General features: G+C 42.2%; 57 protein-coding genes (1 of these 57 running past the window's edge). 31 read left to right on the top strand and 26 right to left on the bottom strand.

Annotated elements, in window-relative coordinates; translation table 11 throughout:
- The 5 genes from QLG00_RS08070 to QLG00_RS08050 all read left to right on the top strand — a co-directional run.
- On the top strand, nt 1-245 hold the 3' end of the coding sequence (locus QLG00_RS08070; protein WP_282470799.1) for a TolC family outer membrane protein. 1,219 nt of this gene lie to the left of the window's left edge; 245 of the gene's 1,464 nt are visible here — the last part of the coding sequence; its start codon lies off the left edge, out of view; its stop codon occupies nt 243-245.
- Nucleotides 242-2,386, top strand: a complete 2,145-nt coding sequence (locus QLG00_RS08065; RefSeq protein ID WP_076032359.1) for a type I secretion system permease/ATPase — start codon at nt 242-244, stop codon at nt 2,384-2,386. The genes QLG00_RS08070 and QLG00_RS08065 overlap by 4 nt, the downstream gene beginning before the upstream one ends.
- Complete coding sequence (locus tag QLG00_RS08060) at nt 2,383-3,573, top strand: HlyD family efflux transporter periplasmic adaptor subunit (protein ID WP_025094710.1); 1,191 nt, start codon at nt 2,383-2,385, stop codon at nt 3,571-3,573. The genes QLG00_RS08065 and QLG00_RS08060 overlap by 4 nt, the downstream gene beginning before the upstream one ends.
- A gap of 97 nt (nt 3,574-3,670) precedes the next feature.
- A complete protein-coding gene (locus tag QLG00_RS08055; protein ID WP_171402638.1) occupies nt 3,671-4,270 on the top strand; it encodes a YigZ family protein in 600 nt (199 codons plus the stop codon).
- Entirely contained in the window at nt 4,260-4,874 is a 615-nt protein-coding gene (locus QLG00_RS08050; RefSeq protein ID WP_151746799.1) for an acyltransferase, read from the top strand. The genes QLG00_RS08055 and QLG00_RS08050 overlap by 11 nt, the downstream gene beginning before the upstream one ends.
- A gap of 50 nt (nt 4,875-4,924) precedes the next feature.
- Here QLG00_RS08050 and QLG00_RS08045 read toward each other — a convergent pair whose 3' ends face one another.
- Complete coding sequence (locus QLG00_RS08045; RefSeq protein WP_004938084.1) at nt 4,925-5,932, bottom strand: hypothetical protein; 1,008 nt, start codon at nt 5,930-5,932, stop codon at nt 4,925-4,927.
- A gap of 337 nt (nt 5,933-6,269) precedes the next feature.
- Between QLG00_RS08045 and QLG00_RS08040 the strand changes: the two genes are divergently transcribed.
- Nucleotides 6,270-7,112, top strand: coding sequence for a universal stress protein (locus QLG00_RS08040; protein WP_004938081.1), 843 nt, complete (start codon nt 6,270-6,272; stop codon nt 7,110-7,112).
- Nucleotides 7,113-7,223: 111 nt separating this feature from the next.
- Here the strand turns inward: QLG00_RS08040 and QLG00_RS08035 are convergent, their stop codons facing one another.
- From QLG00_RS08035 to QLG00_RS08010, 6 genes are all read right to left on the bottom strand, one after another.
- The gene (locus tag QLG00_RS08035) at nt 7,224-7,892 is read right to left on the bottom strand and encodes an O-methyltransferase (protein ID WP_055415011.1); all 669 of its coding nucleotides are present in this window, start codon (nt 7,890-7,892) and stop codon (nt 7,224-7,226) included.
- Nucleotides 7,893-8,032: 140 nt separating this feature from the next.
- On the bottom strand, nt 8,033-8,755 hold the full coding sequence (locus QLG00_RS08030; protein WP_025094707.1) for a D-Ala-D-Ala carboxypeptidase family metallohydrolase: 723 nt from the start codon (nt 8,753-8,755) through the stop codon (nt 8,033-8,035).
- 128 nt (nt 8,756-8,883) lie between these two features.
- A complete protein-coding gene (fdxA, locus tag QLG00_RS08025) occupies nt 8,884-9,207 on the bottom strand; it encodes a ferredoxin FdxA (protein ID WP_004938070.1) in 324 nt (107 codons plus the stop codon).
- Between the two features lie 296 nt (nt 9,208-9,503).
- Nucleotides 9,504-9,962, bottom strand: a complete 459-nt coding sequence (locus tag QLG00_RS08020) for a BLUF domain-containing protein (protein ID WP_025094706.1) — start codon at nt 9,960-9,962, stop codon at nt 9,504-9,506.
- 189 nt (nt 9,963-10,151) lie between these two features.
- Nucleotides 10,152-12,746: a DNA mismatch repair protein MutS gene (mutS, locus tag QLG00_RS08015; protein ID WP_282470798.1), complete on the bottom strand. Its 2,595-nt coding sequence runs from the start codon at nt 12,744-12,746 to the stop codon at nt 10,152-10,154.
- 413 nt (nt 12,747-13,159) lie between these two features.
- Nucleotides 13,160-13,900 (bottom strand): NADPH-dependent oxidoreductase, encoded by a 741-nt coding sequence (locus tag QLG00_RS08010; RefSeq protein ID WP_004938058.1) that lies wholly within the window; start codon nt 13,898-13,900, stop codon nt 13,160-13,162.
- Nucleotides 13,901-14,224: 324 nt separating this feature from the next.
- On the opposite strand from QLG00_RS08010, the gene QLG00_RS08005 reads away from it, so the two are divergent.
- Both QLG00_RS08005 and QLG00_RS08000 read left to right on the top strand, forming a co-directional pair.
- Nucleotides 14,225-14,800, top strand: a complete 576-nt coding sequence (locus QLG00_RS08005; RefSeq protein WP_282470778.1) for a TetR family transcriptional regulator — start codon at nt 14,225-14,227, stop codon at nt 14,798-14,800.
- Between the two features lie 50 nt (nt 14,801-14,850).
- Nucleotides 14,851-15,327, top strand: a complete 477-nt coding sequence (locus QLG00_RS08000; RefSeq protein WP_055415007.1) for a nuclear transport factor 2 family protein — start codon at nt 14,851-14,853, stop codon at nt 15,325-15,327.
- Nucleotides 15,328-15,380: 53 nt separating this feature from the next.
- Here the strand turns inward: QLG00_RS08000 and QLG00_RS07995 are convergent, their stop codons facing one another.
- Nucleotides 15,381-16,034, bottom strand: a complete 654-nt coding sequence (locus QLG00_RS07995) for a cupin domain-containing protein (RefSeq protein WP_282470777.1) — start codon at nt 16,032-16,034, stop codon at nt 15,381-15,383.
- Between the two features lie 376 nt (nt 16,035-16,410).
- Here QLG00_RS07995 and mdcA point away from each other — a divergent pair, with 376 nt between their 5' ends.
- The 9 genes from mdcA to madM are packed head-to-tail and all read left to right on the top strand — an operon-like array spanning nt 16,411 to nt 23,731.
- The gene (mdcA, locus tag QLG00_RS07990) at nt 16,411-18,090 is read left to right on the top strand and encodes a malonate decarboxylase subunit alpha (protein ID WP_282470776.1); all 1,680 of its coding nucleotides are present in this window, start codon (nt 16,411-16,413) and stop codon (nt 18,088-18,090) included.
- Nucleotides 18,090-18,995, top strand: a complete 906-nt coding sequence (locus QLG00_RS07985) for a triphosphoribosyl-dephospho-CoA synthase (protein ID WP_119026034.1) — start codon at nt 18,090-18,092, stop codon at nt 18,993-18,995. Before mdcA ends, QLG00_RS07985 begins: the two co-directional genes overlap by 1 nt.
- Complete coding sequence (locus QLG00_RS07980; RefSeq protein WP_282470775.1) at nt 18,983-19,282, top strand: malonate decarboxylase subunit delta; 300 nt, start codon at nt 18,983-18,985, stop codon at nt 19,280-19,282. Before QLG00_RS07985 ends, QLG00_RS07980 begins: the two co-directional genes overlap by 13 nt.
- On the top strand, nt 19,275-20,126 hold the full coding sequence (locus QLG00_RS07975; protein WP_282470774.1) for a biotin-independent malonate decarboxylase subunit beta: 852 nt from the start codon (nt 19,275-19,277) through the stop codon (nt 20,124-20,126). The genes QLG00_RS07980 and QLG00_RS07975 overlap by 8 nt, the downstream gene beginning before the upstream one ends.
- Nucleotides 20,123-20,950 (top strand): biotin-independent malonate decarboxylase subunit gamma, encoded by an 828-nt coding sequence (gene mdcE, locus QLG00_RS07970; RefSeq protein ID WP_282470773.1) that lies wholly within the window; start codon nt 20,123-20,125, stop codon nt 20,948-20,950. Before QLG00_RS07975 ends, mdcE begins: the two co-directional genes overlap by 4 nt.
- The gene (locus tag QLG00_RS07965) at nt 20,947-21,549 is read left to right on the top strand and encodes a malonate decarboxylase holo-ACP synthase (protein ID WP_282470772.1); all 603 of its coding nucleotides are present in this window, start codon (nt 20,947-20,949) and stop codon (nt 21,547-21,549) included. Before mdcE ends, QLG00_RS07965 begins: the two co-directional genes overlap by 4 nt.
- A gap of 12 nt (nt 21,550-21,561) precedes the next feature.
- On the top strand, nt 21,562-22,491 hold the full coding sequence (mdcH, locus tag QLG00_RS07960) for a malonate decarboxylase subunit epsilon (RefSeq protein ID WP_282470771.1): 930 nt from the start codon (nt 21,562-21,564) through the stop codon (nt 22,489-22,491).
- A 45-nt stretch (nt 22,492-22,536) separates the two neighbouring features.
- Complete coding sequence (gene madL, locus QLG00_RS07955) at nt 22,537-22,938, top strand: malonate transporter subunit MadL (RefSeq protein WP_282470770.1); 402 nt, start codon at nt 22,537-22,539, stop codon at nt 22,936-22,938.
- Between the two features lie 31 nt (nt 22,939-22,969).
- Nucleotides 22,970-23,731, top strand: a complete 762-nt coding sequence (gene madM, locus QLG00_RS07950; protein WP_004938028.1) for a malonate transporter subunit MadM — start codon at nt 22,970-22,972, stop codon at nt 23,729-23,731.
- A gap of 54 nt (nt 23,732-23,785) precedes the next feature.
- Here the strand turns inward: madM and QLG00_RS07945 are convergent, their stop codons facing one another.
- Nucleotides 23,786-24,706 carry a LysR family transcriptional regulator gene (locus QLG00_RS07945; protein ID WP_282470769.1) on the bottom strand — a complete coding sequence of 307 codons (921 nt, stop codon included), beginning with the start codon at nt 24,704-24,706 and terminating at the stop codon, nt 23,786-23,788.
- A 315-nt stretch (nt 24,707-25,021) separates the two neighbouring features.
- On the opposite strand from QLG00_RS07945, the gene QLG00_RS07940 reads away from it, so the two are divergent.
- From QLG00_RS07940 to QLG00_RS07905, 8 genes are all read left to right on the top strand, one after another.
- Nucleotides 25,022-25,576 carry a lipocalin family protein gene (locus QLG00_RS07940; protein ID WP_119689835.1) on the top strand — a complete coding sequence of 185 codons (555 nt, stop codon included), beginning with the start codon at nt 25,022-25,024 and terminating at the stop codon, nt 25,574-25,576.
- 130 nt (nt 25,577-25,706) lie between these two features.
- On the top strand, nt 25,707-26,696 hold the full coding sequence (locus tag QLG00_RS07935; protein WP_004947717.1) for an acyl-CoA desaturase: 990 nt from the start codon (nt 25,707-25,709) through the stop codon (nt 26,694-26,696).
- The gene (locus QLG00_RS07930; protein WP_282470768.1) at nt 26,693-27,955 is read left to right on the top strand and encodes an NAD(P)-binding protein; all 1,263 of its coding nucleotides are present in this window, start codon (nt 26,693-26,695) and stop codon (nt 27,953-27,955) included. Before QLG00_RS07935 ends, QLG00_RS07930 begins: the two co-directional genes overlap by 4 nt.
- 18 nt (nt 27,956-27,973) lie before the next feature.
- Entirely contained in the window at nt 27,974-28,759 is a 786-nt protein-coding gene (locus QLG00_RS07925) for a DUF1365 domain-containing protein (protein ID WP_004938008.1), read from the top strand.
- Between the two features lie 3 nt (nt 28,760-28,762).
- Entirely contained in the window at nt 28,763-29,962 is a 1,200-nt protein-coding gene (locus QLG00_RS07920) for a cyclopropane-fatty-acyl-phospholipid synthase family protein (RefSeq protein ID WP_025094690.1), read from the top strand.
- 29 nt (nt 29,963-29,991) lie between these two features.
- Nucleotides 29,992-30,771 carry a DUF1295 domain-containing protein gene (locus tag QLG00_RS07915; RefSeq protein WP_282470767.1) on the top strand — a complete coding sequence of 260 codons (780 nt, stop codon included), beginning with the start codon at nt 29,992-29,994 and terminating at the stop codon, nt 30,769-30,771.
- Nucleotides 30,772-30,779: 8 nt separating this feature from the next.
- Nucleotides 30,780-31,829, top strand: coding sequence for a cyclopropane-fatty-acyl-phospholipid synthase family protein (locus QLG00_RS07910; protein ID WP_004937999.1), 1,050 nt, complete (start codon nt 30,780-30,782; stop codon nt 31,827-31,829).
- A 31-nt stretch (nt 31,830-31,860) separates the two neighbouring features.
- Nucleotides 31,861-33,186 (top strand): HAMP domain-containing sensor histidine kinase, encoded by a 1,326-nt coding sequence (locus QLG00_RS07905; RefSeq protein ID WP_048766054.1) that lies wholly within the window; start codon nt 31,861-31,863, stop codon nt 33,184-33,186.
- On the opposite strand, the gene QLG00_RS07900 is transcribed toward QLG00_RS07905, so the two are convergent.
- From QLG00_RS07900 to QLG00_RS07885, 4 genes are all read right to left on the bottom strand, one after another.
- Nucleotides 33,183-33,878 carry a response regulator transcription factor gene (locus QLG00_RS07900; RefSeq protein ID WP_025094687.1) on the bottom strand — a complete coding sequence of 232 codons (696 nt, stop codon included), beginning with the start codon at nt 33,876-33,878 and terminating at the stop codon, nt 33,183-33,185. The two genes, QLG00_RS07905 and QLG00_RS07900, sit on opposite strands and share 4 nt — an antisense overlap.
- 17 nt (nt 33,879-33,895) lie before the next feature.
- Entirely contained in the window at nt 33,896-34,399 is a 504-nt protein-coding gene (locus QLG00_RS07895; RefSeq protein ID WP_282470766.1) for a chalcone isomerase family protein, read from the bottom strand.
- A complete protein-coding gene (locus QLG00_RS07890) occupies nt 34,372-34,941 on the bottom strand; it encodes a nuclear transport factor 2 family protein (RefSeq protein WP_025094686.1) in 570 nt (189 codons plus the stop codon). Before QLG00_RS07890 ends, QLG00_RS07895 begins: the two co-directional genes overlap by 28 nt.
- 131 nt (nt 34,942-35,072) lie before the next feature.
- The gene (locus QLG00_RS07885) at nt 35,073-35,621 is read right to left on the bottom strand and encodes a GNAT family N-acetyltransferase (RefSeq protein WP_282470765.1); all 549 of its coding nucleotides are present in this window, start codon (nt 35,619-35,621) and stop codon (nt 35,073-35,075) included.
- Between the two features lie 263 nt (nt 35,622-35,884).
- Here QLG00_RS07885 and QLG00_RS07880 point away from each other — a divergent pair, with 263 nt between their 5' ends.
- On the top strand, nt 35,885-36,118 hold the full coding sequence (locus QLG00_RS07880) for a hypothetical protein (RefSeq protein WP_004937983.1): 234 nt from the start codon (nt 35,885-35,887) through the stop codon (nt 36,116-36,118).
- Between the two features lie 37 nt (nt 36,119-36,155).
- Here QLG00_RS07880 and QLG00_RS07875 read toward each other — a convergent pair whose 3' ends face one another.
- The 5 genes from QLG00_RS07875 to putA all read right to left on the bottom strand — a co-directional run bounded on the left by QLG00_RS07875 (nt 36,156) and on the right by putA (nt 43,158).
- Complete coding sequence (locus QLG00_RS07875; RefSeq protein ID WP_004937982.1) at nt 36,156-36,956, bottom strand: undecaprenyl-diphosphate phosphatase; 801 nt, start codon at nt 36,954-36,956, stop codon at nt 36,156-36,158.
- 279 nt (nt 36,957-37,235) lie between these two features.
- A complete protein-coding gene (locus QLG00_RS07870) occupies nt 37,236-37,454 on the bottom strand; it encodes a hypothetical protein (RefSeq protein WP_004937977.1) in 219 nt (72 codons plus the stop codon).
- Nucleotides 37,455-37,639: 185 nt separating this feature from the next.
- Nucleotides 37,640-37,867, bottom strand: a complete 228-nt coding sequence (locus QLG00_RS07865) for a hypothetical protein (protein WP_004937974.1) — start codon at nt 37,865-37,867, stop codon at nt 37,640-37,642.
- Between the two features lie 251 nt (nt 37,868-38,118).
- A complete protein-coding gene (gene trmA, locus QLG00_RS07860) occupies nt 38,119-39,204 on the bottom strand; it encodes a tRNA (uridine(54)-C5)-methyltransferase TrmA (protein ID WP_282470764.1) in 1,086 nt (361 codons plus the stop codon).
- Nucleotides 39,205-39,390: 186 nt separating this feature from the next.
- Nucleotides 39,391-43,158, bottom strand: a complete 3,768-nt coding sequence (gene putA, locus QLG00_RS07855; RefSeq protein ID WP_282470763.1) for a trifunctional transcriptional regulator/proline dehydrogenase/L-glutamate gamma-semialdehyde dehydrogenase — start codon at nt 43,156-43,158, stop codon at nt 39,391-39,393.
- A 121-nt stretch (nt 43,159-43,279) separates the two neighbouring features.
- On the opposite strand from putA, the gene QLG00_RS07850 reads away from it, so the two are divergent.
- Entirely contained in the window at nt 43,280-43,780 is a 501-nt protein-coding gene (locus QLG00_RS07850; protein ID WP_004937965.1) for an Lrp/AsnC ligand binding domain-containing protein, read from the top strand.
- A gap of 28 nt (nt 43,781-43,808) precedes the next feature.
- Here the strand turns inward: QLG00_RS07850 and putP are convergent, their stop codons facing one another.
- The 5 genes from putP to QLG00_RS07825 form a co-directional block, all read right to left on the bottom strand.
- Complete coding sequence (gene putP, locus QLG00_RS07845) at nt 43,809-45,302, bottom strand: sodium/proline symporter PutP (RefSeq protein ID WP_282470762.1); 1,494 nt, start codon at nt 45,300-45,302, stop codon at nt 43,809-43,811.
- A 386-nt stretch (nt 45,303-45,688) separates the two neighbouring features.
- Entirely contained in the window at nt 45,689-46,390 is a 702-nt protein-coding gene (locus QLG00_RS07840) for an NAD-dependent deacylase (protein WP_282470761.1), read from the bottom strand.
- 47 nt (nt 46,391-46,437) lie between these two features.
- Nucleotides 46,438-47,724, bottom strand: a complete 1,287-nt coding sequence (locus tag QLG00_RS07835) for an MFS transporter (RefSeq protein ID WP_025094681.1) — start codon at nt 47,722-47,724, stop codon at nt 46,438-46,440.
- Nucleotides 47,725-48,051: 327 nt separating this feature from the next.
- Nucleotides 48,052-48,963 (bottom strand): alpha/beta hydrolase, encoded by a 912-nt coding sequence (locus QLG00_RS07830; RefSeq protein WP_048764254.1) that lies wholly within the window; start codon nt 48,961-48,963, stop codon nt 48,052-48,054.
- A gap of 8 nt (nt 48,964-48,971) precedes the next feature.
- The gene (locus QLG00_RS07825; RefSeq protein WP_004947673.1) at nt 48,972-49,514 is read right to left on the bottom strand and encodes a PadR family transcriptional regulator; all 543 of its coding nucleotides are present in this window, start codon (nt 49,512-49,514) and stop codon (nt 48,972-48,974) included.
- A gap of 123 nt (nt 49,515-49,637) precedes the next feature.
- On the opposite strand from QLG00_RS07825, the gene QLG00_RS07820 reads away from it, so the two are divergent.
- Nucleotides 49,638-51,665, top strand: coding sequence for an NADPH-dependent 2,4-dienoyl-CoA reductase (locus tag QLG00_RS07820; protein WP_025094678.1), 2,028 nt, complete (start codon nt 49,638-49,640; stop codon nt 51,663-51,665).
- 111 nt (nt 51,666-51,776) lie between these two features.
- Nucleotides 51,777-52,856: an alpha/beta fold hydrolase gene (locus QLG00_RS07815; RefSeq protein ID WP_004937948.1), complete on the top strand. Its 1,080-nt coding sequence runs from the start codon at nt 51,777-51,779 to the stop codon at nt 52,854-52,856.
- A 21-nt stretch (nt 52,857-52,877) separates the two neighbouring features.
- On the opposite strand, the gene QLG00_RS07810 is transcribed toward QLG00_RS07815, so the two are convergent.
- Nucleotides 52,878-53,777 carry a LysR family transcriptional regulator gene (locus tag QLG00_RS07810; RefSeq protein ID WP_004937946.1) on the bottom strand — a complete coding sequence of 300 codons (900 nt, stop codon included), beginning with the start codon at nt 53,775-53,777 and terminating at the stop codon, nt 52,878-52,880.
- Between the two features lie 100 nt (nt 53,778-53,877).
- Nucleotides 53,878-54,318: a guanosine-3',5'-bis(diphosphate) 3'-pyrophosphohydrolase gene (locus QLG00_RS07805; RefSeq protein ID WP_282470760.1), complete on the bottom strand. Its 441-nt coding sequence runs from the start codon at nt 54,316-54,318 to the stop codon at nt 53,878-53,880.
- Nucleotides 54,319-54,482: 164 nt separating this feature from the next.
- Between QLG00_RS07805 and QLG00_RS07800 the strand changes: the two genes are divergently transcribed.
- Nucleotides 54,483-54,809, top strand: a complete 327-nt coding sequence (locus tag QLG00_RS07800; RefSeq protein ID WP_282470759.1) for a hypothetical protein — start codon at nt 54,483-54,485, stop codon at nt 54,807-54,809.
- Between the two features lie 10 nt (nt 54,810-54,819).
- Here QLG00_RS07800 and QLG00_RS07795 read toward each other — a convergent pair whose 3' ends face one another.
- Complete coding sequence (locus QLG00_RS07795) at nt 54,820-55,767, bottom strand: LysR substrate-binding domain-containing protein (RefSeq protein WP_119026054.1); 948 nt, start codon at nt 55,765-55,767, stop codon at nt 54,820-54,822.
- Nucleotides 55,768-55,987: 220 nt separating this feature from the next.
- Between QLG00_RS07795 and QLG00_RS07790 the strand changes: the two genes are divergently transcribed.
- Entirely contained in the window at nt 55,988-57,208 is a 1,221-nt protein-coding gene (locus QLG00_RS07790) for an acyl-CoA dehydrogenase (protein WP_151795464.1), read from the top strand.
- Nucleotides 57,209-57,671: the final 463 nt, after the last annotated feature.

Below are 57,671 nucleotides of genomic sequence, written 5' to 3'. Positions count from 1 at the left end.
GCGCCCGTCAAATTACTGCGGTGAAAACACGAGAACTTTACCAAGAACAATACAAGCTCGGCACACGATCTGCGCTTGATCTATTAAATGCTGAACAAGCGATTCATTCGTCTGCCAACGAGCTTGAGAATGCACGTTACGATATTTATTCAAGTCTTGTTCAATATATTTCGACCACTGGAAAAACACGAGATGCCTACGGCCTCAATAATATTTCAATCCAGGGCTTTGAGGTGCAACCATGACAAAAACATTTCAATATCAACCATGGTTGCAGGCTGTCCTGACCATTGCACGTCATTATCGAATTGAATCTTCTGAAGAACGTATTCGGTTGCAACTCGATTGGAATCAAAACCACAATCCTGAAGAGGTATTGTCGTTGATGTGCAGACAAATGGGGTTGAGCTTACGTGTTGCCAAGTTTGATTTAGACTTGATCAATCCATGGCGTTTACCCGTGATTGCCGAATTTAAAGATGGCCAGATTGGTGTAATTGATAAAGCGGATGCGCAGGGTAATGTGAGCATTCAGCTCAGTGGTGATCATGGTCTATCACAAAGTTTTGCAATAGAAAGCCTAAAAGGACTGGTCAAAAATATTTATATATTACGACCAGAAGCATCGATTGCCGATGCGCGTGTTGATGAATACATTAAACCTTATGAGGCGAGCTGGTTCTGGTCAATTGTACTCAAAGACTGGAAGCGCTATATCGACATTATGTTTGCATCCTTAATTGCAAATATTTTGGCGCTTGCAACGGTTGTATTTTCGATGCAGGTGTACGATCGCGTCGTGCCTTCCCAGTCGATCCCAACACTTTGGGTGCTGGCTGGCGGTGTGTTTATTGCTGCAATCTTTGAGTTTATCTTACGCGTCAGTCGTATCTACTTGTCGGATATTATTGGAAAGCGTGCAGATCTTAAAATTTCTGATCGTGTATTTGGTCATGCACTGCGTATTAAAAATAATGAACGCTCTAAATCGACAGGCACCTTTATTTCGCAAATTCGTGAATTAGAAGGTGTTCGAGAGCTGGTGACGTCGACGACCATTACAGCGATTGCTGATTTACCGTTTTTTATCCTGTTTTTGGTGATCATGTGGATCATTGGCGGTCATGTTTTTTGGGTGGTTGTGGTTATTGTGCCGCTTATGATTTTGCCGGGTATTTTGGCACAAAAGCAGCTCGCTAAACTGGCTAAAGAAGGTATGCGAGAATCTGCGATTCGTAATGCTATTTTGGTTGAAGCCGTACAAGGCATTGAAGATATCAAACTGCTCCGTGCAGAATCACGCTTTCAAAATCAGTGGAACCACATGAACGAACTGTCTGCAGATTACAGTATGCAGCAGCGTAAAATTGTAGGTGTGCTATCTGCTTGGACACAAAAGCTACAAGGGCTGACTTACGCCTTGGTGATTTTGGTGGGTTGTTTTGCGGTCATGGATGGTGATATGACCACAGGTGCGCTAGTTGCGTGTTCGATTCTATCTTCGCGTATGCTGGGGCCTATTTCGAATATTACTGGAGTTTTAGGTCGTTTACAGCAAGCCAAAGTAGCCAAAAGCAGCCTTGATGAGCTTATGAAAAAATCCGTGGATCAACCAGATCGTGCCCATTTGGTGCATAAGCCAGTGATTCATGGCGATTATGAGTTGAGCAATGTGGTTTTTCAGTATGATCCAGAAGACAACAAACCAAACCTTACGATTTCAAGATTAAAAATTAAGGCAGGTGAAAAAGTTGCCATTTTAGGACGTAATGGCGCAGGTAAATCGACCTTGCTACAGCTTTTGTCTGGTATGCAATTTCCGGTCAATGGAAAAATTACGTTGGATGATCTTGAACTTTCAATGATTGATCCGGCAGATGTGCGTCGTGATATGGGTCTTTTAAACCAAAATGCCAACTTGTTTTATGGCACGATACGTGAAAACTTGACGCTAGGTGCTCCTTTGGCCAACGATGAAGATATCATCAAGGCATTACGTGTAACAGGTGCTTTGGCCTTTGTAGAAGAGAAAAAAGAAGGTCTCGATCATCTTATCTTAGAGGGTGGAATTGGTTTTTCGGGTGGTCAGCGTCAGGCATTGTTACTTTCACGTTTGCTCATTCGTCAACCCAACATTTTACTACTCGACGAGCCAACGGCTGCCATTGATGATGTTTCAGAAAAACAACTCATCGATCATCTAAAAGTATGGTTGGCGCATCGTACATTGGTGGTGGCAACTCACCGTAGAGCAGTACTTGAACTTGTTGACCGAATTATTGTGATTAACGACGGCAAGATCGTGATGGATGGTCCACGTGATCAAATCTTAAATCAATCAACTCAGGCTAAAGCAGTTGCGCCAGCACAGGGGATTAAATCATGAGCGATCAACAACAAGCAAAATCCCGCTCATTAAATGTTTCATATAAAGAGCCACCTTTACCTCGTGCCAGCTTTGTCATCTGGATTGTGGGGATTGCCTTACTGATTCTAATTGTCTGGGCGTGGTTGTTTAAGCTTGAAGAAGTATCAACGGGTACAGGAAAAGTTATTCCGTCATCGAAAGAGCAAGTCATTCAATCTCTAGACGGTGGTATCTTGACGAAGTTGGATGTCAAAGAAGGCGATATTGTTGAGAAAGGTCAGATACTTGCACTCCTAGATCCAACACGTTTTGAATCCAATGTTGGCGAGTCGCAATCACTTTTGGTTGCCGCTCAAGCCACTTCGGCGCGTTTGCGTGCTGAGGTGAATGGAACACCGTTATCTTTTCCTGAGCAGGTGCTAAAGGAGCCAAAACTGGTCCAAGAGGAAACTGCACTTTATAACTCGCGTCGTTCGAATTTAGAAGAAACGGTTTCGGGTTTGCAACAAGCCTTGCGTTTAGTTCAACAAGAACTGGTGATGACCGAGCCATTAGTGGCTAAAGGTGCAGCCAGTGAGGTTGAGGTGCTGCGTTTAAAGCGTGAAGCAAATGATTTACAAAATAAAATCAATGATGCGCGTAGCAGTTATTATGTAAAGGCACGTGAAGAGCTTTCAAAATCGAATACCGATGTTCAAACCCAGCAACAGGTGATTAAAGGGCGTACCGATACTTTATCTCGTACCGTATTTAAAGCACCGGTTCGCGGTGTAGTCAAAGAAATTTCAGTGACCACTTTGGGCGGTGTCATCCCTCAAAACGGTAAACTGATGACCATTGTGCCATTAGATGAAAAATTACTAATTGAAGCGCGTATCTTACCGCGTGATATCGCTTTTATTCGTCCGGGGCAAGAAGCATTGGTTAAAATTACCGCTTATGACTATTCGATTTACGGTGGTATGCAAGGCAAGGTGACGTTTATTTCACCAGATACGATTCGTGATGAAGTCAAGCAGGATCAGTTCTACTATCGTGTTTATATTCGTACCGATTCCGATAAACTTTACAATAAATCTGGTAAGGCATTTGGAATTACGCCAGGTATGGTGGCCACGGTTGATATCAAAACCGGACAAAAAACCATTATGGACTACTTGTTAAAACCATTTAACAAAGCGAAAGAAGCGCTGCGAGAGCGTTAAGTAAAAAAGCCCCGACACTGATCGGGGCTTTTTTCTATCGAAATTATATCTAGAAATTGCGTATAATTTCGGTCTTGTACAGTGTGTGATGGGTAATATGGCGTTTACGATTAGCGAAGTTGTTTCATATGAAGAGGAAATAAAAAAAAGTCGCTTTCAGGCAATCGCTATTCCTGTAGAGACCGAGCATCAGATCAAAGCATATTTGGATCAATATTACGATCACTCGACGGCACATCAATGCTGGGCATGGAAGATCGGTAATCAATTACGTTTTAATGATGACGGAGAACCTTCCGGTACGGCAGGTCGTCCGATTCTGGCGACAATTGAAGGAAATGAGCTGACGAATATTCTGGTAATCGTCAACCGTTGGTTTGGTGGCATCAAGCTCGGTACAGGTGGGTTGGTACGTGCTTATGGTGGCTGTGCGGGGCAATGCCTGTCACGTGCAGAGAAAAAACCGCTTATCCATAAAGAATCTATTCACTTTAATTGCCATTTCAATGAATGGTCGATTCTTGAATATGAATTAAAACAACATCAAATCGTGTATACCAGCAACTTTACAGCTGAGGGTGTAATCGTAGAGGCTGATGTCGAAATTGATCAGATTGAGCCATTATCGCTCAAGATTAATCATGTCACTCGGGGGCGAGAGAAATTAAAGAGAATACAACCGCAAGATGAACAATGATCCTTTACTCAAATATCGAGAGCAGCACAAACATCGTTTGAATTACATGCCATGGCTGTACTGGACTTTAAAACCCAAACATCGGGAATGGGCTGATGAATGGCAACGTGACTATCAGGCTTATCTGATGGATATGGAAACGGTTGAAATTGGTCAAAACTGCTTTATATCGCCACTTGCACATATTTTTGCCGAGCCGGGCCGAAAAATTATCATCGGTGATAACAGTTTTATTGCAGCCGATTGTGTATTGCATGGTCCATTGCATATTGGATCTGAAGTTGCCATTAACCATCATTGTATATTAGATGGTGGACGGGTCGGCATTACCTTGGGTGATCAAGTGCGTCTTGCGGCGTATTGTCATTTATATGCCTTTGATCATGGTATGAGTTTTGATCAACCCATTTATCAACAGCCAGTAAGATCACAGGGCATTTGTATTGAAAAGGATGTCTGGCTTGGAGCGCATGTAGGGGTGAAAGATGGCGTGACAATTGGTGCGCATACAGTTGTAGGTATGAACAGTATGGTGACTAAAAATATCGACTCGCAGCATGTTGTTGCAGGAAATCCTGCTCGATTTATTCGATTACGACAATAAAAAAGACCCTATGAACTAGGGCCTTTTTTTCTCATGTAAAATTTAAGTTATTAAACAGGAGAAAGAGTGCTGTTAATCAATTCGTCAAGTGCATTAAAGCCTTGTAAGCCTGTGCCTACAGATGCAACTGTACCTGAAACTAAATCTACTGCATCAGTTACAGTTTCAACTACTGCACCCAATACTGGTGTTGAAGCAGTAGAAGCAACCAATGGGTTAAGGTCGTCAGCAAGATCGGCAACAACACCCGCAACATCAACAACAACTGTGCCTAGTGTTTCCGCTGGTGCATTAAGAAGATCGCTGACCAATTGAACTGGATCAACGTCAGCAACATACTGGCCCACGTCACCAACGGTATCTACAACGTTGTCTACAGAATCTAGAACACCCGCAATTACACCCCCAAGTACAGGCACTTGAGTCACGTAGTTTGTAACAACGTCAGTGCTGTCAAGAACATCACCTACAGTTGTAGATACGTCAGTTACCAGATTACCCGCTACAGACGTTGTATCAGAAAGTAAATCGGTTACAGCACCCAGTAAATCACCTTCAACAAGGTTGCCATACAGATTTTCAGCAGTTGTAGAAACATTTTCTAAAGTTGAAGTCACAAGATTAGAAACAGATTCAACCACTTCACCGACTACAGGAATGTCTTGAGCAGCATCGACCAGTGTTGTTGAAATTGAATCAAGCGTAGAAGCTGTATCAGTCACTAAGTTAGTCACTAAACCAGTGGTGTCTGTGACAAGATCGCCAACAGTTTCAGCAAGATCGCCAGAAGTAATGTTTGCAGCGGTATTATGAAGTGTATCGAATAAATTATCAGTTGTAGATGTAACAAGGCCAGTGACTGAACCTACAACATCACCCAAAACAGGAACATGGTCTAAAACGTCAACCACAGGTGTAACGACTGAGTCGACCACAACATCAGTAATTGTTTCAGCTGCTGTTACAACAGCATCAACAATTTTGCCCACAGCTTGAGTCAGTCCTTGAAATACAGTTGTTAAAACACTGCTAAGTTTCCCAGTAAATAATGAAAACATGATAACCCTCTTTTTTATTTAGCATAAGAATAATTTGCATAACCTTTTTAATGAAAAAAGTGATAAATCTCAATAAATAAATTAAAAATGTCGGCTATTTTATGATTGTAAATTCTGCTTAAATTCTTATTTTTGATAGCTTTTCTATATTTTAGTTAAACTATGTGAATCTTATCACAAACATACCTTGATGGGCTTAAAGTAATATTAAAAGGATTATATATTCTAGACATCTAAAAAAATAACTGAAATAAATCCTATTCTGAAATAAATATGATAAGTTAAAAACATGTCAAAAAATCTCTAGGCACAAAGACCTTAAAGAAGAGAGGCAAGTATGAGTCGCGTAATCGCATGTATTGATTCTTCACCTTGCATCAATGCAATTGCAGAAGCAGCTGCGTGGGTAGCAAGAGAAACCAAACGGGAATTGGTGCTTTTACAAGTATTAGATTATTATCCTGCAAGCTACCATTTAGGTGAAATTAGTGGCGTCATTGGATTTGAAAGTAACGCGATGTTGCTCAAAGAGCTTGCAGAGCTTGAACAAAAACAAAGTGAATTAGCAATCGATTATAGTAATAACCTACTCAAACATATCTCGGAAATGATTCTAGATAAATATGGGTTGGAAAGTACCAAGATTCAGGAGAAAGGTGATTTCCTAGAGCAAAGTTTTAGTGTGCTCAGAGAAACAGACTTTGTCGTGATTGGTAAAGTCGGTGAGCGTGCCGCTGAAAAAAATAAGCCTATAGGAAGTAATGTAGAGAATTTTATTCGTGGAGCGAACTGTACCGTAATGACGGTGGGTGAGAACTTTAAAATTCCGACTCGGTTTATCTTTGCCTACGAGTATTCACCAACATGCTTAAATATCATGCAACGAATCTCCCAAAGTGATTTACTCAAAACTTTACAATGCCATTTATTGTATGTAGGGGATCATCCCGAAGTACTCAAAGACCCCGAAGAGTACCTTCGAACAGCAGGACTTGATGTGGTAACCGTGTACCGTTATGGCGATGTGGCTGAAAATATTCTTGAGTATCAGCAAGAGCTTGGTATTCAGATGATTGTACTGGGTGCATTTAGTCACAGTAAATTACATCAGTTCTTTTTGGGAAGTATTGCCACTTCAATTTTCAGAAATGCAAGTGTGCCGTTGCTGGTTGCCAAATAATGTAACAATAGTTATCCGCAAATGTTGTGGATAACTATATGGAAAAACATAAATATTGTATTTAAATATTTGATTTAAATGCAAAAAATATTCAAGTCTGTTTTTTGATCGCTATTTGACAATCGCGATTGCAAAACCATCATGTCCTTTCGAACCCACAGTTTGAAGCGCTGTAGACGACAAAAGTCGCGGATGATTCTGCATGAGTTCAAAAGTAGAGCGGATACCTTCGATACTTGGACGCTGGTTTTCAGCATCGATAAGTGCGCCAGCGCGAATCACATTGTCTAAAACAATCACCGTGCCCGAATGCGACAAGTTAAGGCTTAACTCTAAATATTCAGGATAACTTTGTTTATCTGCATCTATAAAAATAAAATCGAAAGGTTCGAAAGTGCTGGCGTCTATTGCCGCTAAAATTTCTGCTGCACGGCCCACCTTTAACTCAATTGGTACGGCTAGATTCGCCTGATCAATATTTTGCTGTGCCAGCGCAGCGTGATTATCTCGCCCTTCAATAGTCATGAGATAACCGTCTTCTGGAAGCACCCGTGCCAACCATAAAGTACTATACGCTGCAAATGTGCCAAGTTCCAAAACGCGTTTGCATTTATTCATCTGAATGAGCATTTGCAATAACATGCCTTGATTGGGAGCAACAGCCAAGTGATCTGGAAAACCCTGAGCTGAGGTATTGTTCAGGGCAAATTTAAGATTTGCATCTTCTGGAATTAATTTTGATTCAATATAGTGATCAATGTCGTTCCACTGCTGTTGCATTGCAAGTATACCTTTAGTCCTAAGAGAGGGAAGTGTATTTAAAAACCTGACAATTCTATGAGATTTGGCAAGGAAATCAAAAAATAAAATAAAAAAAGAGATCAAATCGATCTCTATTGGGTGCCACTCGTATCAATCAATTAAAAATTACACATCGAACTGTTTCTGCTGTGGTCAGGCCCCCATGTACGATAGCCTTGCGTATCGATATGAATTTGTCCAGTACTGTACAAGCCTAGCCCCATATTCAAGCTTTGCCCGTGTTGTGACCAAAATTGACAGAGTTTAAATTTGGTATTTTCGATAAAAGCATAATCTTGCGGCTGAGGGATTTCCGGCCCAATTCTAAAATCAATCGCTGAATTGAATAAATGGCGAGAGGAATTTGCGCCACCTGCACACTGATTGAGTGGCAAATCGCGGTAAACCGAAGTGACTTCAAAGTCTGTCAAAATTTTGGCAGCCACCAGATATTTCAAGACCCGAAGTGTAGGAAGGGCGTTATTCCATAATTCACGATTAGGTACGGCATATTCTGAGCGACCGCATTTTTGCCAGTCACGTGCTGTACGGAGTAATTCGTAATTTGGCACAATATTGGCAACATCGTTGCGAGTTAAAAACGCCTGATAATCTTGAACTTGCGCACGATTTGTCGGGTTTTCGAGCCAGTATAAGTATGAACTTGGGGTTATTTTAGGACGTACAGGGCGTTCAATTGAAATTGTTTCTTGAGGAATGTGTATACGGTGACCACGAGGAATGTCATGAATTGTCGCTTTTTTTTGAGAGGTTGTGGTACAACCAACCATCATGACCGGAATCAGGCTGAATGCAAACAAACCTTTCAAAACCTTAGACATAACAAAATCAACAACTTATTTTAAAGTCGTTATTTTAATCTAAAATGGTCTTAGAATTATGAAATTTTTGCAATCAAATGTTGATTTGAGGTATAAAAAAGGATCAGACAGTGCTGATCCTTAATTGATTACTTCTCTAGATATTGAAGCTTATCTGCTTTGCCATTCCATTCTTCGCGATCTGCAGGCTGATCACCAATTTGGGTAATGTTTGGCCATTTTTGTGCTAATTCTGCATTAAGTTCAATAAAGACTTCCTGACCTTCAGGTAATTCATCTTCAGAGAAAATAGCGTTTGCAGGACATTCTGGCTCGCAAAGCGCACAGTCGATACACTCATCTGGATTGATGACAAGAAAGTTTGGACCTTCATAGAAACAGTCAACTGGGCAGACTTCTACGCAATCTTGATATTTACATTTAATACAGTTTTCAGTGACAACAAAGGTCATGGCGACAGCTACCTAAAATATGGTTTTCGTTAAAACTTGCCTATTTTAGGCAAAAAACTAGCAATCGAACAATTCCTTTTATTGATATTTGTTATTTAAATCCATGAAATGGATTTAAATAACTGATTTATAATCTTTTATTGCTTGTTTTGTTGCACAATTTTTATTAGTTGTACTCCTATTTATACCTGTAAAAACAAGTATTTAAATGATATCGATTCTTAATCAAGCTTTGTCGGTCAGTTGTTTGTTCTGATTTATTTTTTAGCTCCGGTTTAGCGTTGCCTCTGGTCAACTCAATCTGAATAGCCTTGCTGTGGATAATGCAGGATATCCTGATGAAGTTCTTCAGATAATAACTGAATGAAAGGTTCTGTGGTGTGATGCGTTAAAAGGTAAGGATTAAACTCATCAATATGGTGCTGTTCAAAAAAGGCCTTCATTTTTTTATTAATCGGCGCAAATTTCATGCTCCAGCGTTGAAATAGTGAATGATCGATATATTTCGACGCTAAAATTTCACAGTTTTGATGACGTGGATCTTTGATAATTTTGGTATAGAAAATATCGTGTACCGTCTTTTCTTCGCCTTCGAGGCACTGCACAAAATAACCATTACCATAATACAGCACACCCGTAATACCATTGCGTGAATTGTATTGAACAGCCTCAGTTAAAATTTCCATCAGGTCATTTTTGATTTGATGATGTTCACTATTGGTTTTGCTCACGTATAGTAGCTGAATTGCTGGCATAGTCTCACCTTAATGATTTTTAGAATTGTTGCCGCTTTTATAATTGATTGCCAAAATAACTATAACAGATTATGACGTACTTGTATGGTTGTGAGCTTATACACTCACGTTTTTTAACATTTGTATAGGCTCATTTTACAAGCAGAGATAAAAAAGGGCATCCATAGCAGACACCCTGATTGGCTCACATTATAACGATGAGTGATCTAACTGTTCTTTCAAATGATAGAGAGCTTCTAAAGCCTGTCGAGGTGTTAAGCTATCCACATCGAGCTGCTGAAGATGTTCGAGCACAGGAGATGGTTTTTTAACCTCGATCATCTGTTCATCGGCTACAGTATGTTCAACCGCAGCAAATAAATCAGTTTGAACCGCTGTTTGTGCGTGATCAAGCTGCTGTTTTTCTAAAATTTTAAGGCGCTTTTGTGCTTCTTTAATTACACTTGCAGGAATACCCGCCAGTTTTGCAACTTGTAGACCATGACTTTGACTCGCTGGGCCGTGCTGAACCTTATGCAGTAAAATGAGATTTCCATTAATTTCCTTTGCTGTTACATGATAGTTATCAATACCATGTTCATGGCCTAGCTCGGTGAGTTCAAAGTAATGCGTTGCAAATAAACATAAACATTTAATGCGTTTGGTTAGATCGAGCACACATGCCCAAGCCAAGGATAAGCCATCATAGGTACTGGTACCACGCCCAACTTCATCCATGAGTACCAAAGATTGATGGGTGGCATGATGCAAAATTTGCGAGGTTTCGGTCATTTCGACCATAAAAGTAGATTTACCTGTCGATAAGTCATCGGCTGAACCAATTCGGGTAAAAATACGATCAATTGGGCCAAGTTTTGCAGTCTGTGCTGGCACGAAACTACCACAGTAAGCCAGTAAACTAATCAACGCTGTCTGACGCATAAATGTGGATTTACCGCCCATATTGGGGCCAGTAATAATCGCCATGCGATGCTGCGTATCTAAAAAGGTATCGTTAGGGGTGTATGGACTCTTATTGAGTGCTTCCACCACCGGATGGCGACCAGCCGTAATTTTAATGCCGGTTTCTGGCCCAAAACTTGGGCGGTTCCAATTCAGTAAACGTGCCTGATGGGCAAAGTTGCTTAACACATCGATTTGCGCAATTGCGGCACTCATCATCTGTAAATTGGCAATGTTTTGACGCAGTGTTTCTAGGAGTTGTTCGAATAAAAGTTTTTCTCGTGCCAGCGCACGCGATTCACTCGATAGCACTTTATCTTCAAAACTTTTTAGCTCAGGCGTGATGTAGCGCTCTGCATTTTTTAAAGTCTGACGACGGATATAATGACTTGGCGCTTGCTCTGCTTGCGCTCGTGTCAATTCAATGTAGTAACCACTCACGCGATTGTAGCCAATTTTAAGAGTAGGTATACCGCTCAAGTCACGTTCTTTAATTTCAAGATCAATCAGGAATTGTCCAGCATGATCTCGAATTTGACGTAATTCATCAAGTTCTGCGTCGTAACCTTCTGCAATGACATTTCCATCACGCAACAAGACTGGCGGATTTTCTACAATCGCGGCATTAAGTAATTGATGCAGTGCTTTGAAATCACCTAACTGTTGGTCAAGATCATGCAACAATGCCGATTTTTGTTGTTGAAAAACTGGTTGTAAAGCATGTCGTAGAAAAGGAATTTGACCACAGGCTTGGCGTAACTGTACCAAATCGCGAGGGCGGGCACTGCCTAGCGCGACACGGCTAAGGACGCGTTCAATGTCTCCGATTTCTTTAAGCACCAGTCGAAGCGGTGTTTCATGATAGCCATGAAGCAGATGTTGAATGGCGTCGAGCCGTGCATCAAGAATAGCAGTATCACGAATGGGTTGCATGAGCGTGCGGCTGAGTAGACGTCCGCCCATTGCGGTTTGACAGTCATTGATAAGCTGAAAAAGTGATGTCCCGTGTTCAAACAACGGATCGACAATTTCTAGGTTACGGCGAGTAATGGGATCTAGCGCAATAAAGTCGGTGCTTTGTTCGAGCTGGATCGAACGAATATGAGGCAACGCCGTTTTTTGTGTTTCTTTAGCATAATGAATCAGCGCTGCTGCTGATGCTTTTGCAAGTGGTAAATGATCGAGTCCAAATCCAGCGAGCGTGCCAACAGCGAGTTGATCGCACAGGGTTTTTTCGGCGTTATTTAAATTGAAATCAACATTTGGACGTTTGGTGATTGGGCATTCAATTTGCTTTTTAATTTGTTCAAGGATGTTTTGATCGACCAAATCCTCATCAACTACAATTTCACTTGGCATCAAGCGAGCAAGCTCAATGGCCAGTTGTTCAGCTTGAAACGCGTGTTCTTGTACCTTAAAAATCCCTGCACTTAAGTCCAGAAGCGCCAAACCGATCTTATTTTGATGAATGCAAACCGAGACCAGATTTGAAGATTGATAACTGCCGAGCAATGCGTCGTCGGTAATGGTTCCTGGTGTGATGATACGAACTACTTTTCGTTCAACCGGGCCTTTACCTGTGACTTCACCAACTTGTTCGCAGATTGCCACCGTTTGGCCAGCTTTAACCAACCGCGCCAAGTAGCCTTCAGCAGCATGGTAGGGCACACCCGCCATTGGAATCGGTTCGCCGTTGCTTTTTCCACGATGGGTCAGGGTAATGCCGAGTAATTTTGCAGCTTTACGCGCATCTTCAAAAAAGAGTTCATAAAAGTCACCCATGCGATAAAACAACAGCGCATGTTGATGTTCCACCTTCACCTTAAAGTATTGTTGCATCATCGGTGTTAGTGTGGAGAGGTCAGGTGTTGAACTGTCTAATTTCAATTGTGTAAAGCCTTTTATTTCAGGTTTTTAAATCGGTTGAGGGATGCCATCATTAGGTTAAAGCCAAATACAGATAAAACCTTTGAGCCACGCGCATAAGATTTATCTTGATATCTTGTTTACTGGCCAAATTTTAGCAAATCTACAGTCAGCATCTTAACAAATTGAGAAGAATTAACAAAAAGGAATACCGGAATGAATGGTGAAATAAAGACCAAAAACATAAGAGTGCTATAAACCTATGCCTTTTTTTATTGAGAAAAGATTTCGATTCTATTTTTACTTTTAAGCTTTTGGGGTGAATGAATTCAATTGTGTAAACGCCAGCATGTCATATCACATCATGCTGGCAATTTAGTCGGGTTCGCTTATTTGTTAAATCCAAATCCTTGCTTGATCAAGTTAGGGAGTACATCGGGAAAATAAATGTGCTTGTAATAACCACTTACACTAGCGCTCCATGTATCACCATCGGTACGACCAGTATCTTTCCAATGCTCGACTATTTCTTGGTTGTACTTCGAGATTTTTTCTTCTAAACCATCTGTCTTATAGGTTTCGTCATGACGGAAGGTTTCTAATGGAAGACGTGGTTTGTGATGTGACGGAACATCTACATGACCAATCACTACACCCGCGACAGGATAGGTATATTTGGGTAGCTTTAACAGCTTGATCATGGCATCGGAATCACGACGAATCCCACCAATAGGTACAATTCCAAGGCCTTCCGAGCGTGCAGCAGCCATCACAGAGCCTAATGCAATTCCCACATCAGTCGCGCCAGCGACAACACTTTCCACACTTTCATGTGCAATTTGCTGATCTCCGATTAATTCCAATCCGACATGACTCTTATACATATCTAGCACAAAAACCAGAAACACGGGTGCTTGGGCAATCCAGGGTTGCCCACCTGCAATCTTGGAGATTTCAGCACGTCTTGCTTCATCGCGAATCACCACAATGGAAACTTGCTGTGAGTTGACTGATGTTGGTGCACGATAAGCCGTGCTAATGATCCGTTCTAGAGTTGCATCATCAATTGCCTCATCTGTAAAACTACGTTCACTCTTATGATCATTCAACAAATCAATCACGTTACTCATGAGATCTCCTGTATTTGGGAAATAATAGTCATCTAAAACTGACAATAATTTAAGCTAACAATATGCGAAATAAAGACATTTTATAGCTTGGTATAGCCAAAATTTTACCATAGCGCAATATGATGTATGTTTCAGTGGAGTTTCATTTACGGGATTGAAACTTTATACAAAAACAACTCACCATCTAACTCAGCGGTTTCAATTAGAGATACTTACAGATATAAATCATACAAATTTCAAAATCTTGATTAAATTTTTTTGATTTTTAAATTTATTTGAAAGAAAAAACTTGCTCCGATAGAACGATTGTTCTACCATCATTTTATGAACACAAAAAACACCAATACCCGGGAGAAGATCCTGAAAACTGCCGAGCAGCTGATTTATCAAAAGGGTATTCATGCCACGGGTATGGACCTTTTGGTTAAAACCTCAGGCGTGGCAAGAAAAAGTATTTATCGTTATTTCGCGACCAAAGATAACGTAGCTGCGGCAGCCTTAAATGCGCGTGGTGAACGCTGGATGTATTGGTTTCGAACCGAATGTGACAAAGGGGAAACTCCCGCTGAGCGTATTTTAAATATGTTTAGCACACTCAAAAACTGGTTTCAGTCTGAGGGTTTCCGTGGTTGTGCATTTATTAATACTGCTGGAGAAACTGGTGATCCGGAAGACCCTGTGCGGCGTATTGCAAAACTGCATAAGCAGAAACTTCTGGATTATATCTTTGAGCTCACTAGCCAAATGAATGTTGAGCAACCCATGGTCTTGGCCAAGCAGTTGCTTATCTTGATCGAAGGAGCAATTACCACCTCGCATGTGATGGGTGATACGAGTTCTGCCGATAGCGCAAAAGATGTCGCGCAATTATTGTTAAATCAGGCCAGTCAATCGGTCTAAAGCTTAAAACAGTGGATTATTTTTTATCTAAATTTTCTGGAGGATCTCCCGTGTCCCAAGAACAGAATCGACCACCACTGCCGCCTTTCACACGCGAAACGGCAATTGAAAAAGTGCGGCTTGCAGAAGATGGTTGGAATAGTCGAGATGCCGATAAAGTATCACTGGCATATACCCTAGACACTAAATGGCGTAATCGTGCAGAGTTTGCGACAAACCGAGAAGAGGCAAAAGCATTTCTTTCTCGTAAATGGAAAAAGGAACTTGAATATCGTTTGATCAAAGAACTATGGGCATTTACCGACAACCGTATTGCGGTTCGCTATGCGTATGAATGGCACGACGATTCTGGCAATTGGTTTCGTTCGTATGGTAATGAAAATTGGGAATTTGAGGAAAACGGTCTGATGCATCGTCGTTTTGCTTGTATCAATGATATGCCAATTCAAGCGAGCGAACGTAAATTCCACTGGCCGCTCGGTCGCCGACCAGATGATCATCCGGGATTATCAGATTTAGGGCTTTAAATATTTCTCGTTTGCCTCGGTTAATTTCTCCCAATTGATTAATCGAGGTTTTTTTATAGGTGTCCAGATTTAATATAAAGCTCAGCACCTACGTCTGAAGCGATAAGTGTATGTGTTGCGTCGGCTGGAAATCGAATCCAAGTTCCTTCCGGATAATGATCATCATCATTCAGCAATTCACCTTGAATCACCAAAATTTCTAGACCGCTGATAGATTGTTGCTGGAGTACATCTTGTGCAGAAAGTTTTTCTAAATACGTATTTTCTGTCAAGGAACTGAAAAGTGGACAAATCGTGCGACCTTCAACGACGATCCAATTGTCGGGGTTGTTGGTATCGATCACCAGTTTTTCGGTTTCGTTTTCGCCCATTTGCATCAGTTTGACAAAAATCAACGCACCTTCGTTGCTAGAAGGAATATGCTTTGAATTATGTGGGTTACGGATATACCAACCCTTTGGATAATGCTGTTCTCCATTTTCGGTAAATGTGCCAGATAGGATAAATAGCTCTTCACCCAATGGATGCGAATGTTCTGGAAATAGCGTTTTTGGCGCATACTTAACTAAACTCGTCGCACGTGCTTTTTCATCACCAATTCGATCAAGCATCATACGTTCGACTTCACCATTTGGCGATGGAAGCCATGCGTAATCATCTGGTTTAATAATGACCTTTTTGGAAAAATCGGCATTAATCATTTTCATGAGACATTTTTCCCTTGTATATCTTTCTTACTCAACCATATCATGCAACATTTGTTTGAACTGTTATTGTAAAGATCAACAGAATAATAAGTTCACATCAATCGATTATTTGACGTTTATTCCTGTTCCATCAATCCATTGATAGTGTAAATGAAGCTGCCAGTCAAGTTGATCGTCCTTTCGTAATTCAATCAAGCTTGAATAATCTGGCATATGATGAGCATTGACTTGATTACTCGATTACATTCTAAAGACTCAAAAAAGAGCTAAAAACATTAACTTTAGGTTAATGAATTTGCATTTTGCTTGATTGATTCAAGCGCAAAAAAAGCATTTTATAAGAACAGATCAAGACATGACCATTAAGGAAAATTACATGGAAGGTTCTGTTCAGCATAAAGAACGCCTATGGACAAAGCGTCGTCACAGTAAACAGCTCAAACTGGAAATGGCACAGCAATATACTGACGGTGTCGTGATTCCAACCCAAGATATCATTAAGGTACTTGAAACCTTGATCACACCGGGCGACCGAGTGGTGCTTGAAGGCAATAATCAAAAACAGGCCGATTTTTTATCTCGTTCACTTGCACAAGCCAGTCCACAAGTGTTGCATGATTTACACATGATCATGCCAAGTGTGGGACGTCCAGAGCATCTGGATTTATTTGAAAAAGGCATAGCACGAAAGCTCGATTTTTCTTTTGCAGGTACACAAAGCCTTCGTATTAGCCAGTTACTTGAAGATGGTCTACTCGAGATCGGCGCCATTCACACCTACATCGAGCTTTATTCGCGTTTATTGGTCGATCTAATTCCCAATGTGGTGCTGTCGGCAGGCTTTATGGCGGATCGTCAAGGCAATATTTATACCGGACCGAGTACCGAAGATTCACCTGCATTAATTGAACCTGCTGCATTTAGTGATGGAATTGTGATTGTACAGGTCAATGAACTGGTCGATGATGTACAAGATTTACCGCGCGTGGATATTCCGGCCTCTTGGGTAGATTTTGTGGTGGTGGCTGATCAGCCTTTTTATATTGAACCGCTATTTACCCGTGATCCCAAACATATCAAACCCGTACATGTACTGATGGCGATGATGGCCATCCGCGGAATTTATGAAAAGCATCAGGTTCAGTCATTGAATCACGGTATTGGATTTAATACGGCTGCGATTGAACTGATTTTACCTACCTATGGCGAGTCTTTGGGCCTCAAAGGTAAGATTTGCCGAAACTGGACATTGAACCCACATCCAACTCTTATTCCAGCCATTGAAACTGGTTGGGTTGAAAGTGTGCACTGTTTCGGTACCGAATTGGGAATGGAAAAATATGTAGCTGCACGTCCAGACGTATTTTTTACCGGTCGAGATGGCTCACTACGCTCTAACCGGATGATGTGCCAACTGGCAGGGCAGTATGCGGTTGATCTATTTATCGGGGCAACCTTACAAGTGGATGGTGATGGCCATTCATCGACCGTAACCAAAGGTCGTTTAGCAGGTTTTGGTGGTGCACCCAACATGGGTCATGATCCGCGAGGTCGTCGTCATGATACACCAGCATGGCTGGATATGCGCCAGCAAGTTCATTCGGATACCGATACCTACCTTGCGCGAGGTAAAAAGCTGGTGGTTCAAATGGTCGAGACCTATCAAGAAGGTGGAAAACCTACATTTGTAAACACACTTGATGCTGTCGAGGTGGCCAAAAAAGCCGGTATGCCGCTGGCTCCTGTCATGATTTATGGTGATGACGTCACGCATTTATTAACCGAGGAAGGCATCGCCTACTTATATAAGGCACGTAGTCAGGAAGAGCGTCGTGCCATGATTGCAGCAGTTGCTGGCGTGACCGAAATTGGCTTACAGCAAGATCCCAAAAAGACCCAGCAACTTCGTGCAGAAGGACTGGTCGTTTTTCCAGAAGATCTAGGAATCAAGCGTACCGATGCGACACGTGAATTGCTGGCCGCGAAGAATATTGCAGATTTGGTGACTTGGTCAGATGGTTTGTATCAGCCCCCAGCGAAATTTAGGAGCTGGTAATGAATGCCATATTAAATACAAAACCCGCACTTACACGGGCAGAGCAAATTGCAAATCTAGCAGTACAAGCACTAATCGATGAAGTCAATCTGACACCTAAGCCGGCATTGGTGGATCGTCGCGGTAGTGGCGCTCATCACGATTTGACACTTCAATTGATGGAGCGGTCTGCAAATAGCCTTTACCCGATGTTTAAAGCCATGGCAGAAGTAGCCCAAGCGCATGGTCACGTTTCACAAGCACTGCGCGAAGAGATAGGGCAGCTTGGACGCGATGGCGAGCAGCATATGCTCAAGATAACAAACGGTGTAAATACGCACCGTGGTGCGATCTGGTCGATGGGCCTCATGGTCACCGCAGCCGCATTGGAGCTGTCGCAGCAGCATGCGCATGATGTAGAGCATCTTTGCCAGATTGCAGCACAGATTGCGTGCTTAACAGATCGTTTTGTGCCAGCTCAGGCTGTGTTGAGTCATGGTCAGAAGATCCAGAAAAAATTTGGCATTCAAGGTGCAAAACATCAGGCACAACAGGCATTTCCTGTGCTCACCACCTACGGATTGACCGAGCTGCATCGTAGTCGGGCACATCACATTGAAGAAAACAAAGCCCGGATTAATGCCTTACTGGCCATGATGGCACACTTAGACGACACCTGTGTAATTCATCGCGCAGGACTGGATGGTTTGAGTTGTGTCCAAACCGGCGCGCTAAATATTTTGGCATTAGGTGGCTGTTCGAGCCAACAAGGATACCGTGCGCTGCTTGATTATGAACAAGCGCTGATGATGATTCGCGCATCGGCAGGAGGTGCCGCAGATTTACTGGCTTCGCTGTTGTTTCTCGATCAAGTCGAGCAGATCAACTGGAATGAAACGCAAGGATTACAAGCATGGAAATATTAAATTTTGAATTTTCAGCCAGCGAGGCGGCAGCGAAATCCGCATTGGTGGGGTGTGTCGGATCGGGAGATCTTGAAATTTTGATGGAACCGAGTTCGTCGAATGTCACCACCATTCAGGTGATCACCTCAGTCGATGGTAGTGAGCAGCGCTGGAAAAATTTATTTAAACGTATTTTTTCAGAGTCGAAGCAATGTGCAGTCAACATCGAAATCCATGACTTTGGTGCCACACCGGGGGTTGTCCGTTTAAGACTCGAGCAGGCTTTTGAAGAGGTGCAACATGGCTGATATCGATTATTTACTAAAAAAACAGAGTTTCATTGAGCTTGATGCTCGCCAGCGTGCCAAAAGCCTACTCGATGCAACATCTCAAAAAGAACTGCTCGATCCTTTTGCACGTGTCATGTCGCCGTGGTTAATCAAACAAAATATCGTGCCGCAAGCCGATGACGGCGTTGTAGTGATCAAGGGGACGCTTGAAGGTCGGCCAGCGGTGGTCATTTCAATTGAAGGTGTGTTTCAGGGAGGAAGTCTTGGTGAAGTTGGAGGCGCTAAAATTGCAGGCGCTTTAGAGCTTGCCGTCGAAGACAACCGCAATCACATTCCTACCGTCGCGATTTTATTGCTCGAAACGGGGGGGGTTCGGTTACAAGAAGCCAATCTTGGATTGGCAGCAATTGCAGAAATTCAGGCTGCAATCGTTGCGTTACGTCAGTATCAACCTGTCATCGGGGTGATTGCCGGAAGTGTTGGTTGCTTTGGTGGTATGTCAATTGCTGCAGGTTTATGCAGTTACCTGATCATGACACAAGAAGGACGCCTGGGACTAAATGGTCCGCAAGTCATTGAGCAAGAAGCGGGTTTAAAAGAGTATAACGCCAAAGATCGTCCGTTTATTTGGAGTATCTGTGGGGGTGAACAGCGCTTTAAAACTGGCCTGATCGATGCCTATATCGATGACAACCGCGAGCAAATTAAGGCACAGATCATCGAATTTATTCAGCAAGGATCACCACAACGACCGCGTTGCATGCAAGCAGAACACTACTTAGAAAAGCTTCAGCACCTAGATACCACGCAGCAGATCAGTCCGGCAGAAGTACAGGCATTGTATCAGGGAGAAAAAGCATGAATATGGATGTTAATGCAATCAAACAGGCTACTCGAGGGAAAGTATGGTTCGATCGACTGACCCAGAATTTTGAGCGAATCGAAAGCGGAATTGAATCGTTGCAGATTGCCGAAGGTAAAATCAATAACCAGATCGTTCGGGTATTTTGCATAACGGCGGACACTCAAAATCGTTTTCCACGCGCGCGTAATGGGGAGGTGGGACTACTTGAAGGTTGGGGGCTTGCCCATGCAGTAAATCAGTTAATCGAACAAGATCAAGATGCATCTAAAAAGCGTGGCATTCTTTGTTTGGTGGATGTACCGAGTCAGGCATATGGCAGACGCGAAGAAAGTTTAGGAATTCATCAGGCCTTGGCCGCAGCCGTAGACAGCTATGCACGTGCTCGCCTTGCAGGACATGCATTAGTAAGCCTTTTGGTAGGTAAATCAATGTCTGGAGCTTTTTTGGCGCATGGTTATCAGGCCAATCGGATACTAGCACTCAAAGATTCTGGCGTTATGGTACATGCTATGGGCAAAGAATCTGCTGCGCGCGTGACCTTGCGTACGGTTGAAGAACTTGAGCATCTGGCTCAGCGTATTCCACCCATGGCTTACGACATCGAAAGCTATGCTTCTTTAGGATTATTATCGGGTCTAATTGAGGTGGAATCGGCTGAAGATCCAACCCAACATGACTTAGCGTCTGTGACTCAGTCAATCGCAGTAGCTTTTGAGGATATTCAGCAGCAAGGGTGCTGTGATTTATCGCATCGCTTGCAAGCTCAAAATCGTCAAGCCTCATTGCGTGTTCGTGAGTTAATAAAGGCGCAGTGGTCATGATGAATTCGATACAGCCACATGATTTACTCTGGGGTATGACACCGCAAATGCTGGGTGATGATGTACCTCAATGGGTGATTGCGGCTGTATCACATGGCCATCCTGTAGTGGTTCGACGTGATGTGATGATCAATCAGATGATTCCCGTTGGAATTCGAGGAAGATCACGCGGGGAGCGTTTTGCCACACATTTGCATTACAATGCAATTACAAAATGTGTGCAACCGGAACAATTGGCACATGTTGATTTAAATCTATTTCCACATTTAAAAGATCGGCTTGAGCAAATAAATATCCTGATGCACCAATCAGGTTGGGCTTGGGGATATACCGGGAGCGTCGGTTTTGAGCTGGCAACCGGATTGAAAACCGTTACGCCGCAAAGTGATATTGATCTGATTATCCGTACACCTGAAGCGATGTGTAAGAAACAAGCAACATGGTTGTTAGAGCAGTTAGATCAATTGGCTTTGAAAATAGATGTGCAATTACAAACACCGCGGGGTGGCGTTGCCTTAAAGGAATGGGCAAGGGCGACTGGCAAAGTACTGCTCAAGCAATCGAATGCTGCGGTATTGACTAAGAACCCTTGGCAGTAAGGAAGAATCGATATGAGCACAATTTGGGTATTTCCGGGACAAGGCGCGCAGCATCCGAATATGTTGCACGACCTGCCTCAGCATCATCTTGTGCAACATTATATTCAGCAAGCTTCTGATGTTTTAGATCAAGAGGTGCTGTTGCTTGATCAGCCAGATGCACTGAAATCGACCTATGCCGTACAAATTTGTTTATATATTGCCGGCGTGGTGAGTGCGGCACTTTTACAAGAGCATGCGGGCCAGCCTCAATTTGTTGCTGGACTTTCAATTGGAGCTTGGGCCGCAGCCACGACTGCCAAGGTGATAACATTTGAAGATGGATTAAAACTGGTTGCGAAGCGCGGACAACTCATGCAGGAAGCATATCCTTCTGGATATGGTATGACGGCCATTTTGGGTGCAGATCAAGCGCGTGTCGAGATGTGGGTAAACGCCGTAAAATCAACACACGCTGAAGTTTATATTGCCAATATTAACACCGAAACCCAAATTGTAATTTCGGGTGAAATAAACGCCATGCAAGCAGTGGGTTCACTTGCTCAGCAAAATGGCGCTGTATGTAAAAAAGTCGAAATCAGTGTGCCATCGCATTGTGAATTACTTACACAACAGGCACAGCAACTGGCGACGATGATGGAGGGGATTCGTACACAACAACCCAGCATTAAATATTTAAGTGGTACAAGCGCCAGAGTATTGCCTACGGATCGGCAGATCGTAGACGATATCGTGTTTAATATGTGCCGGATGATTCGTTGGGACAATACCGTGCGCGCTGCATGGGAGCGAGGCGCCCGATTGCACATTGAAGCATTGCCAGGAAATGTCTTAACTGGCTTGGCAAAAAAAACGTTCAAAGAAGGAACCGTGTTGTCCTTTCAGAATACACAGTTGGAAAGTCTGATGACGGCGATGCACATCCAGCAAGGATGTATTTGAAGTTATCAAAAAATGAAGAAACTCAATGGATAGAGGACGTTAAAAATGATTATTTATGGAACAGCGATTTTAGCGATTTGTCACTTACTCGGCGATTATCTGGGGAATGCGCTTGGAATGTTACTTGGAGTAAAAGCCAATGTCGGTGGTGTAGCCATTTCAATGATTTTGCTTATTCTGACGAAAGAATTGTTGGCAAAAAAAGGCTATTTACCTCAAGTGACACAGTTTGGTGTGTTGTACTGGTCTGGTATGTATATTCCGATTGTTGTGGCGATGTCCGCGGGACAAAATGTGGTGGCTGCACTATCAGGCGGTGTGCTCGGGATTATTGTTTCAGTGGCTTCATTGGTCGGAACCGTATTGGTGATTCGCTATCTCAATCGTATTAGTGGCGACTATGAAACATATGAATGGACAATCGAAAGAGTCGAAAAAACAGCATAAAAAGAACTGAATAAAGAAAAGGAGCTTCAACATGGATACATTAATTGCAGTACTCACCAAGAATGCGCTAGTAACCGCCTTGGCGATCACAGGTTTGATGATGTTTGTCTCACATCTTTTATCTAAATATCTGACCAAAGGTAAATTACAAAGTTCAGCGATTGCAATTACTTTAGGGTTGGTGGTCGCATATTTTGCTGGCGTGTATACACATGGCACCAAAGGTATTTCTGATATTGCAATTTTTTCAGGATTTGCACTATTGGGTGGTGCCATGATTCGTGATCTTGCTATTGCTTCAACTGCGTTTGAAGTAGATGTAAAAGAAGTCAAAAAAGCCGGCAAGATCGGTTTAATCGCACTTATGCTTGGATGCGTTGTACCTTTTGCAATTGGTGTAATTGTGGCATGGTGTTTAGGTTATAAAGATCCTGTTTCAATGACCACGATCGGTGCGGGTGCGATGACTTATATTGTCGGGCCAATTACGGGCACTGCAATAGGGGCAAGCTCTGATGTGATTGCGCTTTCAATTGCGATTGGCTTAATTAAATCGGTGTTTTTTATGGTGGGGACACCGTTACTGGCAAAATTCATGTATTTGAAAAGCCCACGTTCAGCAATGGTATTTGGTGGCTTGGCCGGAACAACCAGTGGTACAGCAGCAGGTTTAGCAGGTACAGATGTCAGATTGGTTCCATATGGCGCATTGGTCGCAACCTTTTATACAGGACTCGGATGCTTACTCGGTCCGTCAGTTTTTTTCCTGACAGTCAATGCAATTTTTGGTTGATGCACTTAAAAAGAAACTTCGGCAAGTGGTTTTTATTGACCAGTTGCCGACAATTTATGAATGTAAGTATTGTTTTGCAAACATGCGACATTCTGCAATTAAAGCCAGAAGATTTGGATCACGCTCCTTACTTTTTAAAAAAACCAAACCAATTTCTTGTTTAATCTGTTTTGCACCTTTTAATGGAATGAGTTTCACTGAGCTTTCGTGAATCGTCGAGATTCGACCAGGTAAAAGGGCGAGTCCAACGCCGGTACTGACCATACTAATCAGAGTAAAAATATCGCTCACTTCCAAAAACACTTTAGGGTCAATTCCTGCATTTTCGAAAACTTCATCGCTATCACTGCGTGTAGCAAATCCTTTTGACAAAGTTAAAAAGGTTTCATCTTTTAAGCTAGCCAAATCCACTTCATGCGTATTGGCAAGCGCTGAGTTTTTATTGACGGCTAAGAAAATTTTATCCTCAAACATCGGTAAACTTTCAAAATCTGGATCGTCTGTGGTGGCGTTCAAGGCCACGATAATTGCATCGAGTTCAGTCGATTTCAGCTTTTTAACCAAATCTAGATTCGAACTTAAGAGCAATTGAATATCGAGTTCGCCTCGACGCAGCTTCAGACGACTAATCACATTTGGAATCGTATTTACGGTGAGCGAATATAACGAACCGAGATGCAAAACCTTTGCTGCAAAGCCAGCCGCTTCACGGGTTTTATTCACAGTCGTGATCATGTCTTGGACTAGTTTTTGTGCATTTTCTTGCAAGACATAAGCACTTTTGAGAGGAATTAGGCTTCGGCCTTCATGTTTAAACAAAGGACAACGTAGCGCACTTTCCAAAGAGTGTAATGCCTTATGCACACTGACATTGCTAATTTGCATTTCAATTGCAGTTTTTGTTAAATTTCCACAGCGCATAAACGCTAAAAAAATCTGAATCTTTTTCAGCGTTAGCTCATCATCAATATCCATAATGTATGCATATGTCCTTATGATTTATCCAAATACCCAAAACTTGAGTATCTCTTTGTGAGTGTAGTACAAATGTGGATATTTTGGCGAAGTTGTTTTTTCATTAGCTCGAGCAGAAGTGTTTGTTTGGTGATTTATCTTTAAAATCTTAAAATTTAGATTTATCAGTTGTTTAAAATGCTTTAAGCTAGTTACAATACCTCATAAATGATGAAAATGTGATGCCACAAACATAAGTGATGTTGTACATTTCACGCTTTATTCACATACACATACAGTATTTTAAAAATATAGAAAAAACATAAGGTGAATTTCATGAAATCTTTGAGTAAAACATTAGCCATTTCAACTGTTGTATGTTCTAGCATTTTTGGCGCCATTGCAGCGCACGCTGAAACGCAAGCACCGAAAGCCGTAGAGCAGATCGATATCAATAAATATACCGGAAAATGGTATGAGATCGCGCATTTGCCAGTCTATTTCCAGCGCAAATGTGCCAGTGATACTTCTGCAACCTATGCACTCAATGCAGATAGGACTGTTGCAGTCATTAATAGCTGTCGCACCCAATCTGGCGAGATGATTCGTTCGGAAGGTGTTGCATATCCTCAAAATGCAGGTAACAGCAAACTTAAAGTAAGTTTCTTACCAAAAGGTCTACGCTGGATTCCTTTTACCAAAGGCGACTATTGGGTACTTCGGATTGATCCGGATTATCAAACGGTTTTAGTCGGTGGCCCATCACACAAATACTTATGGATTTTGTCACGTAACCCACAATTAGATACAACTACCTACCAATCTTATTTACAAACCGCGCGCGATTATGGCTATGATGTAACCAAGTTGGTCAAAACTCCACAAAAATAATGAGTCATGCATAGGTCAAGCCGAGTCACTGACTCGGTTCGACTCTTAAGAGAAATGCTTCACATAAACTTCATATCGCATCTCCTACAATGACACCATAGAGAGAAATGCTGCAGATCAGGAAGAATCAATGTCTAAATTTTTTCTACGATGGATCGATAGCTGGTCGACGACAGACAACGCACAAGAAACAATCACGTCTAATTTAAGTCAACGTCATCAAACTCAATGGCTTAGAATTATTCCGTTTATTGTTTTGCATGTGGCATGTCTGGCGGCTTTCTGGGTCGGTGTGTCATGGTTTGCCATCTTGTTTATGGTGTTTTTCTATTTTATTCGTATGTTCGCCATTACGGCATTCTTCCACCGTTATTTGTCGCATAAAACCTTTCAAACCTCGCGTCCGGTTCAATTTCTGTTTGCTTTAATTGGGACCATGAGTGCACAGCGCGGGCCTCTTTGGTGGGCGGCGCACCATCGTTATCATCATCGTTTCACCGACACCGACCAAGATCCACATTCATCGACCAAAGGCTTTTGGTATAGCCATGTGGGCTGGTTTTTAAACGAAGAAAATTTTGGTACGCGTAAAAACATCATTAAAGATTGGCTCAAGTTTCCAGAACTCATCTGGCTAGATCGTTTTAGTTTACCTGTGGTGGTGTTTACTGCGATTGGTATCTATGCATTGGGTGAAGCACTGGCAGTCTATGCGCCTCAACTTGGTACCAATGGCCTACAGCTCTTGGTCTGGGGCTTTGTGATTTCAACAGTACTGCTCACGCATGCGACCTTGTGTATCAACTCCATGGCACACCGCTATGGTTCACGTGATTTTAATACAGACGATGAAAGCCGCAATAATTTGTTCTTGTCCTTGATTACTCTAGGTGAAGGTTGGCATAACAATCATCACTATTATGCAGGAAGTACACGCCAAGGCTTCTTTTGGTGGCAAATAGATATTACCTATTACCTGCTTAAAATCATGTCTTGGATGGGGCTGGTGTGGGGCATTAAAGACGTCCCAGAGCGTGTTTATGCAGCGCGTCAACATGTCTCGTCTCGTGAATTTAAACAACTAAATATAGAAAAAATTGAGAGTGAAGAAGTTCGATGAAAATCGCCATTATTGGGTCTGGTATTTCCGGCATGTACGCCGCATGGAAGCTTTCAAAACATCACGACGTCACGATCTTCGAAAAAAATGCGTATTTTGGCGGTCATACCGATACTCATGATTTGTTTGTCGATGGCCGCCATGTGGCAGTTGATAGTGGATTTATCGTTTTTAATGCCCACAATTATCCATTGTTTTGTGCGATGCTGAACGAACTCGGCGTAAGCGCTCAAGACAGTGACATGAGCTTTTCAGTAAACAATCTGGTGAGTGGTTTACAATACAATCCTTCTAAAAAATGGTCGTTATTTACCCGGCCACAGAATTTTGCAAATTCTCGTTTTAGAAGCATGATCTCGGATTTACTTCGTTTTTATGAAGCCAACAAGGCGTTAAACATAGATGAAGTCGATTCTGAAATGACGATTGAGGCATATCTCGATCAGCATGGTTATTCAGACGCATTTCGTGAAGAGCATTTATATCCGATGTGCGGTGCGCTTTGGTCGAGTCCGGTTGAGCAAGTCGGTGAGATTCCGTATAAATTCGTGGTCAGTTTTTTTCAGCATCATCGAATGCTACAGCTTAAAGACCGTCCACAATGGAAAACAGTGAAGGGTGGCTCTGCAACGTATATTCGAGCCATTCAAGCGCAGTGCAGCAATATTGCTTGGCAGCATACGGCTGTCCAGCAGGTAAAGCGTTTTGACGATCATGTCGAAATTCATACAGATGATCAGGTCTTGAATTTTGACTGGGTCATCTTTGCGGCGCATGCAGATGACTGTTTGCCGTTGCTGCATGACGCAACGCCGCTCGAGCAAGATATTCTGGGTAGTTTTAGTTATCAAGACAATACCATGGTGGTGCATCGAGACCTTTCGATTATGCCGAAATCGCGCAGTCAGTGGGCCAGTTGGCATGTCCACGTGACGCCTGATCATTCAAAAGAATCAGGTGCCAAAGTGCACTATGGTTTTACTTACTGGATGAACAGTCTACAAAATTTGTCATGTTCATCTCAGATTTTTTCTACACTCAATCCGAACATGCCGATTAACCCGAAACAGATTTTCGTGACACGGCACTACCGTCATCCGGTATTTGATCGACCTGCGATTGATGCACAGTTACGCTGGTCAGAAATTAGCGGGGTCAATCGAACGTCTTTTTGTGGTGCCTACTGGGGCTGGGGCTTTCATGAAGATGGTGCCCGAAGTGCTCAACGTGTTGTCGATCAAATTCAGGTTGATGCTTAATCGCACAAGGAGTTACAGATGCTCTGGACCCCACTTGCACGTGCGCCTGCAAAAATTCGCCACCGCCGTTATTCACCAAAATCACATGCTTTTGAATCTGAGCTGACCTATCTGTGGTTCAATCCAGATCAAATTGAACACGACGCTCAAACATGTAAATTATGGTCGGTACGACGCTGGAATATTTTGAGCATAAAGCCTAATGACTTCTTGACGATGTATAGCGGTAGTATTCGAGAACGAGTCAAAAAAGCAATTTTGGAACATGCCAATTTCGTTGCTCGGGCCGACTGGGAAATTCGGGTATTGGCTTTACCCCGTTATTTCGGATTTCGGTTTAATTCGGTGGTGTTTTATTACGTTTTTAATCGTGATCAACAGCTTCAATTTATTTTGAGTGAAATTACCAATACGCCTTGGAATGAGCGTAAAGTTTACGTGCATGATTGCCGCGAGCAAGACGCACAGATTCAGCATTTTAAGAGCTATCAGTTTAAGTTTGATAAGGCATTTCACGTGTCGCCGTTTATGCCTATGGCACTAGCATATCAGTGGAAATTCAGCCATTCAAATATACAAAATGTGATTCATATGCAGCTTTATGAACAGCAACAACTGATCTTCGATGCCACGATGAATTTCACCTTAGACCCCATCACGTTTCCTTCACAGCAATATCGATATGCTCTTCGTTATAGTGTGGAGCCTTTTAAAATGTTAGCTTCGATTTATTTACAAGCCTTCCAGTTGTGGCGCAAGAAAGTTCCATTTTATCGTCACCCAAAAAAGAATAAGGATATATAACCCATGATTAAGACATTTCTTTACGGTGAACAAGATACATTACCGCTGATTTTAAGAGGGCTTCTTAAAATACAGCACGGTCAGATTACTTTTCGCGGTGTTTGGAACGGAACTGTGGGTGAGCCCTCAGATCTTCATGCCACCATTGAGGTGCATAATCCGGCACTGATTGAACTGATATTCAAAAATGGCGTACTTGGTGCCGCCGAAGGTTATATTCGCGGTGACTGGACCACCGACCACTTGGTCGAGCTCATTCAGATTTTATCGCGTAACCGACATGTACTCGATAAAATCAATCAAAACGTGGTGGCACAAGCAAGCCAAAGCTTATTAAAACTCTGGTACAAATCACGACAAAATTCAATCACGGGTAGTCGTAAAAATATTGCCGAGCATTATGATCTAAGCAACGACTTCTTTAAGCTATTTCTCGATGACTCGATGATGTACTCAAGTGCGGTATTTACCGATGAGCACATGACGCTTGAAGCGGCATCTGATTTGAAAAAAGAGCAGATTTGCCAAAAACTCCAGCTTAAACCGCTCGATCATCTGGTCGAAATTGGAAGCGGTTGGGGGGGCTTTGCAATTTACGCCGCTCAAAATTATGGCTGTAAAGTCACCACGATCACCATTTCACAAGCGCAATATGATGAAGCAGTAGCACGCGTTGAGGCGGCTGGTTTAAGCCATCGAGTTGATGTGCAGCTTAAGGATTATCGTCTTCTTGAAGGCAAATTCGACAAACTGGTTTCAATTGAAATGATTGAAGCGGTGGGAGAGCAGTACCTGCCAACTTATTTTAACCAGTGCCGCAATCTTCTTAAACCGCATGGTCTGGCCCTGATTCAAGCAATTACCATTGAAGATGCACGCTATGAAAAAGCCATTAATACAGTCGATTTCATTAAGCGGTATATCTTCCCGGGTAGTTTTATTCCGTCTATCAGCGTCATGACTTTGGCAGCATCAACCCAAAAACTGCGTCTGAAACAGCTCGATGATATTGGTTTAAGCTATGCCCAAACCATTCATCATTGGCGAGCACGCTTTTTAGCAGCTAAAGCAGACGTACTGGCACTTGGTTTCGATGAAAGCTTCATTCGTATGTGGGATTTTTACCTCTGTTACTGCGAAGGGGGCTTCAGAGAAGGCGTCATTAGCGATGTGCATATGCTATTTGAAGCCAGTCCATATTGAGATCGATCTGGAAATGAAGGAGATCAGTGATGCTATGGAATCTGGTTATTCTAGATGTTGCGATCATGTTGGTATGCTGGCTGGTTGCAACCTTCAATCGTCGCGTGGGAATTGTTGATGTCGCATGGAGTTTTTGTATTGCGATCAATATCTTACTTTCGGCTTGGTTGATTGATACCGCACCACTTGCCATTCGTTTATTTATTGGTGTGTTAAGCGGTGCATGGTTTTTACGCCTGTTTCAGCATTTGTTTCGGCGTTATCTTGCCGAGACTGAAGAAGACACACGCTATGCCAATATGCGCAGAGCCATGGGCAAGTTCCAGCATGTCGGCTTCTTACTTTTTTTCTTGTTTCAGGCAGGTTTAGTACTGCTATTTTTCGCTCCAATGTGGGTGTTGCTCAATCAGCCTGCTTCCGCCTGGTCAGGCTTTATGTTGCCCGCGATGGTGGTTGCCGCGCTTGTCATGCTGGTTGCTTTTGCCGGAGAAAGCATCGCAGATCAGCAGCTTTACCGTTTCAAGCAAGACAAGGCCAATCGTGGCAAAACAATGGATCAGGGTTTATGGCGATACTCTCGGCATCCCAACTACTTTTTTGAATGGTTGCATTGGTTTGCTTACCCGATTTTAGGCTTGGCAGTGGGCGTATACGTGCTGTGGATTTATCCGCTGCTGATGTGGTTATTTTTGTATTACATCACAGGTATTCCGTTTAGTGAGCAACAAGCGTTAAAGAACCGTGGTCAAAATTATCGTGACTATCAGCAACGAACTTCAATGTTTATTCCTAGAAAACCAAAACAATAGGTCAATATATGGATTTTATCATTCAACAATCGCTCAAACTGGTCGAGAGTGGCCTTGTACCCGATCAGGCCATTCGTGCGGCTATTCGTGCGCTCAGTAAAAAACGTCTGATTCAGGAAGGTCGTTATGATCCTGAACAGGCCGCCCAGCGTTATATGGATGTGCTGAATACCCTCAAGCACAGTGAAATTGCCATTGAAACCGACAAAGCCAATGAGCAGCACTACGAACTACCGACCGAATTTTTTCAGGCCGCATTGGGCAAGCGCTTAAAATACAGCGCATGTTACTTCCCGACTGCCAAAACCACCCTAGACGAAGCCGAAGAGTTTGCTTTACAGATATACTGTGAACGCGCTCAGCTTAAGGATGGTCAGCAGATTTTAGAGCTGGGCTGTGGCTGGGGATCTTTTACACTCTGGATGGCAGAGCGTTACCCAAATGCCTCAATCAAGGGCGTGTCTAATTCGGCCACACAACGTCAACACATCTTGGCCCAAGCGAAACAGCGTGGACTCAATAATATTGAAATCCTGACCTGTGATGTGAATGTACTTGAACTTGAAAAAGGGCAGTTTGATCGCGTGGTATCGGTCGAAATGTTTGAGCATGTGCGCAATTACCAGCGTTTATTTGAAAAAATTCAAACATGGCTGAAAGATGATGGCTTATTATGGTGTCATATTTTCTGTCATCGATTCTTGCATTACCCATTTGAAATTAAGAACGAATATGACTGGATGTCGAAATACTTCTTTACTGGTGGTCTGATGCCGTCGGTCTCGACATTCTTACATTTTCAGGATCATTTAGAGCTCAGCCAGCAGTGGCAGTGGTCAGGTGAGCATTATGAGCGTACCGCCAATGCATGGCTTGAAAACATGGATGCGCATGAAACTGAACTCAAACCGTTGTTTGAAAAAATTTATGCACAAGATGCAGATGCATGGTGGCAGCGCTGGCGCATATTCTTTATGGCCTGTGCCGAGCTGTTTGGATTTGACCAAGGTCAAGAGTGGGTCGTTGGGCATTACTTATTTAAAAAGAAGGCTGCCTAACACACAAATTGGCTGTTATTGAGTTGTAAATATGTTGAAGTTCTACCGCAACGACCATTCCAATCATCCTGTGGCTGATGTGTTTAATCGATACTATTGGCTACAGATTGTTTTGATTGCAATGTCGATTGTGGTGGGCTTGGCATGCAGCGCATGGGTCATTAAAGGCTCTTTATTAAAAACTGCCCTTGAGCAGGAGATGGAGCATTACTGGATTCGCGTTCAGCGTAATCCGAATGCGAATTTACCCGATACCAAAAACTTGTATGGCTATCGATGGCTCACCAATAACCCACCGCCGCGTTTTAAATCTTATACCTTCAAGCCTGGTGTAAACCGGATGTTTATTGATGGTAAAGATCGTATGACAGTTTATGGTGAGAAAAATGGTCAGCATGTCTTGCTCGTTTTTGGTGAAAGCAACGTCAATAAATTGATCTGGCTGTTTGGTCTTGCACCACTCATGTTTAGCTTATCTGTTTTATACAGCTTTTTGTGGTGGTCAAACCGGCGGGCAAAGCGCTATTTTTCTCCTATTACACGATTGGCCAATGCGCTTGAACAAATCGATTGGGCGCATCAAACCGAGCAATCGCCATTTGCCCAAATCAGTACCAATGGTAATTTAGAAGCAGAATACCTTAAGCAGGCGCTAGAAAAGTACCATCAAGTTTTGACCGAATTTATCCGCCGAGAGCGCGAGTTTACAGGGGATGTAAGCCACGAGCTGCGCACACCGCTTACGATCTTAAAGGGCAATTTACAGTTATGCCAAGTTAAGTTTGGCCAAGACAAATCCTTGCTGCGTATGCACAATACCATTGAGGACATGCAGCTTTTGGTCGATACACTTTTGGCAATAGCGCGAAATACCACCAGTAATCTAAATACTGAACATCATTATTTGTCTAAAATCGTCGATGATCTGGTGATGGATCTGGCCGATATGAGTCAGGTCAAAGGCATTGATATTGAAATTCAGTACGAAGAAGCCGAGCAAAAGCGCTGGCTATATCCTTCCATGACCAAAATGGTGCTCAGTAATATCTTGCGTAACGCTTTAAATTATTCGCAAGGTACCCAGATCGATATAATCTTGCAAAAAAACAGCCTTATTATTGCCGATAATGGAATTGGATTGGATTTACCCAACGATGCCAAAGTGCAAGAGCTCAATGAATCTCAGTTGAAGCTCGATGTAAAAGGGCATGGAATTGGTTTACAACTGGTGCAAAAACTGTGTAAACAGCTCAACTGGCGCGTAGAGCTGTTCGACCGTCAATATTATCTTTTAACCCATCCAGAACTAATGCTGCAAAATACTACAGGATTGATTGTTGTGGTTTATCTTTGTTAAGAGGCGCTTTGTTCAATCGCAATCTTTAAACCCACTCCTGAAACGGTGTGTAATAGTTTTTGTTCAAAGGGTTTATCAATCATTTTTCTTAGATTATAAATATGGCTTCTGAGTGCATCGCTCTCAGGCTCTTCTTCACCCCATAATTCCATAATCAGTTCTTGCTTGGTCACTACTTTAGGTGACTGACGCATTAATGTTTTGAGTAATTTAAACTGAATCGGTGGCAGTTCTATTGAATGACCGTTTCGTATGACGCGCTGAGTAGATGTGTCTAATACAAGATCGTGTATTTTGATTTGGCTATTAGACACCTCGCCAGAAGCACGCTTAATGAGGGCACGAATGCGGGCAACCAGTTCGTTGAAGTCAAATGGCTTGATCAAGTAGTCGTCTGCACCAGCAGAAAACCCCTGAAGTTTATCTTCAACAGTATCACGCGCTGTGAGCATGAGCACAGGTAAATCCAGTCCTTGATCGTTTCGTACCCAGTCACAAAGCTGGTAGCCTGTACCGTCTGGTAAGTTCACGTCTAATAAAAGCAAATGAAAAGGCTGTGACTTTAAGAAGTTTTTGGCAGCGTCAAGGTTACGCGCATGGTCAACCACGTAACCATGCGCCTCTAAAAACTCACAAACCGTTGCAGCCAGCTCAAAATGGTCTTCGACCATGAGTATAAAATGATGGCTCATAAGATGAAGCGAATCCATTAATTGAGAAGTTGTTGTTTTAACTTAGCATTAAATGGCGCTGCACCAAACCAAATTTTAAAATAATCATTGGCATGCGGATCGGTAATTGAACCAAGCAGTTTATTGTTTAAAACCAGATCCAGTTTCTGATTTTGCATTTGATAGCCAATGCTATACAAATCTCCCGATTTTACTGGCCGATAGAGCGCGGTAATCTGGTTCAAAGGGGATTTACTGCTAAAGCCAGAAATATTTTTTTCCAGAAAATGTGTGGCCGCTTTTTTAAATGCCCATTCTGGAATATCACGGGTGTAGTAGAAGTCAAGCCGGATATCCTGCGTATTCCATGCCTTAGCACAATCTTGCGCATAGTAGCTGACTTTACCGACATTTTTGAGCGTCACCACAATTGGTGCTGTACTGCATTTTTTTAATTCGCTGGCCGATGCTGTTTGTGTCATCCATAATGATGACACGCCCAACACACTACCAATTACGATTTTTTGAATGGTAATACCCATTTGTAAGCTCCTCCAAATACAGGTAATGAACGAAATAAGCCGTTAGCAGGGTCCCAGAAATCTTGCTGGAAAATAATCTGTTGTTGCGGATTCACTTTAATTTCGCTGATACCGTAGGAGTCCATAGTTTTGGTACTACCGAACATCTTGAAGTCATAAGCCATGTGCCAGTGAATATATGCGGAGTCTTCATGATGGGTCGCGCTGATGAGTTTTACGGTCACGTTGCTCACGCGTTTATTCATGCCTTCAAAATGCTTCACCAATTCTTGCTTATTAGAAAACTGAGATAAAGTATCGTTGATGTAAAGCTGATCGGCATATAGATTACTGGCATTTTTCACAAATGACGGTGTACCGAGGGTATTAAAGGCACCCACAAATCGCTGGCCGATGTCCATAGCTTTTTGATCATCCATCACTACACCATTCACTTGCTCACGCGCTTTAGTGTAATCACTGGTATATGCTGGCATGCTTTTACAGGCACTCAGACTCAAAATCGTAATGGCCGAGACGGCAAGTGTCGTGATTCTTTTCATCATTGGGTTCACCCTTAATTTATCTTTATCAATCAAAGGTAGGTGAAAAGGTGTGAACTGGGCGTGAAATTTATACGTCAGATCGTGATCAAACGTATAGCTTGCGTTATTGAATATTAAGTTAAAAAACGTTAAACATCATCATATGGTTCAACTGGCGTCTCTAGCGTGAGCTGATAAAACGCGGCATCGAGCCAGCGTCCAAATTTAAATCCCGCTTGAGTGATAGTGCCCGAATAACGAAATCCGAGTTTTTCATGCAATTTAATACTGGCTACATTGGTTGCATCAATACATCCGACCATCACGTGCACATCAGCGGCTTTCGCTCGTTCGATCAGTGCTTGCATCAGCACGATGCTCAAGCCTTGGCCACGAAAATCTTTATGAATATAAACGCTGTGTTCGACTGTATATTTATAAGCCGGAAATGCCCGAAATGTGCCAAAGCTTGCAAAGCCCATCAATTGACCTTGCGCATTGACTGCGCCGATGACAGGAAATTGGTGTGTGCGTTTGGTTTTAAACCATTGCACCATACTTTCTTGCGTGCGGGGTTTGTAGTCGTACAATGCAGTTGAATTCACAATCGCATCATTGAGAATATCCAGAATCTCAGTTGAATGTTGTTGTTCCGTACAATCCACAAGACGTAATGCTTCAACAGATGGCTTCGACATCAAAAATTATCCTTATTGACAGACACGATAGCGCTTTATTGCAGAACAAATCGCGCTAGGAGAAAAAGCTGCAAAAGAGTAGCAGAAAATCAGCAAAATACCAAAATGAGATAAAGATGTAGTTATAAGGCGCAACAGGTTAAATCAACAAATCAAATAAACGGCTTTCATCGAATTGTTTTAAATTGTCATCACGCTATGAACCATTTTCAATTTAGTACAGAATACAAAAGAAAAGGAGTGAAAAAAATGGGTAAATCTGAATGAAAACAACAGTCAAATATGTAGTACTTAAAGGGGACGATTATCAGCTTGGAACCCCTTTGCATGAAGAGCAGCTCGATGCGCCAGCAGATTTTTTTGACAAAATTCCTGATCAGTTAACATTAAATCAGCGCAATTTTCGTTTGAAGTATAAAGAGTTGAATCGCAAATATTCGCATTATGATGAAATTGAAGAGGCGCAGCACATTGTAGTGAAGCTGATCGCAATTTAAAAAAAAAGCTCAGAGCATACTCTGAGCTTTTTTATATTTAAAACATCACCAGCATGATGATGGCACCGAGTGCAATCCGGTACCAAGCAAATACGCGTAAAGTATGCTTCTCAACAAATCGAACCAGTGCTCTGACCACAAACAATGCAGAAATGAAAGCTGCAACAAATCCAAGCCCGATATTGAGCATATTGTCTGATGTTAAAATACTGGCATTACGCATGAGGTCATAGGTGGCTGCACCCAGCATGGTTGGCATGGCCAAGAAGAACGAAAATTCGGTCGCTGCTTTACGAGATAAACCTGAAAGCATACCACCAATAATCGTTGCACCTGAACGAGATGTGCCTGGAATCATGGCAATACACTGTACAAAACCCACAATGATGGCTTGCTTGAAAGTAATGCGTGTGGCTTCGGTAGTAGATGGCTTAAAGTCACGAGACTCAACCCAGAAAATAATGAGTCCACCTACAATCAGCGCCACCGCCACAACCATTGGGCTAAACAACACCGATTTAATGAAATCGACGGCCAATACGCCAATAATCACCGCGGGGAAAAAAGCAATCAGAACGCTAAACGTAAAATGTCGTGCTTCTGCATCACCGCTAAAAAAGCCTTTCACCAAATCGATAATTTTTTTTCTGTACAGCCAGCACACCGCGAGAATGGCACCTAACTGGATTACGACTTCAAATGCTCGACCGCTATCGGAATGAAAGTCAATTAAATGACCAAATAAGATTAAATGTCCTGTACTCGAAATCGGTAAAAATTCTGTTAATCCTTCGATAAAACCTAAAAATAACGCTTTAAAAGCTTCAAGATTTCCCATGAAATATTGTACTCATCTCTAAAATCGTTGAGTGGAAGATGTTTTTTAGAATAAAAACGTACCTTATCTTAAAGTAAACAATTCCTTGATCAATAAAAAAGATAAAATAATTTGAATTTGATAATGAGAATTGTTTGCGTTTATTGTTTTTTTGTTATATGATGATCTCCGAAGAGTTCGAGAAGGCTCTTCAATAAAACAATAATAATCATCACTACCAGAGGTAGTATTACAGCGTGATCCTCAAAACCCATAGCCAGTGCTATGGGTTTTTTTATTTTAATGTGGTTTAGATGCAGCTTGCATTTGCTGCTTCAGATACAAGTCGACATAATACTTCTCGACATAATCATCGGCATATTGATTTGCGACACAGCGTGTCTGTGTTTTTTCTACTTTTTTTACTGCTACTGTTGGATCTACTTGTTGCACAACCCACCATTCGCGATCAATTCTGCGTACAGAAAAAAGTTCTTTCTGGTATTTACGTTTAGCCATTAAAGATCCATAAACATGAACAAAGTGAGTGATTTCTACGTGACCCTGCGCATGAAGTCAAGTCGACTTTGATGAGCTTGTATATTTTAAAATCATTAAACAAACGCCTAGAAAACAAAAAAGCTGACATCTGTTTAGATATCAGCTTTTTTGGATCATGCAATCAATTTACACAGGTAAAATGGCTATTGCACCGGACGATGATTTATTTCATTCAACTCTTTACGGCTGTAACCGCGAGACACCAAAACCTTTTTAATTCCTTTGATGATATCTTCATCAGTTGCTTTTGCCAAAGCAGCAACGAGCTGCTCGTTTGTTTTGCAAGAACAATCGTTTTCAACACAAGCAATTTGGTTTTTATGCTCGTTGTTGATCTCATCTGATGAGAACAGTTTATGCCAAAAACTCATAGAGCCTTCATAATCAACTTAACATAGCTCGAAATATAGCCAAATTAAATAAAAATACAAGATGACCAAAGTGATAAAAGCAACAATCAAACTCTAAATTTTCCGATGATAAATTTAAAATTTAACGAAATTATGACAAGGCTAGGGGCTTGATCTTTGATTTAATTTGATTTTTAGCTATAAAAAATGATTAAAGAAGAATAGGTTACATCTATAACCTATTCATTATTCTTTACAATGCAATAAATTGTTTAAATTCTTTCGAGTAATACACCCGATTCAACATGATGGGTAAACGGGAATTGATCAAACAAAGCGAAGCGTCTAATTCGATGTGTTTGAGTCAGGGTTTTTAAGTTGTCGTATAAGGTATCCGGGTTACACGAGATATATAAAATACGCTCAAATCCTTGCAGAAGTTTTAGGGTCTCATCATCAATTCCGGCGCGTGGTGGATCGACAAAAACCGTATCAAATTGATAGCCATCAAGCTCGATTTGTGCTTCTTGTAGGCGTCTGAAACTACGTTCACCGCGATAGGCTTCAGTAAACTCTTCGGCCGAAAGTCGGGCAATTTGGATGCTATTAATCTGGTTTTGTGCAATGTTCCACTGCGCAGCATAAACAGAACTTTTTGCAAGCTCAGTCGCCAACACACGATTGAAATGTAATGAAAGCGGCAAGGTAAAATTACCGTTTCCACAATAGAGTTCAAGCAAATCCTTATTTTTACCCTGAATGGTATCGCAGGCCCAAGTGAGCATCTTTTGACAAACAATGGCATTTGGCTGGGTGAAGCTGCTTTCGATTTGTTTGTATTTAAAAGTGCGGCCATGAACCTGTAATTGCTCTACCACATAGTCATCACCGATAATGACTTTCTGACCACGGCTACGTCCCATGATCTTGATATTGAGTCGATCTGCCAGTGCTTTGGCCGCAGCTTCCCAGTCAGCGTCTAGTTTACGATGATAAATCAGCGTAACCAGCATTTCACCACTCAGTGTTGCCAAAAAATCGACTTCAAAAATACGCTGTGATAGCACAGCATTCGCCTTGAGCTCTGCCAGTAAAACAGGCATGAGTGCATTAATGCTTTGATCAGCAATTGGAAACGTATCAACACGTACCACAGCTTTATTTTTGCCTTCGTCTGCGCGTTCAAACATGGCATAGAACAAATCATTTTCGGTATGCCAGATACGAAACTCAGCACGCATACGAAAATTTTGCTCTGGCGAGTCAAATACTTCCAATGTTGGCGCATTAAATTCCTGAAATTGGCGGGTGATTCGTTCAATTTTATCTTGAAGCTGTTGCTGATACGTTTGAGACATAAATATGAAAAATAACAAGAATCGTCAAAGCGCAAATAGTAGCAAAAAAAGCAACTATCAGGGAGAAAACTTATCATGGCTTTAAGCACAGCCATAATATTTTTAATGCGCTCAATGTAAAAAAGCACGCCATGTTTCTCACTTGGCGTGCTTTTAGTGAAAAGACCTTTATTTTGAAATAATCATCTATTCCGAAATGGTCATCAAGCTGGCATTACCTCCAGCAGCAGCCGTGTTAATACTGATTGCATGTTCAATCAAAAGTCGCTCAAGTGGGATACGGACACTTGAATCTTGCATATGCGTAATACCCACAATAGCTCCTTGACGTGCTGCAACTTGTGTTTGCAATTTTTCCAGTTGATCGGCAGTACCGTGATGCAAGACAGCATCGAAATTCCCATGCTCGACATGACCAATTTCAATAATTGCCTGACGAATCGCTTGAGGCAATTTTGAAGCATAACTTTGCATAAAACTGTGACCTTGCAAAATGGCCACTTCGCTTTGTACTGCAAAAATCGCGAGCATTTGATGCACGACATCGACATGATTCGTTGCAACTGTCAAAACACGCTTGCGCGGTAGCATCATATAGCGGTTGATTTCGCCAGTCGGGCCTTGCAAATCAAACGCTTGCCCTACGCTAACTGTATCAATTGCAGGGAAGTTCGCTTCAGGCAAATGCTGTTTAGCCCAACTCAGTAGCTCATTAAACAGTTTTGGACGTTCAGCGCGAATATGATGGTCTGGTTGCACACCAAAAGGCATACTTAAGCTTTTTTCTGAACAGCTATTCATCAAGCGGTATACATAAAGCGGACCACCGGCTTTAGGCCCAGTACCCGATAAGCCTTCTCCGCCAAAAGGTTGTACCCCCACCACAGCACCAACGATATTACGGTTGATGTATAGGTTGCCGACTTCTGCATGTTCCACCACGGTATTGATTGTTTCATCAATTCGAGTGTGCAGTCCCATGGTTAAACCATAGCCCTTGGCGTTGATCCGCTCAAGTAAAGCCTGAATTTCGCCATGCTTATAGGTAATGACGTGTAATACCGGACCAAATACTTCGTGTTCTAAATCATCGAGATTTGGAAGTTCAATTAGGGTTGGCAGTACGAACGTTCCGTTTTGTAGCACCAATTGGCTTTTGGCATCTTGATTTAAAGCAAGCTGATGAACCGGATAGCCCTTACTGCGCATTTTTTGGATATGCTGATCGATGGTTTGTTTGGCTTCGCCATCAATCACAGGGCCAATATCCGTTTTCAAAATAAACGGATTACCCACCAAAAGTTGTTGCATCGCACCTTTGAGCATGTCAATTAACACTTTAGCGTTGTCTTCTTGCACACATAAAATACGAAGTGCAGAGCAGCGCTGGCCGGCGCTGTCAAATGCCGAGTTGACGACATCTAGCACCACCTGTTCGGTTAAGGCCGATGAATCGACAATCATCGCATTTTGACCGCCCGTTTCCGCAATCAGCGGAATAGGCTCGCCAGTCGTTGAAACGCGTTTGGCAACTGTCTTTTGCAAAATTTTCGCGACTTCGGTCGAACCGGTAAACATGATGCCCTGAACACGATCATCTGAACTAAGCTTAGCACCAACCGTTTCACCACGCCCTGGCAATAGTTGCAGCACAGCACGTGGAACACCCGCTTCATGCAAGATGCGCACTGCTTCAGCAGCAATTAAAGGCGTTTGCTCGGCAGGTTTTGCAATGACACAGTTACCAGCCACCAAGGCAGCTGCAATCTGACCTGAAAAAATTGCTAAAGGGAAGTTCCAAGGGCTAATACAGAGCACTGTGCCAAGTGGGCGAATCGTTGTAGATTCATGGATGCTCTCGATCTGGGTCGCATAGTAACGTAGAAAATCGACGGCTTCACGTACCTCGGCAATCGCATTGGCATACGTCTTACCGGCTTCACGACATAAAAGGATCATGAGCGCCTGCATGCGGTCTTCCATTAAGTCTGCTGCACGCTTTAATGCTGCTGCGCGTTCACTTTTATGGGTGCCTGACCAACCGATTTGTGCTTGTATTGCTGCCTGTAAAGCAATCTCAACATGTGTTTCAGTTGCTTCTTGTACATAACCGACCAAGTCTGCATGAACAGCAGGGTTTAAAATGGCCTGTGATGTAACGTCAAACTCAAGCGATGCATCTGCAAGCAAGGGCTGACTGTTCCACACCTGATGCTGCAATGCCTGTGCCGTTTCATTTAAGGCAATCAGGCTGCTGTCATCGGCAAGATCAAAGCCTTTCGAATTCTGACGTGCATCGCCATATAATGCATGTGGCAGTGCAATAGCAGGATGTTTGAGACCAATGCGTTGTTCACGCTTGGCAGTGGCATGAATTTCATCAAATGGTGATTGAATCAATGCTTCGATTTTTAGGTTTTGATCGGCAATACGGTTAACAAAAGAGGTATTGGCACCATTCTCGAGCAAGCGGCGTACCAAGTAGGCGAGTAAGGTTTCATGGTTACCCACTGGTGCATAAATACGACATGGAATACCGAGTTTATTGTCGCTACGCGAACCTACGACTTGCTCGTATAGCGGTTCTCCCATGCCATGTAAGCATTGGAACTCATACTGACCTGCATAATACTTGCTCGGGTCTGCCAGATGGTAAATGGTGGCTAATGACTGTGCATTGTGTGTTGCAAATTGCGGATAAATATACGCTGGTGCGTCCAGCAATTTTTTGGCACACGCAATATATGATAAATCGGTGTGAACCTTACGTGTGAATACAGGGTAGTCGCTCATCCCGTCGATTTGGGCTTTTTTGATTTCGCTGTCCCAATAAGCACCTTTTACCAAACGAATCATCAGACGTTTCTGGCTACGTTTGGCCAGATCAATCACGTAATCGACCACGTAGAAACAACGTTTTTGGTAAGCCTGAATGACAAACCCAATACCTTTCCAGCCTGCAAGTTCTGGCTCAAAGCACAATCGTTCTAAAAGTTCGAGTGAGATTTCAAGACGATCGGCTTCTTCTGCATCTATGTTGAGTCCAATGTCATAGCGTTTCGCCAGTTGTGCCAGTTCAAAGACTTTTCCATAAAGCTCATCATGTACACGTGCAATTTGAGCGCGTTGATAACGAGGGTGCAGTGCAGATAACTTAATCGAAATTCCTGGACCATCATACACGCCCTTACCTTGAGCGGCTTTGCCGATCGCATGAATGGCTTGTGTGTAATCGTTAAAATAACGTGCAGCATCATGATCGGTGAGAGCAGCTTCGCCCAGCATGTCGTATGAATAGCGAAAGCCTTTGTGTTCAAGCGGTTTAGCATGATTCAGCGCTTCTTCAATGGTTTCACCTGTCACGAACTGTTCGCCCATCATGCGCATCGCCACGTCAACTGCTTTACGGATGACACCACGACCACTACGAGCAATGATCGAGGTGAGCAAGCCCGATAAACTTCCTTGTTTAGGCGTTTCCATCAGCTTACCGGTCAGCATTAAGCCCCAAGCTGCTGCATTGACAAACATCAGGCTACTTTGACCTACATGGTCTTTCCAGTTGCCTTGATTGATTTTGTCACGAATCAGTAAGTCGCGTGTTGCTTTATCAGGAATACGTAAAAGTGCTTCTGCCAAGCACATGAGTGCAATTCCTTCTTGCGAGGACAGCGAAAATTCCTGCAATAAACCCTGCACAATGCCTGCCTTACCAGCAGAACTCTTACGCTCACGTAATGAGTTGGCCAGATTAAACGCAACTTCGTGAATCTGATGATTCAATTCATCTGAAATTGTCGCGGCATTCAATAAGGTTTCGACGATTTCTGGTTCTGCACGGCGCCAAGCACTGTTAATTCGTTCTTCCAGCTCGGTTTTTTGTTTAAATTCCGTGATGTAACCAAAGTTAGGTTGTGCTTCATGCATTTTCGGGTTGCTGTCCATCATGTTCATGTCAAATTCCAATGACGATCTCTAAAGGATATTGTCTAAAGAGGTTTAGATAATTTATGATTACAGAATAATTACCGAATAACTCGCTATATTCTTGGCATTTTTTAGGGAAAAAATTTGTATGGATGGGGCAATTTCAACATTAGATCGGGTTGATCTGAAAATTCTCGATATTCTTCAAAAAGATGGTCGAATTTCAAACATAAAGCTCGCAGAAGAAGTCAGTCTGTCACCTACTGCGGTCATGGCGCGTGTACAGAAACTAACCAAGGAGAATTATATTCTGGGCTATCAAGCCAAGCTCAATCCAGAAAAGCTCAATGCGAGTTTTTTAGTATTTGTGGAAGTATTACTCGATAAAACCACATCGAATGGACTCGACGAATTTATTGAGGCTGTATCGGAATATCCTGAAATTATTGAATGTCATATGACCAGCGGCGGTTTTGATTTCTTAATGAAAATTCGCAGTGCCAATATGGAAGAGTACCGAAAGTTTGCTGGGCAAACCCTGTGGCAATTGCCTGGAGTCAAGGAAACGCGAAGTTATCCGGTTATGCAAGTGGTCAAAGAAACCTCTCGAATTAAGCTAAATAAGCGCACTACAAAAAAAGGGGCATAACGCCCCTTTTTTTAGATCATATGATGCATTATTTCGAGCTATGGTAAAGACGATCGGCTTCTTCAAAACGATCCGTAACTTCACGTGTTGGTGGTTTGCCCATGAGGCTCACAACCACAATGGTAATTGCAGCCAAGATAAAACCAGGAATAATCTCGTAAATACCCGTTGACGCAAATAGGTTTTTCCAGCCAATCACCACCACTGCGCCTACAATCATACCTGCAACCGCAGCATTTAAAGTCATGCGTTTCCAGAACAACGAGAAAATAATTAATGGACCAAACGCGGCACCAAAGCCAGCCCAAGCGTACGCTACAAGGCCCAAAACTTTACTTTCCGGGTTGCTTGCCAACCAGATTGCAAATACAGAAATCGCCAGAACCATCAAGCGACCAACCCAGACCAATTCTTTTTGAGAGGCATTTTTGCGAAAGAATGGCTTATAAAAATCTTCGGTTAAGGTACTCGAGCAGACCAGAAGCTGACAGCTCAACGTACTCATCACAGCAGAAAGAATACCTGCCATCACAATACCGGCTACCCACGGATTAAACAAAATCTGTGCAAGCTCCATAAATACCAATTCAGAGTTTTTACTCACATTTCCGGCAAGCTCAGGATGACCTTGGAAGAAGGCAATACCAAAAAATCCTGCTCCGACAGCGCCACCTAAGCACAGAATCATCCAAGACATACCAATTCTACGTGCAGCTGGAATTGATTTGACCGAGTCTGCTGCCATAAAACGAACGAGGATATGCGGCTGCCCAAAATAGCCTAAGCCCCATGCCATTGCTGAAATCATGGCAATAAAACTCACACCAGAGAACATGTTCATGGCTTGTGGACGAGCTGTTTCAATGAGCTGCGTAAATTGCTGCTGACCGTCTCCAATCGCTAAATACGCAAAAATAGGCGTGAGCAATAAAGCAAATAGCATCATGGCAGCTTGAAACGTATCGGTCCAGCTAATGGCAAGGAAGCCACCAATACACACGTAACTGATCGTGGCAATCGCACTGATCCAGAGCGCCATGGTGTAATCCATACCAAAAATCGTTTCGAACAAGCGTGCGCCTGCAACCATGCCTGAAGCACAGTAAATCGAGAAGAAAATCAGAATGATCAGCGCAGAAGATATGCGAAGTAATTTTTTCGTATCATTGAATCGATTGGTAAAATAATCGGGGAGAGTGAGTGCGTTAAATTGCACCTCAGTATGCACGCGTAAACGGCCTGCGACAAACAACCAGTTTAACCATGCGCCGATAATCAGACCAATTGCGATCCATGCTTCGGAAAGACCCGATAAGTAAATCGCACCTGGTAAGCCCATGAGTAACCAACCACTCATGTCTGATGCACCAGCCGACAATGCTGTAACAAAACTTCCTAAGCTGCGTCCGCCCAGAATGTAGTCTGAAAAATTAGTTGTGGCTCTATACGCATAGAGACCAATACAGACCATTGCCACGATGTAAAATACAAACGTGATCACGGTTGGATTGATAGAATTCATGAATGGGACCTATCCTTATGTACTTTTACGTGTGTAATTCAACCAGTCCAAATAATAATTTGGTTGCCTAAAAATAAGGCTGAGATATAAACACGGATGCCAAAATAATAACTGTTAACTTTAAGTATACATTATGTAATTTTATGTAAAAATATCTTGTGTGTAGAGATTAATTAATAACCTATAAAATTCAATGTATTATTTATCGAAAATAAAAATCAAAAGCCATTTGATGGATTTAAATACAAAAAATGATGATATTTAAATCGAAAGGATGAAAATCAAAGCAGTTTTGTAATTTTGTGTATCTTAAAAAGTGAGCAATTGTGTAAGCATTGAACAAATTGAAGGTGATGTGTGGATAAAAAGCACCCAAAATGGTCAAATTATTTACTTTTTAACGTCTCGGATAGTGTTTTTACACCCTTAGATGCTGTCATTTTGAGCAACTGATACTGCTTTGGAACGCGATGATAGTCGGCTTTCGGATCGATATAATACGCTTCACATGAGCCAGATATTTCGTGGATTAAACCTGCGACCGGATAAACGCTTAAGGTTGAACCAATCACGATAAATATATCGGCTTGACGAATTTGATGGATTGCATCTTGATAAGCAGGTACAGATTCACCAAACCAGACCACATGTGGCCGAAGTGGATAGCCGTCTTTACAGTAATCCCGATCTAGTTTTAATTCGCTGCCCCGAATAGGATATAGCTCTTGGGTGATTTGTGCATCTGGACCACTGGTTTTGGCAAATCGAATATTGCCGTGCAAATGTAAAACACGGCTAGAGCCAGCACGCTCGTGCAGATCATCAATATTTTGAGTAATCACGTTCACATCAAATTGATGCTCTAGAGCGGCAATCGCCAGATGTGCCGAGTTAGGGGTCGCGTTTAAAATGTTTTTACGCCGTTCATTATAAAAACGCTGTACAAGTTCAGGATCTTTTTGCCAAGCTTCTGGCGTTGCCACATCTTCAATTTTGTAATTTTCCCACAGTCCATCACTATCTCGAAATGTATGAATACCACTTTCGGCACTCATACCGGCACCAGAAAAAACCACTAATTTTTTCATGTTGTTCTCCTTGATATAAAAAATCCACCCGAAGGCGGATTTGAAATTTATTTGTCGTGATGCAAATATTCTGGTTCTTTCGGTAATTTAAAACTACAGAAGAAACAGATGGCAAGCATCACCATCACATAAATGAAGAATTCGTTTTCAATACCTGCCTGTTTAAATTGCAGGGCAACCGCTGGCGCTGAACCACCAAAAATGGCATTTCCGACAGCATAAGAAAACCCAACGCCCAATGCCCGTACATGTGGTGGAAACATTTCTGCCTTAATTAAACCACTAATAGAAGTGTATAGGCTCAGAATCATCATCAGAAAAACCAGTAAAGCCGTCACGATTACCGGTGAATCACTAAACTGACGCATTCCAATGACCATAACTGGATAAATAAATACAATGCTCAATCCACTAAAAAGCAGCATGGATGCACGACGACCAATCCGGTCAGAGAGTGCTCCAAATAGTGGTTGAGCAATCATATAAATAAACAGTGCACAGGTCATCATGTAGCCAACAGTTCGGCCTTCAATACCCAAGCTGGTGATATAGGTTTTTGAATATACGGTTAAAACATAAAAAGTTAAAGAACCTGCCGAGGTATAACCCACCACCAGTAAAAAGGTAAACCAGTGCTTTTTAAATAGCTCGCGCAATGAACCCGATTCTTTTTTGTCGCTGTCTTCATGCGACAAGGTTTCTTCAAGTTTGCTTCGTGCTAAAAGTGAAATAATTGCTGCGATGCCGCCAATCACAAATGGAATTCTCCAGCCACCATCCATGAGTTGTTGTTCGGTCATAAAGGCCAGCATGATCACACCGAGCAAGCTTGCCAAGAGCTGGCCGCCTGAAAGGGTCACATATTGAAACGACGCATAAAAACCGCGTTGGCCTTTAAGCGCAATTTCACTCATATAAGTAGCAACAGCACCGTATTCACCACCAACCGATAAACCTTGTAGCAAGCGTACCATTAATAATAAAAAGGGTGCTGCAATACCAACCTGATCATAGGTCGGGAGTGCGGCAAATAAGAAGGAGCTGACCGCCATCAGGCTAATTGAAATCACCATCGACTGTTTTCGGCCATGTTTATCGGCAATTCGACCAAATAACCAGCTACCAATTGGGCGCATAAAAAAGCTGGCTGCAAAAACGCCCCAAACATAAATACCTTGAGCGGTTGAACTCATGTCGGGTGCAGTCAATGCTCGCTGAAAATACATGGCAAAAACGGCGTAGATATAAAAGTCAAACCATTCAACTAAATTCCCTGAAGATGCTCCGACAATTCCCATAACGCGTTTGCGTTTTTCTTCTTTGCTATATACCACTTCACTCATCTAATAAATATCCTTATGGTCGGTCTAGTTATGGTCATCATATATTTTTGACATGATCAGATACGTTTGTACCTGTTGTCTAACAAAAGCATCAAACTACAGCAGGACGGGACTGTCTAGGGTAAAAAATCAGAATTCTATTAATTTATACAGAGTTTTAAACAATACTTTTCACGTTAATTTTATTAAGTTTTTGAATTTATTCTGTAAATCCTAAAAAAGCCAACATCTTTTATTGGCTTTTTTATAAGCATGAAAATATTAACATAATTCTATGTTTTTATTGATAAAAACGATTGAGACGAAGTTTTTCTCAAACTAGTGTACTTTCTTCAAAAAATGCCCAATCTCGGTTCTAAATTTTTTTGGCTCCGTAATGAGCGGTGTATGACCAGACTTTTCAAAATAAATAGGCTGAGCATTTTTTAACTGATGAGCAATTAATGTCTGACCTTGTTCTGGATAAAGTGTCGACTGTTTTCCAATGAAAAATGTGGTGGGGCATTCAAGTGCCTGTAAAGCGGTTCGATAATCTTCGGTATGATTCAAATAATTTTGTACATACCATCTGAGGTAATCTAAGCGCTGAATCGGAAGTACATGTTTTTGAAGTTTTGGGTATTGCAGAGCCAGCTTGAATATTTTGGGTATAAATGAGTTGCTGCTTTGAAACTCGATAAACTTCAGCCATGTTTCAACCAGCTCCTGTTGGTGAGTCAGCGGAAGTTCCTCTAGATATTGAACGGATGCATGTGATTGTAAAAGTGCGTTAATCAAATGAAGAAAACGTCTAAATTCGGTATAACGTTCACCAAAAAGACCAAACTGCCACGTGCTATCGACACGTATTTTTGGAGTTTGATCGATATGTAAATAACCTTTTAATTTCTGTCCTAAATGACCGTATTGCATACCATGCATTGCAGTGGTTGCACCCATCGAGTATCCGATAAGGGTAAACTGTGTCAGTTTGAGCTCATCAATCAAGTGTTCAACATCACGCCAGTGGCTAGAAATTGAATCTAGCTCTTGCGGTATCGCACAATGTTGTGATCGACCAAAACCACGCCATTCAGGAATAATAAACTCAAAGCCTTTGGTATATGAAAGTAAAAAGGGAAGCCATTGCCAGCTCAACATACCTAAACCAGAAAGTACCAACACTGGCTCGCCTGATCCAAAACGTCTGACAAATAATTGCTCTTGATCCGGCATAGTATAAAAAGGCATGGCTGGTCCTATTGGTTAATTAGTGCATTTAATTCAGGAATGACTTCATCGAGCCATTTGATCCATTCTTGCTCCATGGTAATGCCCAATTCTAAAATTTTTCGATGAATAAACAATACCCGGTTTTCTGATGTGTTGTGTTTAAAATCTTTATCGTAGATGGTTTGGTAGAGCTTCAGTTTTTCTTGATGAATTGCCAAGTGTCGCTCGAGTTCAGGCAGGATTTGATTGCCACCCAGTTGAGCTTCTGCACGTAAACGAACCATCAAATCATCACGGAGTTGAGACGGTTCACTTTGCTGGAGCAACCAGCTTGAAAGTTCTATTCGACCGAGCTGTTCCACCTGATAGGTTTTTTTACGCGTGTGACTTGAGGCTTCATCAATGGTTGAAATCCAGCCTTTAGCCAGCATCGCACTGAGTTCACGATAAATCTGTTGATGACTGGCGTTCCAGAAAAATCCCATCGAGCGATCAAAACGTCGGGCGAGTTCAAATCCGGAACTGGGTTTCTCCAATAAGCTGGTCAGTAAAACATGTGAAAGCGACATAGCCATCCTAAAACTCGATGTGACGCTTCAGATTATGCAATAAGTTGCATAGAAAGCAAATTTTGTTTATAAGTTTATGCAACATATTGCATAAAGCGCGCTTATGCCAGCCAGGGAGATTATATGTCAACGCACTATCCGCACTTATTGGCACCATTAGATTTAGGATTTACTACATTAAAAAATCGTATCTTAATGGGATCGATGCATATTGGACTTGAAGAAGCACCGGGTGGATATGCGCGTATGGCTGCATTTTATGCAGAGCGTGCTCAAGGTGAAGTGGGGCTTATTGTGACGGGTGGTATCTCGCCAAATGATGCAGGCCGAACTTTTGCACATGCTTCAAAACTAGATACGCTCGAAGAAGCGGAAAAACATAAAGTTATCACACAAGCTGTGCATGACGCTGGCGGTAAAATTGCCATGCAGATTTTACATACCGGTCGTTATTCTTATCAGCAAGAAATTGTCGCGCCGTCCGCCATTCAGGCACCCATTAACCCGATCAAGCCGCAACAACTTAGTTCAGCTGAGGTCTGGCAGACAATATCCGACTTTGTCAATTGTGCCAAGCTCGCACAATATGCGGGTTATGATGGCGTAGAAATTATGGGATCAGAAGGTTATCTCATCAATGAGTTTATTGCTGCTCGAACCAATCATCGAGATGATGAATGGGGCGGTCAGTACGAAAATCGCATTCGCTTTCCAATTGAAATTGTAAAGCGTACTCGTGAAGAGGTTGGTGAAAATTTTATTATTATTTACCGACTGTCGATGCTTGATCTGGTCGAGGGCGGCTCAACCTTAGATGAAGTCATTCATTTAGCCAAAGAAATTGAAAAAGCCGGTGCAACAATTATCAATACCGGAATTGGCTGGCATGAGGCACGTATTCCCACCATTGCCACTAAAGTGCCGCGAGCCGCATTTACATGGGTGACCGAAAAAATTCGACCTCACGTGAAAGTGCCACTGATTACATCAAACCGTATTAATACCCCTGAAATGGCAGAGTACGTACTTGCAAGTGGACATGCCGATATCGTCTCAATGGCACGCCCGATGCTGGCCGATCCAGAATTTGCTTTAAAAGCCCGCGAGGGACGTAGTGATGAAATCAATACCTGTATTGGTTGCAATCAAGCCTGTCTGGATCATATCTTTAATGGCAAGGTGGCCTCGTGTTTGGTCAATCCACGCGCATGCCATGAAACCGAACTCAATTTTAAAGCAGCGGCTACACCGAAAAAAATCGCTGTCGTTGGCGCAGGTCCGGCAGGTTTAAGTTTTGCCACCTATGCTGCCAGTCGTGGTCATAAAATCAAATTATATGAAGCCGCTGAGCAAATTGGCGGGCAATTTAATATTGCCAAAACCATTCCGGGTAAAGAAGAATTTTACGAAACGCTGCGTTACTTTAATCGCCAGATTGAACTGCAGCCGAACATTGAGCTGGTTTTAAACTACAAAATCGATTATGACGAATTAGCCAAGTCAGACTTCGATGATATTGTTATTGCAACTGGCGTTACACCACGTCATCTCAATCTCGAAGGTATCCAGCATCCGAAAGTGTTGAGTTACCTCGATGTACTTAAAGCCCGTCAGCCAGTCGGTCAAAAAGTTGCGATTATCGGTGCGGGTGGTATTGGCTTTGATACCGCAGAGTTTCTTACCCATGAAGGCGAAAGCGGCAGTATTCACCCTAAGAAGTTTTATGACGAATGGGGAATTGATACCTCGTACAGCCAAGTTGGTGGCTTAAAAACTGCGGCGGTTGAGCACAGTGCACGTGAAATATATTTGCTACAACGTAAAGCCAGTTCGGTCGGAGCAACACTGGGGAAAACCACGGGTTGGATTCATCGTACAGGTTTAAAAAATCGTAATGTGAAAATGATTGCAGGTGCACAGTATGAAAAAATTGATGATCAGGGTTTACATATTCAGGTCGGTGAAAAGACCACAGTACTTGATGTCGATCATGTCATTATCTGTGCGGGACAAGAATCGTTTACGGCGATGTATGAACCACTCAAGCAGCTTGGCAAAAATGTACATTTGATTGGTGGCGCCAAAGAGGCGGGTGAGTTAGATGCCAAACGTGCTATCCGTCATGGTGCAGAGCTTGCGGCTATGATTTAAGTTTTTGTTCATCCTTAAGGTTTAGGCTGTCGATTGGTCTAGGCCTTTTAAAATATCGGTTCGCTAATTTTTCGAATGTTGTTCTAAATTCCTATAAAGTTGATACATTTCATGAAAAAGATAAATGTGCTAAAAAAACTAACAGATACGCTTGATCGTTTGACAGGAGCGGATTATCCCCAAATCTATCTGCATCCTGAGAGCGGTCTTCATCAGCACATGCAAAAGCTCACCCAATTAAATGCCAAGTATCGCCCGACACCTTGGCTCTTTAACGAGCATCTTCAGCTTCTTTATTTTGATTTGGTTAAAAAACGCTTTATCCGCCAGCAATATGATCATATCGATTATTTAAAGATGCAAGACGGCGGGGAAACTGCAATTACGTGGGTCGGTTCGCACTTACCCGCAGACACGCCCACGATTGTCATCTTGCATACCATTACCGGTTCTCCGTCTAGTATGCGTGAGTTGGTTCGTGACTTACACCGCTTTACTGGCTGGCGGATTGCACTTTGTGTGCGCCGTGGACATGCCGATTTAAACTTTTCTATACCGCAATTTAACTTGTTTGGTTCAACTGCAGACTTAAAAGAACAACTTGATTTTATTCGTCTTAAGCTCCCCCAATCAGATTTGTATGCTGTTGGATCATCGGCTGGATCGGGTCTACTGGTGCGTTACTTGGGTGAAGTTGCAGATCAGTCATGTTTTAAAGCCGCATTTGCATTTTGTCCGGGTTACAACATTGAAACGGGTTTTGATAAAGTTCATCCGGTTTATAGTCGATATATGGCAAAAAAAATAATCAATCGCTTTGTTAAGAAACACCTGCAAGGTTGGTCACATATCGATAATTTAAAAGAACTCCTGACATCTAAAAATTTAACCGAGTTTCATCTTCGCTACTATCAGCTTGCTGGTTTTTCAAACTATCAAGACTATACGTTGGCCACCAATCCCATGCACGTTTTTAAGCAAATCAAAGTGCCATTGATGGTACTTAATTCGCAAGATGATCCAGTGTGTCATATCGACAACTTTGCACCTTATCTGCCTGAAATTCAGGCTATGCAGAACATTGCCGTCGTGACCACCAAGAAGGGAAGTCATTGTGCGTTTTATGAGGGGTGGCGCACACAATCATGGGCCACCAAGCTCATGGCAGATTTTTTTCTAAGTCAGAAGTAAGTCTTTTTGCTTAAGCGAATATCAGCGCTCGGTTAAATGCTCAACCAAGTAATCGATAAACACACGAACAGCGGGCAGTAATCCACGACGTGAAGGATATACCGCATGAAATACGCCATGCGGTGCTTTCCATTCAGGTAAGACGCGAACCAATTCACCCGATTTAACATAGTCGCTGGCAATGGTATCGGGAAGTAGCGCGATACCGCAGTTTTGTGCGGTAATATTGGCAAGTACAGAAAGGTTAGATGCCATCACCACCGGATTGACTTTGATTTTCTGTAGTTCATTGCTTTGGCTGTACAAGCTAAACTGCTGATCTAAATGCTCATCCGATAAACTCAAAATCCGATGATGATGCAAATCTTCGGGCGCTTTAACAGAGCCGTATTCGTTTAAGTACGCCTGACTGGCAAAAAGATGTTGCTCGATGATGGAGAATTGACGTAACACCAGACTCGGATCATCATCAAGATTTGAGCGAACGCGAAGCGCAATATCTATGCCTTCATTGACAATATCAACACGTCGATTACTAATGATCAGTTGAACTCGAATTTCAGGATACTGTTTTAAAAAATTCGGCAGCAGTTTCGACATCTGATTTTGTGCAATATCGACAGGAACACTCACTTTAATCACGCCACGAGGCTGGATACTCAAGTGATCTACCAGATCATGTGCAGCTTGTGCAGCATTCATCATCACTTGTGCATGCCGATAAATATTCATCCCGATATCGGTCACTGCAAAGTGTCGAGAGCTACGCTGAATTAAGCGGACGCCTAAATTCTCCTCAAGATTGTATACGCGGCGACTTAATTTTGACTTTGGAATATCTGTGGCACGCTCGGCAGCACTGAAACCACCGTGTTCAACCACAAGAGCAAAGCAATAAAAATCGTCTAAATCTGTGAGCATGATGCATGTCCATATTTCTAAAAAATAGGGGTTTCAAATTTTTTCAGAGTATACCCAATATTTTTCTGAGGATATGTGATTACTCGGTAAATCATGCAATTTAGGCCAAAATAGACGAATTTGGATCAAGTAAATAGGCTTGCACTTTTTTATACTCTTCTAAACGCGCAAAATCACGGGCTGTAGGGTGACTAATTCGTTTTAAATCAATGTTGTCTTTTAGGTCGGCCAGTTTGACTGCTTTGGCCAATGGGTTATTTACAATTCGCTTTGCGGCTGTAAATCGGCTCTCGCCGGGTTTTTTGGTGAGCGCAATCACTGCATCAATAATATCTTGGCTAAAACCCAGTGAAATTAGATCGACAATTGTGGTGTCGGTGTCTTCAAGTAAGTCGTGCATCACTGCAACAATTTTTTGTTCTAAAGTTTCCAGATGAAGCATAAGTCGTAATGGATGTAAGATATAAGGTTGTCCAGCTTTGTCTACTTGTCCCGCGTGTTTTTTTGCTGCAAGTCCGATTGCTTTTTCCAAAGTTGACATGAATGCTCCAGTATTGAATGACATGACATTAGTAACAGCACTGCGCTTAGTACTCACTTAAGCACGCTACACTGGCAAGATCAATCCGACATCAGTCGATTTCAAACGATTAGATGCAAACAAATATTTCTTTTACACTATGTGAACCCTTTAGAGAATGAAATATGACTTATCAATTAATTCTTCAATCAGATGCATCAGTGAATATCGATTGCCCGATATGCAAACACCCAGTTATTGACTGGTCGCAAGAACAATATGTTCAGCCCTGCGAACATACTCTCTTTGTCGCGATGGATTTAGGATTCGAGTTTGTTTCCGATCGGTTTGAAGCGCAGATGCAACAACCTGTAGATGAATTACATGAAGATCCAGATATGAATATTTTTCATGCAATTACTTCAACTACATATCCTGTTCAAGTGATTGTCAAAGCCGATTTAGGTGTGCAATCGCTTTCACGCTACGTAGGATTTAGCGATCAACTTTAAAACGAAGAATTTAGAGAAACTGAGATTCAAATTCTCTGACTTCATGTTCGAGCCATTGAGTAAATTTTACAATCAATGCGTTTTTATGTTGCTCAGATGAAACAAAGTAATATGAACGAGTACCAACAAGCTCCACACGAGACACTCGTATCAAGTCACCCTGTTCAAGCTCTTTTTCAAGTAGCAAAGGCGGTATTAATGCAACGCCTAAATGATGCATCGCAGCGACAGCCAGCATTGAGAAAAGTTCATGGCGTTGCCCGTCCATTGCATAAGGATAGGCATAATCTGCTTGAGCAAACCATTCATTCCAGATGTAGGGGCGAGTGGTCTGCTGAAGTAAAGGGAGCTGACTAATTTGTTCTGCAGTCAAATCCAGACTTTCATTCTCGCCTGACACACACTCTGGAAAATATTTTTCAATCAGTGTTTTAGAGCAGACGGGGACTAACGCTTCTTCCATAAGAAACTGGATTTTGGCATCGGGCCAGTTTTCAATTTGTGCAGGAGTGCCGGCATAAATTGCAGCATCAAAAATATGCTCACTAAACAAAAAAGGTTTGGTACTGGTTTCTAAATGAATCGTAATCTCAGGATACAAACGATTAAATCGATAAAGTCGCGGCAGTAACCATCGTGTTGCGAAGGTTGGAACAACGCCCAGTTTTAGTGTTCCACCTAACCCCTTGTGCGCCATTAAATCCAGTGTGGCATGTTCGATACCGAGTAAATGTGATTTGATCGTTTTTAAATAACTCTCACCCGCTTGTGTCAGCTCAACTCCATGACGCGCTCGTACAAAAAGCGCCACAGCAAGAAAGTCTTCAAGTTGCTGAATTTGCCGAGAAACAGCACTTTGGGTAATCGATAATTCTTGGGCTGCTGCTGTATAACTACGATGTTTCGCGGCCGATTCAAAACATAATAATGCCTGTAAAGAAGGAATCATTCGTCGCATATTATGTATCCTAGATCATTCTTTTAAATATTAAAAAATGGCTTCTTAAATAAATCCATCTGAAACTCGAAAAGCACTTTTATTCTAAACCAGAAAATTGAAAAGCAAAAAATAAGATATGAGAAAAATGCATGACTACATGCGAAATTATCGTTTGTGGTACTCGTTAACACAGCCTAAGATGAAGAAATAACAGTTCAATCATTAGGCTAGGAAAGCAATGAATCATATGGTCGATCATACAAAAAAAACAGCACGCGTCCACTTCAATTGGGATGATCCTTTCTTAATTGAGCAACAGCTCACGAATGAAGAGCGCATGATTCGCGATGCTGCACATGCCTATTGTCAAGATAAACTCATGCCTCGAGTGTTAGAACAGTTTCGTCACGAAAAAACTGATCCAGCTATTTTTCGTGAAATGGGTGAGTTAGGTCTTTTGGGCCCAACCATTGATGAGCAGTATGGTGGTGCCGGTCTGAATTATGTCAGCTATGGATTAATTGCAAGAGAAATCGAACGTGTAGATTCGGGTTATCGATCTATGGCAAGTGTACAAAGTTCATTGGTGATGGTGCCAATTTCCGAATTTGGATCTGAAGCACAAAAACAAAAGTATTTACCGAAGCTCGCTACAGGTGAATATATTGGATGCTTCGGTTTAACAGAGCCGGATCACGGTTCAGACCCTGGAAGTATGATCACACGTGCAAAAAAAGTTGATGGAGGCTATCGTCTTTCGGGTGCAAAAATGTGGATCACGAACAGCCCAATCGCCGATGTATTTGTGGTTTGGGCCAAAGAAGTATCGAGTGAAGGAAATGTTGGCGAAATTCGCGGATTTATTTTAGAAAAAGGGTGGCAAGGTTTATCGGCACCAGCCATACATGGCAAGGTTGGACTACGTGCCTCTATCACCGGTGAAATTGTGATGGATAATGTTTTTGTACCTGAAGAAAATGCTTTTCCGGATATTAGAGGTTTAAAAGGTCCATTTACCTGCTTAAACAGTGCCCGTTACGGCATTGCTTGGGGTGCGATGGGCGCGGCAGAATTCTGCTGGCACACTGCACGTCAATACACACTGGATCGTAAACAGTTTGGTCGACCGCTAGCTGCCACCCAGCTTATACAAAAAAAATTGGCCGACATGCAAACCGAAATTGCATTAGGTTTACAGGCCGCACTTCGATTTGGCCGAATGAAAGATGAAGGATTGGCGGCAGTCGAAGGGACTTCACTCATCAAGCGCAACAACTGTGGCAAGGCGCTCGATATTGCACGTTTAGCTCGCGATATGATGGGGGGGAACGGAATCAGTGATGAATTTGGGGTTGCACGCCATCTGGTGAATCTTGAAGTAGTCAATACCTATGAAGGTACACATGATGTACATGCTCTTATTTTGGGGCGTGCTCAGACTGGTCTTGCAGCATTTTAGTTCTTTAAAAAACTCAGCTTCTAAAGAGATCATAACCATTCGAAATCACACGGCTTAAAATGCTCACTAAGCCGTGTGCTCATTTATTTTTTCAATTCGGAGAATACGTTCTACATATTATGAGACAATAAAAAGTAAATCTGATCTAAATTAATTCAATGAATCGGGTATAATTGACTGTTATATGATCGATATCGAGCTAAATCATATAATTTTGATTAAAAAATAAACCATTGTTTGTTTTTTTTAAAATAATACTTGCGTTGATTGGTTTTTTGCTTAGAATACGCAGCATCCCGACGCGATACACGAAAGCAACTTAGCTTACAGGGTTAAGTTGAAAGAAAGTGTTTTGCGTTGAATTTGTCTCTGACGAAGAGCAAATCGATCATTAAGAGAATAGAAGAACAACTTGTGTGGATTTTTACTGGTTGATTAATCGATATATATTATCATTAATTGA

It is taken from the genome of Acinetobacter sp. V89_7, assembly GCF_029967895.1.
In the GTDB taxonomy this organism is placed as follows: domain Bacteria; phylum Pseudomonadota; class Gammaproteobacteria; order Pseudomonadales; family Moraxellaceae; genus Acinetobacter; species Acinetobacter soli.
The sequence above is the reverse complement of the archived record's forward strand: the minus strand, read 5'-3'. Positions and strand labels throughout refer to the sequence as shown.

Excerpts from the sequence above, each read along its gene's own strand:
- QLG00_RS08065 (WP_076032359.1), top strand. The coding sequence starts at position 242 with ATGACAAAAACATTTCAATATCAACCATGGTTGCAGGCTGTCCTGACC.
- QLG00_RS08060 (WP_025094710.1), top strand. The coding sequence starts at position 2,383 with ATGAGCGATCAACAACAAGCAAAATCCCGCTCATTAAATGTTTCATAT.
- QLG00_RS08055 (WP_171402638.1), top strand. The coding sequence starts at position 3,671 with ATGGCGTTTACGATTAGCGAAGTTGTTTCATATGAAGAGGAAATAAAA.
- QLG00_RS08050 (WP_151746799.1), top strand. The coding sequence starts at position 4,260 with ATGAACAATGATCCTTTACTCAAATATCGAGAGCAGCACAAACATCGT.
- QLG00_RS08045 (WP_004938084.1), bottom strand. The coding sequence starts at position 5,932 with ATGTTTTCATTATTTACTGGGAAACTTAGCAGTGTTTTAACAACTGTA.
- QLG00_RS08040 (WP_004938081.1), top strand. The coding sequence starts at position 6,270 with ATGAGTCGCGTAATCGCATGTATTGATTCTTCACCTTGCATCAATGCA.
- QLG00_RS08035 (WP_055415011.1), bottom strand. The coding sequence starts at position 7,892 with ATGCAACAGCAGTGGAACGACATTGATCACTATATTGAATCAAAATTA.
- QLG00_RS08030 (WP_025094707.1), bottom strand. The coding sequence starts at position 8,755 with ATGTCTAAGGTTTTGAAAGGTTTGTTTGCATTCAGCCTGATTCCGGTC.
- fdxA (WP_004938070.1), bottom strand. The coding sequence starts at position 9,207 with ATGACCTTTGTTGTCACTGAAAACTGTATTAAATGTAAATATCAAGAT.
- QLG00_RS08020 (WP_025094706.1), bottom strand. The coding sequence starts at position 9,962 with ATGCCAGCAATTCAGCTACTATACGTGAGCAAAACCAATAGTGAACAT.
- mutS (WP_282470798.1), bottom strand. The coding sequence starts at position 12,746 with ATGATGCAACAATACTTTAAGGTGAAGGTGGAACATCAACATGCGCTG.
- QLG00_RS08010 (WP_004938058.1), bottom strand. The coding sequence starts at position 13,900 with ATGAGTAACGTGATTGATTTGTTGAATGATCATAAGAGTGAACGTAGT.
- QLG00_RS08005 (WP_282470778.1), top strand. The coding sequence starts at position 14,225 with ATGAACACAAAAAACACCAATACCCGGGAGAAGATCCTGAAAACTGCC.
- QLG00_RS07995 (WP_282470777.1), bottom strand. The coding sequence starts at position 16,034 with ATGAAAATGATTAATGCCGATTTTTCCAAAAAGGTCATTATTAAACCA.
- mdcA (WP_282470776.1), top strand. The coding sequence starts at position 16,411 with ATGGAAGGTTCTGTTCAGCATAAAGAACGCCTATGGACAAAGCGTCGT.
- QLG00_RS07985 (WP_119026034.1), top strand. The coding sequence starts at position 18,090 with ATGAATGCCATATTAAATACAAAACCCGCACTTACACGGGCAGAGCAA.
- QLG00_RS07980 (WP_282470775.1), top strand. The coding sequence starts at position 18,983 with ATGGAAATATTAAATTTTGAATTTTCAGCCAGCGAGGCGGCAGCGAAA.
- QLG00_RS07975 (WP_282470774.1), top strand. The coding sequence starts at position 19,275 with ATGGCTGATATCGATTATTTACTAAAAAAACAGAGTTTCATTGAGCTT.
- mdcE (WP_282470773.1), top strand. The coding sequence starts at position 20,123 with ATGAATATGGATGTTAATGCAATCAAACAGGCTACTCGAGGGAAAGTA.
- QLG00_RS07965 (WP_282470772.1), top strand. The coding sequence starts at position 20,947 with ATGATGAATTCGATACAGCCACATGATTTACTCTGGGGTATGACACCG.
- mdcH (WP_282470771.1), top strand. The coding sequence starts at position 21,562 with ATGAGCACAATTTGGGTATTTCCGGGACAAGGCGCGCAGCATCCGAAT.
- madL (WP_282470770.1), top strand. The coding sequence starts at position 22,537 with ATGATTATTTATGGAACAGCGATTTTAGCGATTTGTCACTTACTCGGC.
- madM (WP_004938028.1), top strand. The coding sequence starts at position 22,970 with ATGGATACATTAATTGCAGTACTCACCAAGAATGCGCTAGTAACCGCC.
- QLG00_RS07945 (WP_282470769.1), bottom strand. The coding sequence starts at position 24,706 with ATGGATATTGATGATGAGCTAACGCTGAAAAAGATTCAGATTTTTTTA.
- QLG00_RS07940 (WP_119689835.1), top strand. The coding sequence starts at position 25,022 with ATGAAATCTTTGAGTAAAACATTAGCCATTTCAACTGTTGTATGTTCT.
- QLG00_RS07935 (WP_004947717.1), top strand. The coding sequence starts at position 25,707 with ATGTCTAAATTTTTTCTACGATGGATCGATAGCTGGTCGACGACAGAC.
- QLG00_RS07930 (WP_282470768.1), top strand. The coding sequence starts at position 26,693 with ATGAAAATCGCCATTATTGGGTCTGGTATTTCCGGCATGTACGCCGCA.
- QLG00_RS07925 (WP_004938008.1), top strand. The coding sequence starts at position 27,974 with ATGCTCTGGACCCCACTTGCACGTGCGCCTGCAAAAATTCGCCACCGC.
- QLG00_RS07920 (WP_025094690.1), top strand. The coding sequence starts at position 28,763 with ATGATTAAGACATTTCTTTACGGTGAACAAGATACATTACCGCTGATT.
- QLG00_RS07915 (WP_282470767.1), top strand. The coding sequence starts at position 29,992 with ATGCTATGGAATCTGGTTATTCTAGATGTTGCGATCATGTTGGTATGC.
- QLG00_RS07910 (WP_004937999.1), top strand. The coding sequence starts at position 30,780 with ATGGATTTTATCATTCAACAATCGCTCAAACTGGTCGAGAGTGGCCTT.
- QLG00_RS07905 (WP_048766054.1), top strand. The coding sequence starts at position 31,861 with ATGTTGAAGTTCTACCGCAACGACCATTCCAATCATCCTGTGGCTGAT.
- QLG00_RS07900 (WP_025094687.1), bottom strand. The coding sequence starts at position 33,878 with ATGAGCCATCATTTTATACTCATGGTCGAAGACCATTTTGAGCTGGCT.
- QLG00_RS07895 (WP_282470766.1), bottom strand. The coding sequence starts at position 34,399 with ATGGGTATTACCATTCAAAAAATCGTAATTGGTAGTGTGTTGGGCGTG.
- QLG00_RS07890 (WP_025094686.1), bottom strand. The coding sequence starts at position 34,941 with ATGAAAAGAATCACGACACTTGCCGTCTCGGCCATTACGATTTTGAGT.
- QLG00_RS07885 (WP_282470765.1), bottom strand. The coding sequence starts at position 35,621 with ATGTCGAAGCCATCTGTTGAAGCATTACGTCTTGTGGATTGTACGGAA.
- QLG00_RS07880 (WP_004937983.1), top strand. The coding sequence starts at position 35,885 with ATGAAAACAACAGTCAAATATGTAGTACTTAAAGGGGACGATTATCAG.
- QLG00_RS07875 (WP_004937982.1), bottom strand. The coding sequence starts at position 36,956 with ATGGGAAATCTTGAAGCTTTTAAAGCGTTATTTTTAGGTTTTATCGAA.
- QLG00_RS07870 (WP_004937977.1), bottom strand. The coding sequence starts at position 37,454 with ATGGCTAAACGTAAATACCAGAAAGAACTTTTTTCTGTACGCAGAATT.
- QLG00_RS07865 (WP_004937974.1), bottom strand. The coding sequence starts at position 37,867 with ATGAGTTTTTGGCATAAACTGTTCTCATCAGATGAGATCAACAACGAG.
- trmA (WP_282470764.1), bottom strand. The coding sequence starts at position 39,204 with ATGTCTCAAACGTATCAGCAACAGCTTCAAGATAAAATTGAACGAATC.
- putA (WP_282470763.1), bottom strand. The coding sequence starts at position 43,158 with ATGAACATGATGGACAGCAACCCGAAAATGCATGAAGCACAACCTAAC.
- QLG00_RS07850 (WP_004937965.1), top strand. The coding sequence starts at position 43,280 with ATGGATGGGGCAATTTCAACATTAGATCGGGTTGATCTGAAAATTCTC.
- putP (WP_282470762.1), bottom strand. The coding sequence starts at position 45,302 with ATGAATTCTATCAATCCAACCGTGATCACGTTTGTATTTTACATCGTG.
- QLG00_RS07840 (WP_282470761.1), bottom strand. The coding sequence starts at position 46,390 with ATGAAAAAATTAGTGGTTTTTTCTGGTGCCGGTATGAGTGCCGAAAGT.
- QLG00_RS07830 (WP_048764254.1), bottom strand. The coding sequence starts at position 48,963 with ATGCCTTTTTATACTATGCCGGATCAAGAGCAATTATTTGTCAGACGT.
- QLG00_RS07825 (WP_004947673.1), bottom strand. The coding sequence starts at position 49,514 with ATGTCGCTTTCACATGTTTTACTGACCAGCTTATTGGAGAAACCCAGT.
- QLG00_RS07820 (WP_025094678.1), top strand. The coding sequence starts at position 49,638 with ATGTCAACGCACTATCCGCACTTATTGGCACCATTAGATTTAGGATTT.
- QLG00_RS07815 (WP_004937948.1), top strand. The coding sequence starts at position 51,777 with ATGAAAAAGATAAATGTGCTAAAAAAACTAACAGATACGCTTGATCGT.
- QLG00_RS07810 (WP_004937946.1), bottom strand. The coding sequence starts at position 53,777 with ATGCTCACAGATTTAGACGATTTTTATTGCTTTGCTCTTGTGGTTGAA.
- QLG00_RS07805 (WP_282470760.1), bottom strand. The coding sequence starts at position 54,318 with ATGTCAACTTTGGAAAAAGCAATCGGACTTGCAGCAAAAAAACACGCG.
- QLG00_RS07800 (WP_282470759.1), top strand. The coding sequence starts at position 54,483 with ATGACTTATCAATTAATTCTTCAATCAGATGCATCAGTGAATATCGAT.
- QLG00_RS07795 (WP_119026054.1), bottom strand. The coding sequence starts at position 55,767 with ATGCGACGAATGATTCCTTCTTTACAGGCATTATTATGTTTTGAATCG.
- QLG00_RS07790 (WP_151795464.1), top strand. The coding sequence starts at position 55,988 with ATGAATCATATGGTCGATCATACAAAAAAAACAGCACGCGTCCACTTC.